48 protein-coding genes (1 of these 48 only partly in view) are annotated in these 49556 nt (G+C 71.7%); 12 read left to right on the top strand and 36 right to left on the bottom strand.

Translation table 11 applies throughout. The annotated features are described in order from the left end of the window. Positions 1-112 precede the first annotated feature (112 nt). The 4 genes from BM236_RS07980 to BM236_RS07965 all read right to left on the bottom strand — a co-directional run bounded on the left by BM236_RS07980 (position 113) and on the right by BM236_RS07965 (position 3812). On the bottom strand, positions 113-1069 hold the full coding sequence (locus tag BM236_RS07980) for a sulfate/molybdate ABC transporter ATP-binding protein (RefSeq protein WP_091122225.1): 957 nt from the start codon (positions 1067-1069) through the stop codon (positions 113-115). A gap of 4 nt (positions 1070-1073) precedes the next feature. Next, a complete protein-coding gene (locus BM236_RS07975; RefSeq protein ID WP_091122223.1) occupies positions 1074-1883 on the bottom strand; it encodes a sulfate ABC transporter permease in 810 nt (269 codons plus the stop codon). Next, entirely contained in the window at positions 1876-2673 is a 798-nt protein-coding gene (gene cysT, locus BM236_RS07970) for a sulfate ABC transporter permease subunit CysT (RefSeq protein WP_245750201.1), read from the bottom strand. The genes BM236_RS07975 and cysT overlap by 8 nt, the downstream gene beginning before the upstream one ends. Before the next feature lie 92 nt (positions 2674-2765). Then, on the bottom strand, positions 2766-3812 hold the full coding sequence (locus BM236_RS07965) for a sulfate ABC transporter substrate-binding protein (protein WP_091122280.1): 1047 nt from the start codon (positions 3810-3812) through the stop codon (positions 2766-2768). A gap of 202 nt (positions 3813-4014) precedes the next feature. Here BM236_RS07965 and BM236_RS07960 point away from each other — a divergent pair, with 202 nt between their 5' ends. From BM236_RS07960 to BM236_RS07950, 3 genes are read left to right on the top strand one after another with little or no spacing between them, the layout of a single operon-like run. Continuing rightward, on the top strand, positions 4015-5892 hold the full coding sequence (locus tag BM236_RS07960) for a 2-oxoacid:acceptor oxidoreductase subunit alpha (protein ID WP_245750200.1): 1878 nt from the start codon (positions 4015-4017) through the stop codon (positions 5890-5892). Beyond that, positions 5889-6875 carry a 2-oxoacid:ferredoxin oxidoreductase subunit beta gene (locus BM236_RS07955; protein WP_091122218.1) on the top strand — a complete coding sequence of 329 codons (987 nt, stop codon included), beginning with the start codon at positions 5889-5891 and terminating at the stop codon, positions 6873-6875. The genes BM236_RS07960 and BM236_RS07955 overlap by 4 nt, the downstream gene beginning before the upstream one ends. Then, positions 6872-7885, top strand: a complete 1014-nt coding sequence (locus BM236_RS07950; RefSeq protein ID WP_091122215.1) for a hypothetical protein — start codon at positions 6872-6874, stop codon at positions 7883-7885. Before BM236_RS07955 ends, BM236_RS07950 begins: the two co-directional genes overlap by 4 nt. A gap of 16 nt (positions 7886-7901) precedes the next feature. Here the strand turns inward: BM236_RS07950 and rarD are convergent, their stop codons facing one another. From rarD to hutH, 6 genes are all read right to left on the bottom strand, one after another. Then, a complete protein-coding gene (gene rarD / locus BM236_RS07945; RefSeq protein WP_091122212.1) occupies positions 7902-8816 on the bottom strand; it encodes an EamA family transporter RarD in 915 nt (304 codons plus the stop codon). 58 nt (positions 8817-8874) lie between these two features. Beyond that, positions 8875-10026 carry an imidazolonepropionase gene (gene hutI / locus BM236_RS07940; protein ID WP_091122210.1) on the bottom strand — a complete coding sequence of 384 codons (1152 nt, stop codon included), beginning with the start codon at positions 10024-10026 and terminating at the stop codon, positions 8875-8877. 8 nt (positions 10027-10034) lie between these two features. Beyond that, positions 10035-11372, bottom strand: a complete 1338-nt coding sequence (locus tag BM236_RS07935) for a formimidoylglutamate deiminase (RefSeq protein WP_217645255.1) — start codon at positions 11370-11372, stop codon at positions 10035-10037. Beyond that, positions 11369-12523, bottom strand: coding sequence for an allantoate amidohydrolase (locus BM236_RS07930; protein WP_091122207.1), 1155 nt, complete (start codon positions 12521-12523; stop codon positions 11369-11371). The genes BM236_RS07935 and BM236_RS07930 overlap by 4 nt, the downstream gene beginning before the upstream one ends. A gap of 25 nt (positions 12524-12548) precedes the next feature. After that, positions 12549-14207, bottom strand: a complete 1659-nt coding sequence (hutU, locus tag BM236_RS07925; protein WP_091122206.1) for a urocanate hydratase — start codon at positions 14205-14207, stop codon at positions 12549-12551. A gap of 62 nt (positions 14208-14269) precedes the next feature. Beyond that, positions 14270-15811 carry a histidine ammonia-lyase gene (gene hutH, locus BM236_RS07920; RefSeq protein WP_091122204.1) on the bottom strand — a complete coding sequence of 514 codons (1542 nt, stop codon included), beginning with the start codon at positions 15809-15811 and terminating at the stop codon, positions 14270-14272. A gap of 84 nt (positions 15812-15895) precedes the next feature. Here hutH and BM236_RS07915 point away from each other — a divergent pair, with 84 nt between their 5' ends. Beyond that, positions 15896-16642, top strand: coding sequence for an IclR family transcriptional regulator (locus BM236_RS07915; protein WP_091122201.1), 747 nt, complete (start codon positions 15896-15898; stop codon positions 16640-16642). A 227-nt stretch (positions 16643-16869) separates the two neighbouring features. Here the strand turns inward: BM236_RS07915 and BM236_RS07910 are convergent, their stop codons facing one another. The 17 genes from BM236_RS07910 to BM236_RS07830 form a co-directional block, all read right to left on the bottom strand. Beyond that, positions 16870-17883 (bottom strand): polyprenyl synthetase family protein, encoded by a 1014-nt coding sequence (locus BM236_RS07910; RefSeq protein ID WP_217645254.1) that lies wholly within the window; start codon positions 17881-17883, stop codon positions 16870-16872. Beyond that, positions 17880-19466 carry an NADH-quinone oxidoreductase subunit NuoN gene (gene nuoN / locus BM236_RS07905; protein WP_091122199.1) on the bottom strand — a complete coding sequence of 529 codons (1587 nt, stop codon included), beginning with the start codon at positions 19464-19466 and terminating at the stop codon, positions 17880-17882. Before nuoN ends, BM236_RS07910 begins: the two co-directional genes overlap by 4 nt. Beyond that, positions 19466-21082, bottom strand: a complete 1617-nt coding sequence (locus tag BM236_RS07900) for an NADH-quinone oxidoreductase subunit M (protein ID WP_091122197.1) — start codon at positions 21080-21082, stop codon at positions 19466-19468. The genes nuoN and BM236_RS07900 overlap by 1 nt, the downstream gene beginning before the upstream one ends. Before the next feature lie 67 nt (positions 21083-21149). After that, positions 21150-23066, bottom strand: coding sequence for an NADH-quinone oxidoreductase subunit L (gene nuoL / locus BM236_RS07895; RefSeq protein ID WP_091122194.1), 1917 nt, complete (start codon positions 23064-23066; stop codon positions 21150-21152). Positions 23067-23073: 7 nt separating this feature from the next. Further along, a complete protein-coding gene (gene nuoK, locus BM236_RS07890; RefSeq protein ID WP_091122193.1) occupies positions 23074-23376 on the bottom strand; it encodes an NADH-quinone oxidoreductase subunit NuoK in 303 nt (100 codons plus the stop codon). Beyond that, positions 23373-24209 carry an NADH-quinone oxidoreductase subunit J gene (locus BM236_RS07885; protein WP_091122190.1) on the bottom strand — a complete coding sequence of 279 codons (837 nt, stop codon included), beginning with the start codon at positions 24207-24209 and terminating at the stop codon, positions 23373-23375. Before BM236_RS07885 ends, nuoK begins: the two co-directional genes overlap by 4 nt. A gap of 49 nt (positions 24210-24258) precedes the next feature. Further along, positions 24259-24831, bottom strand: a complete 573-nt coding sequence (gene nuoI, locus BM236_RS07880; protein WP_091122187.1) for an NADH-quinone oxidoreductase subunit NuoI — start codon at positions 24829-24831, stop codon at positions 24259-24261. Further along, positions 24831-26147, bottom strand: a complete 1317-nt coding sequence (gene nuoH / locus BM236_RS07875) for an NADH-quinone oxidoreductase subunit NuoH (RefSeq protein ID WP_091122184.1) — start codon at positions 26145-26147, stop codon at positions 24831-24833. Before nuoH ends, nuoI begins: the two co-directional genes overlap by 1 nt. After that, complete coding sequence (locus BM236_RS07870; protein WP_091122182.1) at positions 26140-28572, bottom strand: NADH-quinone oxidoreductase subunit G; 2433 nt, start codon at positions 28570-28572, stop codon at positions 26140-26142. The genes nuoH and BM236_RS07870 overlap by 8 nt, the downstream gene beginning before the upstream one ends. After that, positions 28569-29888: an NADH-quinone oxidoreductase subunit NuoF gene (nuoF, locus tag BM236_RS07865; RefSeq protein ID WP_091122180.1), complete on the bottom strand. Its 1320-nt coding sequence runs from the start codon at positions 29886-29888 to the stop codon at positions 28569-28571. Before nuoF ends, BM236_RS07870 begins: the two co-directional genes overlap by 4 nt. Then, positions 29881-30525: an NADH-quinone oxidoreductase subunit NuoE gene (gene nuoE / locus BM236_RS07860; RefSeq protein WP_091122177.1), complete on the bottom strand. Its 645-nt coding sequence runs from the start codon at positions 30523-30525 to the stop codon at positions 29881-29883. The genes nuoF and nuoE overlap by 8 nt, the downstream gene beginning before the upstream one ends. After that, positions 30522-31853: an NADH-quinone oxidoreductase subunit D gene (locus BM236_RS07855; protein WP_091122175.1), complete on the bottom strand. Its 1332-nt coding sequence runs from the start codon at positions 31851-31853 to the stop codon at positions 30522-30524. The genes nuoE and BM236_RS07855 overlap by 4 nt, the downstream gene beginning before the upstream one ends. Continuing rightward, positions 31850-32545, bottom strand: a complete 696-nt coding sequence (locus BM236_RS07850) for an NADH-quinone oxidoreductase subunit C (RefSeq protein WP_091122173.1) — start codon at positions 32543-32545, stop codon at positions 31850-31852. Before BM236_RS07850 ends, BM236_RS07855 begins: the two co-directional genes overlap by 4 nt. Then, positions 32542-33096 carry a NuoB/complex I 20 kDa subunit family protein gene (locus BM236_RS07845; protein ID WP_091122171.1) on the bottom strand — a complete coding sequence of 185 codons (555 nt, stop codon included), beginning with the start codon at positions 33094-33096 and terminating at the stop codon, positions 32542-32544. The genes BM236_RS07850 and BM236_RS07845 overlap by 4 nt, the downstream gene beginning before the upstream one ends. A 10-nt stretch (positions 33097-33106) precedes the next feature. Next, positions 33107-33466, bottom strand: coding sequence for an NADH-quinone oxidoreductase subunit A (locus BM236_RS07840; RefSeq protein ID WP_091122274.1), 360 nt, complete (start codon positions 33464-33466; stop codon positions 33107-33109). A gap of 218 nt (positions 33467-33684) precedes the next feature. Beyond that, the gene (locus BM236_RS07835) at positions 33685-34374 is read right to left on the bottom strand and encodes a demethylmenaquinone methyltransferase (RefSeq protein WP_091122168.1); all 690 of its coding nucleotides are present in this window, start codon (positions 34372-34374) and stop codon (positions 33685-33687) included. Between the two features lie 4 nt (positions 34375-34378). After that, complete coding sequence (locus BM236_RS07830) at positions 34379-34972, bottom strand: hypothetical protein (RefSeq protein WP_091122167.1); 594 nt, start codon at positions 34970-34972, stop codon at positions 34379-34381. Between the two features lie 63 nt (positions 34973-35035). Here BM236_RS07830 and BM236_RS07825 point away from each other — a divergent pair, with 63 nt between their 5' ends. Continuing rightward, entirely contained in the window at positions 35036-36271 is a 1236-nt protein-coding gene (locus BM236_RS07825) for an isochorismate synthase (protein ID WP_091122164.1), read from the top strand. A 34-nt stretch (positions 36272-36305) separates the two neighbouring features. On the opposite strand, the gene BM236_RS07820 is transcribed toward BM236_RS07825, so the two are convergent. Continuing rightward, on the bottom strand, positions 36306-36587 hold the full coding sequence (locus tag BM236_RS07820) for a YciI family protein (RefSeq protein WP_091122163.1): 282 nt from the start codon (positions 36585-36587) through the stop codon (positions 36306-36308). 2 nt (positions 36588-36589) lie between these two features. Continuing rightward, on the bottom strand, positions 36590-37228 hold the full coding sequence (locus BM236_RS07815) for an MBL fold metallo-hydrolase (protein ID WP_091122160.1): 639 nt from the start codon (positions 37226-37228) through the stop codon (positions 36590-36592). A 99-nt stretch (positions 37229-37327) separates the two neighbouring features. Here BM236_RS07815 and BM236_RS07810 point away from each other — a divergent pair, with 99 nt between their 5' ends. From BM236_RS07810 to BM236_RS07800, 3 genes are read left to right on the top strand one after another with little or no spacing between them, the layout of a single operon-like run. Next, entirely contained in the window at positions 37328-37684 is a 357-nt protein-coding gene (locus tag BM236_RS07810) for an ArsR/SmtB family transcription factor (RefSeq protein ID WP_091122159.1), read from the top strand. Next, on the top strand, positions 37681-38184 hold the full coding sequence (locus BM236_RS07805; protein WP_091122156.1) for an SRPBCC family protein: 504 nt from the start codon (positions 37681-37683) through the stop codon (positions 38182-38184). Before BM236_RS07810 ends, BM236_RS07805 begins: the two co-directional genes overlap by 4 nt. A 19-nt stretch (positions 38185-38203) precedes the next feature. Further along, positions 38204-38761: a TIGR03086 family metal-binding protein gene (locus BM236_RS07800; RefSeq protein WP_091122154.1), complete on the top strand. Its 558-nt coding sequence runs from the start codon at positions 38204-38206 to the stop codon at positions 38759-38761. A 32-nt stretch (positions 38762-38793) separates the two neighbouring features. Here the strand turns inward: BM236_RS07800 and menD are convergent, their stop codons facing one another. From menD to BM236_RS07785, 3 genes are read right to left on the bottom strand one after another with little or no spacing between them, the layout of a single operon-like run. Beyond that, positions 38794-40398, bottom strand: coding sequence for a 2-succinyl-5-enolpyruvyl-6-hydroxy-3-cyclohexene-1-carboxylic-acid synthase (menD, locus tag BM236_RS07795; RefSeq protein WP_091122151.1), 1605 nt, complete (start codon positions 40396-40398; stop codon positions 38794-38796). Beyond that, complete coding sequence (locus BM236_RS07790) at positions 40395-41342, bottom strand: o-succinylbenzoate synthase (protein ID WP_091122148.1); 948 nt, start codon at positions 41340-41342, stop codon at positions 40395-40397. Before BM236_RS07790 ends, menD begins: the two co-directional genes overlap by 4 nt. Next, positions 41342-42364, bottom strand: coding sequence for an AMP-binding protein (locus tag BM236_RS07785; RefSeq protein ID WP_091122147.1), 1023 nt, complete (start codon positions 42362-42364; stop codon positions 41342-41344). The genes BM236_RS07790 and BM236_RS07785 overlap by 1 nt, the downstream gene beginning before the upstream one ends. A 37-nt stretch (positions 42365-42401) precedes the next feature. On the opposite strand from BM236_RS07785, the gene BM236_RS07780 reads away from it, so the two are divergent. From BM236_RS07780 to BM236_RS07770, 3 genes are all read left to right on the top strand, one after another. Continuing rightward, a complete protein-coding gene (locus BM236_RS07780) occupies positions 42402-43757 on the top strand; it encodes an MFS transporter (protein ID WP_091122144.1) in 1356 nt (451 codons plus the stop codon). Positions 43758-43783: 26 nt separating this feature from the next. Next, positions 43784-45076, top strand: coding sequence for an MFS transporter (locus BM236_RS07775; protein WP_091122143.1), 1293 nt, complete (start codon positions 43784-43786; stop codon positions 45074-45076). A gap of 126 nt (positions 45077-45202) precedes the next feature. Beyond that, a complete protein-coding gene (locus BM236_RS07770; protein WP_091122140.1) occupies positions 45203-46075 on the top strand; it encodes a 1,4-dihydroxy-2-naphthoate polyprenyltransferase in 873 nt (290 codons plus the stop codon). A gap of 58 nt (positions 46076-46133) precedes the next feature. Here BM236_RS07770 and BM236_RS07765 read toward each other — a convergent pair whose 3' ends face one another. Together BM236_RS07765 and BM236_RS07760 are read right to left on the bottom strand one after the other, a co-directional pair. Beyond that, positions 46134-46745 carry a CG0192-related protein gene (locus BM236_RS07765; protein WP_091122138.1) on the bottom strand — a complete coding sequence of 204 codons (612 nt, stop codon included), beginning with the start codon at positions 46743-46745 and terminating at the stop codon, positions 46134-46136. Between the two features lie 66 nt (positions 46746-46811). Then, positions 46812-47063 carry a DUF4229 domain-containing protein gene (locus BM236_RS07760; protein ID WP_175507596.1) on the bottom strand — a complete coding sequence of 84 codons (252 nt, stop codon included), beginning with the start codon at positions 47061-47063 and terminating at the stop codon, positions 46812-46814. 106 nt (positions 47064-47169) lie between these two features. On the opposite strand from BM236_RS07760, the gene BM236_RS07755 reads away from it, so the two are divergent. Beyond that, positions 47170-47370: a hypothetical protein gene (locus tag BM236_RS07755; RefSeq protein WP_091122134.1), complete on the top strand. Its 201-nt coding sequence runs from the start codon at positions 47170-47172 to the stop codon at positions 47368-47370. Here the strand turns inward: BM236_RS07755 and ccsB are convergent. Both ccsB and resB read right to left on the bottom strand, forming a co-directional pair. Beyond that, complete coding sequence (ccsB, locus tag BM236_RS07750; RefSeq protein ID WP_091122132.1) at positions 47367-48410, bottom strand: c-type cytochrome biogenesis protein CcsB; 1044 nt, start codon at positions 48408-48410, stop codon at positions 47367-47369. The two genes, BM236_RS07755 and ccsB, sit on opposite strands and share 4 nt — an antisense overlap. Continuing rightward, positions 48407-49556, bottom strand: partial view of a cytochrome c biogenesis protein ResB gene (gene resB, locus BM236_RS07745; protein ID WP_245750199.1) — the 3' portion only. Its footprint extends 494 nt past the window's final position; only the last 1150 of its 1644 coding nucleotides appear in the window; the start codon falls outside the window, past its right edge; the stop codon is at positions 48407-48409. Before resB ends, ccsB begins: the two co-directional genes overlap by 4 nt.

Here is a 49556-nt window from a genome sequence, read left to right as displayed (position 1 = left end):
TGGTCTCGATACGCTCGCTGGCGCTCGCTACTCGACCAGCGAGACCGGCTGGCGCTCGCTACTCGACCAGCGAATTCGGCGAGAGCAGCGGAGACCAGCGAACCCGGCCGCCTCAGACGGTGGTCGCACCGGGAGCGATCGAGAGCCAGACCGTCTGACCGACCTCGAGACCGAGCGAGCGCGCAGACGTCCGGGTCATCTCGACCGACACCTCCTCGCCGGCGTCGGTGAGCACCGTGAGCCGCACCTCGAAGCCGACCCGCAGCGTCCGCGAGATCGTCCCCTCGACATCGGTCGCCGACACCGGTGACAGGCTGACCGCGACGTCGTGCGGCCGCACCAGGACGCCGCCGAGCCGAGTCACCGCGCCGAGGAACGACATGACGAAGTCATTGGCGGGAGCGTCGTAGAGCGCGTCAGGGGAGCCGATCTGCTCGACCCGCCCGGAGTTGATGACGACGATCTCGTCGGCGACCTCGAGGGCCTCCTCCTGGTCGTGAGTCACGAACACCGTCGTCACGTGCACCTCGTCGTGCAGCCGGCGTAGCCAGTCGCGCAGCTCCTTGCGGACCTTCGCGTCCAGCGCGCCGAACGGCTCGTCGAGCAGCAGCACGGTCGGCTCGACCGCCAGCGCACGCGCCAGCGCCATCCGCTGCCGCTGACCGCCCGAGAGCTGCGACGGCAGCCGGTCGGCGAACTGGGAGAGGTGCACCAGCTCGAGCAGCTCGCCCACCCGCTGCTTCACCTCGGCGCGGGGCCGGTGCCGGATCTCGAGACCGAAGGCGACGTTGCGGGCGACCGTCATGTGCTTGAAGACGGCGTAGTGCTGGAAGACGAAGCCGACGTTGCGCTTCTGCGGAGGGAGCTTGGTCGCGTCGACGCCCTCGATCGACACCGAGCCGGTGTCGGCCGAGTCGAGGCCGGCGATCACCCGCAGCAGGGTCGACTTGCCCCCGCCGGACGGTCCGAGGAGGGCGGTCAGCTGACCGGTCGGGATGGTGACGGAGACGTCGTCGAGGGCGACGAAGTCGCCGTACGACTTGGTGAGGTTGGAGACGGTGATGCTCATGGGATCACTTCCGGGTGGAGGGTCGGAGGAAGGCCACGACGATCAGGCAGGCGATGGACACCAGCACCAGCAGGAACGAGATGGCGTAGGCCGACGGCTGGTCGAAGCCCTGGTACTTCGCCTCGACGGCGAGGGTGGCGGTCTGGGTCTTGCCGGTCAGGTTGCCGGAGACGACCTTGACGGCGCCGAACTCGCCGACCGAGCGGGCCAGGGAGAGGACGACGCCGTAGACGACGGCCCACTTGATGCTCGGCAGGGTGATCCGCCAGAAGGTCTGCGGCCCGGAGGCGCCCAGCGACCGGGCGGCCTGCTCCTGGTCGTCGCCGACCTCGTGGAGCACGGGCACGACCTCGCGGATGACCAGCGGCAGCGCCACGAAGCAGGTCGCCATGACCAGCGCCGGCGTCGCGAACATCACCGTGAAGCCGGAGGACTCCAGCGAGGGCCCGAACCAGCCGTCGCGGCCGTTGTAGACCAGCAGCAGGGCCAGACCCACGACGACCGGTGAGACAGACAGCGGCAGGTCGATCAGCGCCGAGAGCACCCGTTTGCCGGGGAATTCGTAGCGCACCAGCAGCAGCGAGATCGTCACCCCGAAGACGAGGTTGATGACGACCGCCACCAGCGCGACCCTGCCGGTCAGCTCCAGCGCGCCGACGACCTGGTCGTCGGAGAGGGCGTCGCGGAGGGTGGTGAAGCCGTCCTCGAAGGTACGCCGGGCGAGCATCGCGACCGGCCAGGCGATGAGGAAGAAGACGTAGCCGACGGCGATGACCCGCAGCAGCCACTTGACGGGGGTGGAGGTCCTAACCACGACGCGCCACCCGCCTCTGCCCTCGGCCGGCGAACACGTCGAGCAGCACGATCACGACCAGGGCGACCAGCAGCATCAGCGAGGCGACCGTCGCGGCCGAGGCCGTGGAGCCGTTCTCGATGAAGGTCAGCATGCGCACCGAGGCGACCTCGGTCTGGTAGGGCTTGTTGCCCGAGAGCAGCACCAGCGAGCCGTACTCCGAGATCGCCCGGGCGAAGGAGAGCGCCGCGCCGGCCGCGATGGCGGGCACGAGTGACGGCAGCACGATGCGACGCAGGATGGTGGTCCGCGACGCGCCGAGTGACGCGGCGGCCTCCTCGGCGTCGACGTCGAGCTCCTCGAGCACGGGCTGCACGGTCCGCACGATGAAGGGCAGCGTCACGAAAGCGAAGGCGAGGAAGACCGCCTTCTCCGTGAACGCCCAGTGCACCCCGAGCGGGCTCTTCGGCCCGTAGAGGGAGAGCAGCACCAGGCCGGCAACGATCGTCGGCAGCGCGAACGGCACGTCGATGACGAGGTCGAGCAGCGACCTGCCCCAGAACCGGTCGCGGACGAGCACCCACGCGATGATCGTGCCGACCACGATGTTGAGCGCGGTGACGATCGCCGCCTGCGTCACGGTGAGCGAGACGGCCGCCCAGGTCTGCCCGTCGCGGACGACGGACCAGTAGTTCGACCAGCCGCCCTCGGCCGCGCGGGCCACGATCGCAGCAAGCGGGAGCAGGACGAGCAGGCTGAACCAGAGCACGGCGACCCCGAGGCTGAGACCGGCCCCGCGGGTCAGGGTCACGAGCGGCTGCCGGACGCGTCGAGGCCGGTGCCCCGCAGGGGGCACCGGCTCGGTCGTCAGGTCATCGGCCGCTGCGAGAGCGGACGCGGGCATTACTGGTCGACGCCCTTGCCCGTGGCCTGCTGGATGGCGGTGATCAGGCCGAGCGGCTTGCCCTCGGTGCCGTCGCCGAAGTACTTGTCGACCGCGACGCCCCAGCCACCGAAGTCCTGGTCGATGGTGAAGAGCTTGCTCGGGGTCGGGAACGGGTCGGACGGGTCGTTGGCGCCCTCGACCTCGCCGACGTCGACACCGTCGACGACCGGGCGGAAGCCGGCCTTGGCGTAGGCCGCCTGGCCCTCCTTGCTGGTCTGGAACGCGAGGAAGTCCTTGGCCGCCTTCGAAGCGGACGTGGTGACGGCGCCCGGGTTCTCGATCTTCAGCGTGTCGTCGGGGACGACGTAGTCGACGTCGGCGCCGCTCTGCTTGGCGAGGATCGCCTCGTTCTCGTAGGAGAGCAGCACGTCGCCCGAGCCGTCGGTGAACGCGGTGGTCGCCTCACGGCCGGAGCCGGGCAGCGCGATGGTGTTGCCGAGGAGCTTGGTCAGGAACGCCTTGGCCTGCTCCTCGGAGCCGCCGTTGCCGGTGATGTGGGCCCACGCGGCAAGGATGTTCCAGCGCGCGGAGCCGGAGGAGCCCGGGTTCGGGGTGATGATCTGGACGCCCGGCTTGACGAGGTCGTCCCAGGTCTTGATGCCCTGGGGGTTGCCCTTGCGGACGACGAAGACGACGACGCTCGAGGTGAGCACGCCGTTGGTCGGTGTCGCGGACTTCCAGCCCTCGTCGACGAGGCCGGCCTTGACCAGGCGGGTCACGTCGGTCTCGAGCGAGTAGTGGACCACGTCGGCCTGATTGCCGGACTCGACGCCGCGGGACTGGTCACCGGAGGCGCCGTACGACGTCTGGAACTCCACCCCCTTGCCGGCGTCGGTCTTCCCGAAGTCGTCGAAGACCGCCTTGTTGGCCTGCTCGAGGATCGAGAAGCCGTTGACGCGGACCGTGGAACCGGCGGCTGCGGCGGAGTCGCCGTCGCTGGAGCCGCAGGCCGTCAGCGCGAGGAGTCCCGCGGCGACGACCGAGCCGAGCTTGATGATCTTCATGTTGTGCACCCTTTGCGTTGCCTCGGCGCCACCGTTCGGAGCCAATATGTCGAGCAGATTACTGCAATTACGCAACTGGGTCGAAATGGTCCACATGGTGGGCGAGTCGGCGATCCCGCCATGTGGTGTCGTCCGGGCGTGCAGCCATGGGGCGGGTCTAGGCTGGCGAGACCAGGACCACACGTCCCCGAGGAGTGTGAGGGTGCCCCGACAGGTCACGCGGCTCGATCGCGTCGTCATCCGATTCGCCGGTGACTCCGGCGACGGCATGCAGCTCACCGGAACCCGCTTCACCCAGGAGTCGGCGATCTTCGGCAACGACCTGATGACGCTGCCCAACTTCCCCGCCGAGATCCGCGCCCCGCAGGGCACCATCCCGGGGGTGTCGTCGTTCCAGATCCACTTCGCCGACCACGACATCCTCACCGCGGGCGATGCGCCCGACGTCCTGGTCGCGATGAACCCGGCCGCGCTGCGGGCCAACCTGGCCGACCTGCCGAAGGGCGCGACGATCATCGTCGACACCCACGACTTCACCGGGCGCAACCTCGCGAAGGCCGGCTATGACGCCGACCCGCTCGAGTCGGGCGAGCTCGACGCCTACCAGCTGCACCGGGTGGACCTGACCGGCATGACGGTCGAGGCGGTCAAGGAGTTCGGGCTCTCGCGCAAGGACGCCGCCCGCGCCAAGAACATGTTCGCCCTCGGCCTGCTCTGCTGGCTCTACGGCCGGCCGACGGAGTCGACGATCGGCTTCCTCGAGCGCCAGTTCGCACGCGCGCCGGAGATCCGCGACGCCAATATCTTGGCGTTCACGACCGGCTGGAACTTCGGCGAGACGACCGAGACGTTCGCCGTGCGCTACGAGATCGCCCCCGCCGCGCAGGCGCCGGGCACCTATCGCAACATCACCGGCAACCTCGCCCTCGCGCACGGCCTGGTCGCCGCCGCGGTGCGCTCAGGGCTGCCGCTCTTCCTCGGCTCCTACCCGATCACGCCGGCCTCCGACATCCTCCACGAGCTGTCCCGGCAGAAGGTCTTCGGCGTCACCACCTTCCAGGCCGAGGACGAGATCGCGGGCATCGGCGCAGCACTCGGGGCCGCGTACGCCGGCTCGCTCGGCGTGACCACGACCTCGGGCCCGGGCGTCTCGCTGAAGTCGGAGGCGATCGGGCTCGCCGTCGCGCTCGAGCTGCCGCTGCTCGTGGTCAACGTGCAGCGCGGCGGCCCGTCCACCGGCCTGCCGACCAAGACCGAGCAGGCCGACCTGCTGCAGGCGATGTACGGCCGCAACGGGGAGGCACCGATCCCGATCGTGGCTCCGTCGACGCCGTCGGACTGCTTCGCCGCGGCGCTCGAGGCGGCGCGGATCGCGATCACCTGGCGCACCCCGGTCATGCTGCTCTCCGACGGCTACCTGGCCAACGGGTCCGAGCCGTGGCGGATCCCCGACCTCGACGACCTGCCGGCGATCGACCCCGGCTTCGCGACGACCCCCAACCACACCTCGAAGGCGTCGAGCAACGGAGCCGACGAGTTCTGGCCCTACCAGCGCGACCCGGAGACGCTCGCCCGACCGTGGGCGGTGCCCGGCACGGCCGGCCTCGAGCACCGCATCGGCGGGCTGGAGAAGGGTGACGGGCACGGCAACATCTCCTACGACCCGGCCAACCACGACCTGATGGTCCACACCCGCGCGGCGAAGGTCGCCCGGATCGCGGACACGCTGCCGCCGCTGACCGTCGACGACCCGTCCGCGGCCCGAGGAGATGGCGGAGCCCGGGTCCTGGTGGTGGGCTGGGGGTCGACGTACGGCCCCATCGCCGCCGGCGTGCGGCTGGTCCGCGGCGCCGGCCACGACGTCGCGCAGGTCCACCTGCGCCACCTCAACCCGCTCCCCCGCGACCTGGGCGAGATCCTGAAGCGCTACGACCGGGTGCTCGTCCCGGAGATGAACCTCGGCCAGCTCTCGCTGCTGCTGAGAGCGCGCTACCTGGTCGACGCCGTGGGGCTGAACGTCGTCCGCGGCCTGCCGCTGACATCCGGCGAGATCGCCGACGCCATCGAGGAGCTGCTATGACTGCTGAGCCGTCGCTGCACCCGCTCGGGTCGGGCCTGGAGCTGGTCCCGACCTCGCACGAGCCGCAGAGCGGGAAGGACTACACCAGCGACCAGGAGGTGCGCTGGTGCCCGGGCTGCGGCGACTACGCCGTGCTCAAGGCGGTCCAGTCCTTCCTGCCCGACCTCGGCCTGCGCCGGGAGAACATCGTCTTCGTGTCGGGCATCGGCTGCTCGTCGCGGTTCCCCTACTATCTCGACACCTTCGGCATGCACTCGATCCACGGCCGCGCACCGGCGATCGCGACGGGGATCGCCGTCTCCCGCCCGGACCTTTCGGTCTGGGTGGTGACCGGCGACGGCGACGCGCTGTCGATCGGCGGCAACCACCTGATCCACGCGCTGCGCCGCAACGTGAACCTCACGATCCTGCTCTTCAACAACCGGATCTACGGGCTCACCAAGGGCCAGTACTCGCCCACCTCCGAGGCCGGCAAGGTCACCAAGTCGACCCCGGTCGGCTCCATCGACCACCCGTTCAACCCGGTCTCGCTGGCGCTCGGCGCCGAGGCCACCTTCGTCGCGCGCACGATCGACTCCGACCGGCGCCACCTCACCAGCGTGCTGGCCGCGGCCGCCGCCCACCGCGGCGCCGCGCTGGTCGAGATCTACCAGAACTGCCCGATCTTCAACGACGGCGCCTTCGACGACCTGCGCGGCCCCGCCTCCGACGACCGCATCCTCCGGCTCGAGCCCGGGCTCGACGTTACGGTCGGCGACCGGACCTGGCGGCACGACCCGACGGCGGTCGACCCGTCCGACCAGTTCGCGCTGTCGCGCCTGGAGGACCCCGTGCCGGTCGGCATCTTCCGCCAGGTCGAGCGGGCGACGTACGACGACGAGGCGCGCGAGCAGGTCGCCAGCGCCGTGGCGGCCTCGACCGCGACACGCGAGGAGCGGCTGGCCGGTCTGCTCAACGCCGGTGACACCTGGACGGTCGTGTGACCGCCCGGCGTACCCCTCGGCTCGCAGCCCTCGTCGCGGTCCTCCTCGCCCTCCCGCTCCTGGCGCTCGCCCCGGCGGCGCCGGCGGGTGCCTCCGCCTCCGCGGCACGCGGGACCGTGCGCTACGTCGGCCACGGCACCGCCCGCAGCTGCACCTCCCGCGCGGTCGTGCGAGCGGTGGCGAAGGGCGGCGTGATCAGGTTCCGGTGCGGCCCCCGGCCGGTCACGATCGAGATGAGCGCGACCGCGAAGGTGGTGAACACCAGCCGCCGCGTGGTCATCGACGGCGGCGGCAAGGTCACCCTCGACGGACTCGGCAAGCACCGGATCCTCTACCTCAACACCTGCGACCCCCGACAGCGGTGGACGACCACGCACTGCGACGACCAGCAGTACCCGCAGCTCGTGGTCCGCGACATCACGCTCAAGCGCGGGTACGACGGCGGCGACAGGTACGACGGCGGTGGTGGCGGCGCGATCTTCGACCGCGGCGGCCGGCTGCGCATCGTGAACACCAGGTTCGTGCGCAACCGATGCCGGGCGAGCGGCCCGGACGTCGGCGGGGCCGCGGTGCGCGCGCTCGAGCAGTGGCACGACCGGCCCGTCCACGTCACCGGCAGCGTCTTCCGGGGCGGGCGGTGCAGCAACGGCGCGGGGATCAGCAGCATCGGCGTCTCGTGGCAGGTGCGCGACAGCGTCTTCCGCAACAACGCCGCCATCGGGCACGGCGCGAACCCGACCCGTCCGGGCACCGCCGGCGGCGGCAGCGGCGGGGCGATCTACCTGGACGGCAACCGGTTCAGCCTCGACCTGACCGGCACGACCATCTCCCACAACGTCGCCAACGAGGGCGGTGGCGCGGTCTTCTTCGTCAGCAACGACCGCACCGGGACGATGACCGTCCGGTCCTCGGTGCTGACCGCCAACCCGAGCCGCGGCTTCGAGAACTACCCGGGCATCTTCTTCCTCGGGCACGGCCGGCCGACGTTCATCGACTCGACCGTCCGCTGACGGGTCCGCCTGCGGGTCAGACCGCGGTCCGGACCGTGGCCCGCAGCTGACTGCGCCGGAACCGCAGCGCCTCCCACGTGAAGACGACGAGCGCCACCCAGACCAGCCCGAAGCCGACCCACCGGCCGACCGGCATGTCCTCGTGGAAGTGCAGGACGCCCAGCGCGAACTGCAGGACCGGGGCGAGGTACTGCAGCAGCCCCAGCACCACGAGCGGCACCCGGACTGCCGCGGCGCCGAAGCAGATCAGCGGGACGGCCGTGACTACGCCGGCCGACAGGAAGAGCAGCGTGTGGCCGGCCCCCTCGGACGTGAAGTGACCCTCCCCGGTCGCGCCGAGCACGAGCAGGTAGACGAGCGCGAACGGCGCGACGACGGCGGTCTCGACGGCGAGGCTCTCGAAAGCCCCGGCGTTGGCCTGCTTCTTCAGCAGGCCGTAGCTGCCGAACGAGAAGGCGAGCAGGAGCGCGATCCACGGCGGCCGGCCGTAGTCGACGGCGAGCACCAGCACGGCCAGCAGGCCCACGCCCATCGCCACCCACTGCAGCGGTCGCATCCGCTCGCGCAGGACGAGCACGCCCATGAGCACGGTGACGAGCGGGTTGATGAAGTAGCCGAGGCTCGTCTCGACGACGTACCCGTGGTTGACGCCCCAGATGTAGCCGGCCCAGTTGATGCTCACGGTCACGCCGGCCGCGGCCAGGAGCGCGAGCGACCGGGGGGTCGTCACGAGCCGGTGGAACTGGCGGGTGCGCCGCAGGACGACCACCAGGACGGTCATCACGACCAGCGACCAGACGAGCCGGTGGGCCAGGATCTCGAAGGCGCCGGCCGGCTCGAGCAGCGGCCAGTAGAGCGGGAACGCACCCCACATGACGTACGCCGCCACGCCCAGCCCGACGCCCTTGCGATGCTCGGCCCGGTCAATCACTGCTGATCACCGGCCGAGGCTATCGGCTCGCTCGCTTCCGACTCGGGTCGGCCTTTGCTCACGAGACGTCGAGTGCCCGGGCGATCGGCACGCCGGGCCGGTAGGCCAGGTGCACGTGGCTGGGGGCGTCCAGGACCGCCAGGTCCGCGCGGGCGCCGACGCGGACGACGCCGACGTCGTCGCGGCGCAGCGCCCGGGCGCCTCCGGCGGTCGCCGCGCGGACCGCCTCGGTGGGGGTGAGGCCCATCTCGCGCACGGCGAGGGCGATGACGAACGGCATCGAGGAGGAGTACGACGACCCGGGGTTGCAGTCCGTCGCGAGTGCGATGTCGACGCCGGCGTCGAGGAGGCGGCGGGCGTCCGGGTAGGGCGAGCGGGTCGAGAACTCGACGGCCGGAAGGAGCGTCGCGATGGTCTCACCGTCGGCGAGGGCGGTGACGTCGGCGTCGGCCAGGTGGGTGCAGTGGTCGACGCTGGCCGCGCCGAGCTCGACCGCGAGCCGGACCCCGGGGCCCTGGCCGAGCTGGTTGCCGTGCACCCGCGCCATCAGACCTTTCCCGATCCCGGCGGTGAGCACCTCGCGGGACTCCTCGCCGTCGAACGCGTGTGCGCTACCCGGCTCGCAGAAGACGTCCACCCACCGCGCCAGCGGGGCACAGGCGTCGAGCATCGGCCCGGTGACGAGGTCGACGTAGGCGCGGCGGTCGACGCCCGGCGGCACGACGTGCGCCCCGAGGAACGTGGTCTCCTCGGTCACCTCACCGGCCAGCCGGAGCGCCCGCGCCTCGTCGGCCACGGTCAGCCCGTAGCCGGACTTGATCTCGACGGTGGTCGTCCCCTGGCTGCGGAGCTCGGCGATCCGGCCCGCGAGCAGGCCGCGGAGCTCGTCGTCGGAGGCGGCCCGGGTCGCGGTCACCGTCGAGGCGATCCCGCCGCCGTCGTACGGCTGTCCGGCCATGCGGGCGGAGAACTCCGCCGCCCGGTCGCCGGCGAAGACGAGGTGCGCATGCGAGTCGACGAAGCCGGGGATCACCGCGCGGCCGGCGGCGTCGATGCGGCGGTCGGCGGCCGGCGCGCTCGCCGACGGGCCGACCCAGACGATCCGGCCGGCGTCGGCGACGACCGCCGCGTCGCGGAGGATCCCGACGTCCGGGTCGTTGGTCAGCAGCTCGCCGATGTCGTGCACGACCACGCTCACAGCGCCGCTCATGGCCCCGCTCATGGCCACAATCTCCCGACCGCGTCGGCGAGCTCGCGCCCGACCTGCTCCTCGCCCTGCTCCTCGTCGCCGCGGCGGAAGGTGACCCGGCCGTCGACGAGGACCTGGGTCACGTCGGCGGCGCCGGCCGCGAAGACCGCCGTCTCGGCGCCGGCGCCGGTGCCCGCGGTCCGGGTCGAGGCGGTGTCGAGGGTGACGAGGTCGGCACGGCGGCCGACCTCGATGGCGCCGGCGTCGCCGAAGCCCAGCGCGCGGTGGTCGGTGCCCGCGGCGAGCAACTCGGCCGCCGTCCAGTGGCCGCGGGTCTCGGCGGCGAGCCGCTCGTCCATCTCGACCGCCCGGAGCTCCTCGAACGGGTCGACCACCGCCTGGCTGTCGCTGCCGACCGTCACCGGGCAGCCCGCCGCGTGCAGGCGTCGGGCGGGCCCGATCCCGTCGCCGAGGTCGCGCTCGGTGGTCGCGCAGATGCTGACGTTGGTGCCGCTCGCGCCCAGCAGCGCGACGTCCTCGTCGGTCAGGTGGGTCGCATGCACGACGGTCGTCCTCGGGCCGAGCGCGCCGGCGTCGGCGAGCAGGCGGGTCGGAGTGACGCCGTACGCCGCGAGGCAGCCGTCGTTCTCCGCGCGCTGCTCGGAGAGGTGGACGTGCAGGAGCCGGCCGGCCTCGGCGAGGACGGCGAGCTGGTCGGGGGCGACGGCGCGGACGGAGTGGGCCGCGACGCCGATGCGGGTGGTGTCGTCGTCCTTCAGCTGCTCGACGAGTTCCAGCAGGGCCGCGGCGGTCGCATGTCCGAAGCGGCGCTGCCCGGGCTCGAGCGGGGCGCCGAAGCCGCTGGAGGAGTAGAGCGTCGGCAGCAGCGTCAGCCGGATCCCGGCATCGGCGGCCGCCGCGATCAGCGCGCGCGACATGGCCGCCGGGTCGGCGTACGGCCGTCCGTCGGGCTGGTGGTGCAGGTAGTGGAACTCGGCGACGCCGGTGTAGCCCGCCGCGAGCATCTCCCGGTAGGTGGCGCGGGCCAGCGTGAAGAGGGTGTCGGGATCGAGCCGGGCGGCGAGGTCGTACATCTGCTCGCGCCACGTCCAGAAGCTCCCGCCCCCGACCTGGGTCCGCCCGCGCAGGGCGCGGTGGAAGGCGTGGCTGTGGGTGTTGGCCAGCCCGGGGAGGGTGAGCCCGGGGACGCGGACCTCCGCCGCGGTGGTCTCGAGACGGGCCTGGCGGCCCTCCTCGACCAGCGGGCCGAGCGGGGTGACCGCGGTGAACCGACCGTCCTCGATCTCGACGACCACGTCGTCGGCGACGCCGGTCGGCAGCAGCGCGCGCTCGAGCCGGAGCCTCACGCGAGCTCCTGGAGCGCGTCGGCGAGAGCCTCGACGCCGGCCAGGCAGTCGGCGGTCTCGGCGTGCTCGGCGGGCGAGTGGGAGACCCCGGTCGGGTTGCGGACGAAGAGCATCGCGGTCGGGATGCCGGCCGCCTGGAGGACGCCGGCATCGTGGCCGGCCTGCGTCGGCAGGACGGGCCGTCCGCGACCGATCCGGGCGGCGAGCGGCGCGTCGAAGGACACCGAGCCGCTGACCGACTCGGCGGTGACCGTGAGGGACGTGCCGTCGAGCCGAGCCCGCTCGCGCGCCTGCGCCGAGACCAGGCCGACGAGGTGCTCCAACGCCGGCTCCGTCTCGGCCCGGGCGTCGAGCCAGCCGGTGACGTGCGACGGGATCGCGTTGGTGCCGTTGGGCACCGCCTCGACCCGGCCGAAGGTCGCCCGCTGGCCGGCCAGCCGCGCCTGCTTGTTGGCGGCGAGCGCGGTGACGGCGTAGGTGAGCATCGGGTCGTGCCGATCCTCCATGCGGGTCGCGCCCGCGTGGTCGGCGACGCCGGCGAAGTCGAACCGCCAGCGTCCGTGCGGCCAGATCCCGCTCGCCACCCCGACCGGCGCGTCGAGGTCGACGAGACCGCGGCCCTGCTCGACATGGAGCTCGACGAAGCAGGAGACGCCGTGCAGCAGGTCGGAGTCGCCGCCCTCCACCACGTCGCCGAGCCGTACGCCGTCCCGGCCGGTCAGCTCCCGGGCCGACTCCCAGGGCATCGACCCGGTGGCGAGCCGCGAGCCGAGGCAGGCGACGCCGAAGCGGGACCCCTCCTCGGCCTGGAACGCCGCGATGCCGATCGGCCGCGTCGGCTCGAAGCCGCGATCCTCGAGGACGTCGAGGGCGGCGAAGGCGCTGACGACGCCGAGCGGGCCGTCGTACGCCCCACCGTCGGGCACGGAGTCGAAGTGCGACCCGACCAGCACCCGATCCGGGCCTGGCGCGGTCGTGGCGAGCAGGTTGCCGAAGGCGTCGCGCTCGACCGCCAGCCCGCGGGCCGTCGCCGCCTCCTCGAACCACGCCTCGAGCTCGGCCGTCGGCGAGGTCCACGGGTGCCGGAGGTAGCCGCCCGAGGCAGCCCGACCGACCGGTGCCAGGTCGGCCCACATCCGCTCGAAGGTCATCGCGGCCCCCGCTCGACCCGGGTGCTCACGGGACGCGGACCCCGTCGCGCCGGGTCAGCGGCCCGGCCTCGTTGGAGAAGCCCGTCGCGTCGCCGGAGTCGATGTGCCGGATCACGCCCATACCGGGGTCGTTGGTCAGCACCCGCTCGAGCTTCTGCGCGGCGAGCTCGGTGCCGTCGGCGACGGTGACCTGGCCGGCGTGGATCGACCGGCCGATGCCGACGCCGCCGCCGTGGTGGATCGACACCCAGCTCGCGCCGGAGGCGGTGTTGACCATCGCGTTGAGCAGCGGCCAGTCGGCGATCGCGTCGGAGCCGTCGGCCATCGCCTCGGTCTCGCGGTAGGGCGAGGCCACAGAACCGCAGTCGAGGTGGTCGCGGCCGATCACGATCGGCGCACTGACCTCGCCGGAGGCCACGAGGTCGTTGAAGGCGGCACCGGCCTTGTCGCGCTCGCCGTACCCCAGCCAGCAGATCCGGGCGGGCAGGCCCTGGAACGCGACGCGGTCCTGGGCGGCGCGGATCCAGCGGTGCAGGTGGTCGTTGTCGGGGAAGAGGTCGAGCACGGCCTCGTCGGTGCGGCGGATGTCGGCCGGGTCGCCGGACAGGGCGGCCCAGCGGAACGGGCCCTTGCCTTCGGTGAACAGCGGCCGGATGTACGCCGGCACGAAGCCGGGGAAGTCGAAGGCGCGGGTGAAGCCGCCCTGCCGGGCCTCGTCCCGGATGGAGTTGCCGTAGTCGAAGACCTCGGCGCCGGCGTCGAGGAAGCCGACCATCGCCTCGACGTGCTTGGCCATCGACGTGCGGGCACGGTCGGTGAACTCCTCGGGCTTGGTCCGGGCGAGCTCGGCCCAGTCCTCGAGCGCGACGTCCTCGGGGAGGTAGGAGAGCGGGTCGTGGGCGGAGGTCTGGTCGGTGACGACGTCGACGTCGACGGACCGGCGCAGCAGCTCGGGCAAGACGGTGGCGCAGTTGCCGACCAGGCCGACCGAGAGCGCGCGCCGCTGCTGCTTCGCCGCAGTCACCCGGGCGATCGCGTCGTCGAGGTCGTCGGCGACCTCGTCGAGGTAGCGGGTCTCGACCCGTCGCTGGAGGCGGGCGCCGTCCACGTCGACGACCAGGCAGACGCCGCCGTTGAGGGTCACCGCGAGGGGCTGGGCGCCACCCATCCCGCCGCAGCCGCCGGTGACGGTGAGGGTGCCGGCCAGTGTGCCGCCGAAGCGCTTGGCCGCCACGGCGGCGAACGTCTCGTAGGTGCCCTGCAGGATCCCCTGCGTCCCGATGTAGATCCAGGAGCCGGCGGTCATCTGGCCGTACATCGTCAGGCCGGCCTGCTCGAGCCGCCGGAACTCCGGCCAGTTGGCCCAGTCGCCGACCAGGTTGGAGTTGGCGATCAGCACCCGAGGCGCCCACTCGTGGGTGCGCATCACGCCGACGGGCTTGCCGGACTGGACCAGCATGGTCTCGTCCTCGCGCAGGTCGGTGAGGGTCCTCACCATCGCGTCGAAGGCCGGCCAGCTGCGGGCGGCACGGCCGGTGCCGCCGTACACGACCAGGTCGTCCGGCCGCTCGGCGACCTCGGGGTCGAGGTTGTTCATCAGCATCCGCATCGGGGCTTCGGTCTGCCACGAGCGGGCGGTCAGGGTGGTGCCGCGCGGGGCGCGGACGGGGCGGGCGCCTTCCATGTCTTCTCTCCTCGACTCTCGGGTGCTCAGCTGGGTGCTCAGCTGGTTGCTCAGCTGGTTGCTCAGCTGAGCGGGCCGGTGACGGACTCGGCGGCCCGGACGACGGTGCCGTCGGCGACGAGCCGGACCGCCGTCTCGATCTCGGGGGCCAGGTAGCGGTCGGTGCCGGGGCCGGCGACGCCCGCGTCCCGGAGCGCGTGTACGACGGCTCCGGTGGCCGCGGCCGGCTGGAGTGGACCTCGGAGGTCGATCGCGCGGGCGGCGGTCAGGATCTCGACGGCGACCACCCGGGTCAGCCCGTCGATCGCGCGGCGGAGCTTGCGAGCGGCCGACCAGCCCATCGAGACGTGGTCCTCCTGCATCGCGCTGCTCGGGATCGAGTCGACGCTGGCGGGCGCGGCGAGCCGCTTGAGCTCGGAGACGATGGCGGCCTGGGTGTACTGCGCGATCATGTGGCCGCTGTCCACGCCCGGGTCGTCGGCCAGGAACGGCGGCAGGCCGTTGCTGCGCGAGACGTCGAGGAAGCGGTCGGTGCGCCGCTCGCTGATGCTGGCCAGGTCGGCGACGGCGATGGCGAGGAAGTCGAGCACGTAGCCGACCGGGGCGCCGTGGAAGTTGCCGTTGGACTCGACCCGTCCGTCGAGGGTGATGACGGGGTTGTCGACCGCCGCCGCGAGCTCGCGCCCGGCGACCGACTCGGCATGGGCGAGGGTGTCGCGGACGGCGCCGTGGACCTGCGGCGCGCAGCGCAGGGAGTAGGCGTCCTGGACGCGGGTGCAGGAGCCGTCGCGATGGCTGGCCATGATGCCGGAGCCGTCGAGAACGGCCTTGAGGTTGGCGGCGCTGGCCGCCTGGCCGGGGTGGGGCCGCAAGGCCTGGAGGTCGGCGGCGAAGACCGCGTCGGTGCCGAGCAGCGCCTCGACGCTCATCGCGGCGGCGACGTCGGCGGTGGTGAGCAGCCGATGCAGGTCGGCCGCGGCGATGACGAGCATGCCGAGCATCCCGTCGGTGCCGTTGATGAGGGCCAGGCCCTCCTTCTCGGCGAGCGCGACCTTCTGCAGTCCCGCGGCATCGAGCGCGTCCGCGGCGGGCATCGGCGTGCCTGCTGCGTCGCGAACCTCGCCCTCCCCCATCAGCGCCAGGGCGCAGTGGGCGAGCGGGGCGAGGTCGCCGGAGCAGCCCAGCGAGCCGTACTCGCGGACCACCGGTGTGATGCCGGCGGAGATCAGCGCGGCGTAGGCGCGCGCGGTGTCGAGGCGGACCCCGGTGCGGCCGGTGGCCAGCGTGGAGAGCCGCAGCAGCATGAGCGCGCGGACGACCTCGCGCTCGACCTCGGCGCCGCTGCCGGCGGCGTGGGAGCGGACGAGGCTGCTCTGCAGCTGCGCGCGCAGCTCCGGCGCGATGTGGCGGGTCGCCAGGGCGCCGAAGCCGGTGGAGACGCCGTAGTGCGGCTCGACGTCGTCGGCCAGCGCCTCGACCAGCTTGCGGCTCTCCTCGATGGCCGCTTCGGACTCCGGCGAGAGCACGACGGCGGCGCCGTCCCGCGCAACGGCCAGGACGTCCTCGGGCGTGACGGGGCCGACCCCGACGGTGATCACCTGCATGGTCCTATTCGACTCCGCGCCATCGCTCCTCCGACAGAGGCTTCCGGAGTCTCCTGTCTCGGATCTGAGACTTATCCTGGGCGCATGCCCCAGGTCCCTGCCGCCACCCGAGCCCTCCGGGTGCTGCGGTTCCTCGCGGCCCAGCCGGCGCCGGTGCCGCTCGACCGGATCGCGCGGGCGCTCGACCTGCCCCGCAGCTCGGCCTACCACCTGATCACGGCGATGGTCGAGGAGGGCTTCGTCGTCCACGTCGCCGACGAGCGCACCTACGGCCTCGGCGTCGCGGCCCACGAGATCGGCAGCGGCTACGCCCGCCAGGAGCCGCTCCAGCGCATCGCGCGGCGTCCGCTCGCCGAGCTCGTGGACCGGACCGGGCAGACCGCCCACCTCGCCGTGATCCACGGGCGGGACGTGCTCTACGTCGTCGAGGAGCGCGCCCCCGGCCGGCCGCCGCTCGTCACCGACGTCGGCGTACGCCTGCCCGCGCACCTGACCGCCAGCGGCCGGGCCATCCTCGCCGCGCTCCCTGCCAGCCAGGTCCGCGCGCTCTACCCTGACCGGTCGGCCTTCGTCGATCGCACCGGCGTCGGACCGACCTCGCTCAGCGCCCTGCGCGCCGTCCTGACCGAGACCCGCCGACACGGCCACGCCGTCGAGGACGGCGAGGTCACGCCGGGCTTCGCCTCCGTCGCCGCCGCGGTCCTCGACCACACCGGCCTCCCCGCCGCCGGCCTCGCCGTCACCTACACCGGCCCGGTCGACCTCCCCCACCTCGTCACCGAGGTACGCCGCACCGCCACCCTGGTCTCGAACCGCCTCCGCGGCCGCTGACCCTCCCCACCCGCCGAGGGGTCAATCCCTCAGCACCGAGGAGTCACTCCCCCAGGCGCGAGGGGTCAATCCCTTAGGTGCCAGGGCCAATCGCTCGCAAGCAATCCGCCGGAATCGACCTCTCGATAGTGAGGGATTGACTCCTCGCGCTGTCAGGATCGACCCCTCGGGCGTGAAGGAATGACCCCTCGGACCTGAGGGAGTGACCCCTCGGCGGTGGTGGGGGGTCAGGCGGTGCGGGAGGCCATGATGTCGGCGAAGGCCTCGAAGGCGTCACGGACCGGGCCGGCGGGGAGAGGCGCGAGACACTCCTTGGCGCGGCGGGCCTCGCCACGGACGTAGGCGCGGGCCTCCTCCATCGCCGGATGGGCGCGAAGCAGGGTGAGCGCCTCGGCGAGGTCGTCGTCGGACGCGCTCAGGTCCGAGTCGAGCAGCTCGAGCAGCCGGGCGTCAGCGTCCGTGGCCGAGCGACGGGCCATGAGGACGGGCAGCGTCGGGACGCCCTCGCGCAGGTCGGTGCCGGGCGTCTTGCCGGACACGTCGGCGTCGGAGGCGATGTCGAGGATGTCGTCGGAGATCTGGAAGGCCGCACCGACGATGTCGCCGTACGCCGTCAGCGCCTCCTCGACCTCCTTGGACGCACCGCCGAACATGGCGCCGTAGCGCGCCGAGGTGGCGATCAGGATGCCGGTCTTGCCGGCGATGACGTCGAGGTGGTGCGCGACCGGGTCGTCGCCGGCGAGCGGCGCCTGGGTCTCCATGATCTGGCCCTCGACGAGCCGCGCGAACGCCTTGGCCTGGATGTGGACGGCGTCGGGGCCGAGCTCGGCGGTCAGCTCCGAGGAGCGGGCGAAGAGGAAGTCGCCGGTCAGGATCGCGATGTGGTTGTCCCAGCGGGCGTTGGCCGAGTCGGCACCTCGGCGTACGACCGCCTCGTCCATCACGTCGTCGTGGTAGAGCGACGCCAGGTGGGTCAGCTCGACGACGCAGGCGGCCGTCAGTACGTCGTCGGAGTCGGCCCGGTCACCGCACTCCGCGGCGAGTAGCACGAGCAGTGGCCGGAACCGCTTGCCGCCCGCCTCGAGCAGGTGCGCCGCCGCAGCCGTGACGAAGGGCGCGCGCGAGCGCACGTGGCCGGCCAGCGCCTTCTCGACCAGCGCGAGACGGCTCTTCAGCCGCTGCTCGAGCTCGGGGTCGGAGACCGGGAGGGCGAGGCCGACAGCCGGTTCTGGGGTGCTCACCTGATGAATGATCCCGCATCCTGCACGAGATCGAGAACGGGGCCTGGTACGACGCCCAGCACGAGCGTCGCGAGAGCGGTCACCGCGATGACCGACGACGTGAGCGGCGACGGGACGGTCACGGCGGCCGCACCCTCGCTCGCGCGGTCGGTGAAGAACATCAGCAGGATGAACCTGACGTAGAAGAACACCGCCACGATGCTCGCCGCGACCGCCACGATGACGACCGGCCAGGCGCCGGCCGAGAGGGCCACCGAGAAGACCGCCCACTTGCCGATGAAGCCCGACGTCAGCGGGATGCCGGCCATCGACAGCAGGAAGAAGGCGAACACGCCGGCGGTCAGCGGCGCCCGCCGGCCCAGGCCGGTCCACGCGTCGAACCGCGCGGTCTCGCCACCGGCGTCGCGCACCACGCTGACGACAGCGAAGGAGCCGACGATGGCGAGCCCGTAGGAGGTGAGGTAGAAGAGCACGGCGGTCAGGCTGGTGATCTCGCCCTTGCCCAGGTCCCCGGCCGCCTGTACGCCGAGCAGGCCGGTGAGGATGAAGCCGGAGTGCGACACCGACGAGTAGGCGAGCATCCGCTTGACGTCGGTCTGCACGACCGCCAGCACCGCGCCGACGACCATGGTGAGGATCGCGACGATCCACATCATCGGCTGCCAGCTCCACCGGTCGGCGCCGAACGCGACGTAGAAGAGCCGCAGGAAGGCGCCGAAGGCGGCGATCTTGGTGGCGGCCGACATGAACGCCGTGACGGCCGTGGGTGCGCCCTGGTAGACGTCGGGCGTCCAGGCGTGGAACGGCACCGCGCCGACCTTGAACAGCAGGCCGACGCTCATCATGCCGACGCCGATGAGGAGCAGCGAGTGGTTCGCCGTCCCGCCCTGGACGGCGGCGGCGATGCCGGCGAACTGCATGGAGCCGGCGTAGCCGTAGACGAGCGCGAGCCCGTAGAGGAAGAAGCCGGAGGAGAACGCGCCCAGCAGGAAGTACTTCATCGCCGCCTCCTGGGAGAGCAGCCGGCGGCGGCGCGCGAGCCCGGAGAGCAGGTAGAGCGGCAGCGAGAGGACCTCGAGGGCGACGAAGAGCATGATCAGGTCGTTCGCGGCCGGGAAGAGCATCATCCCGAACACCGCGAAGAGCAGCAGCGGGTAGACCTCGGTGTGCTCCAGGCCGCGCGAGGACGCCTCGCGCTCGGCCGTGGTGCCCGGGAGCGCGGCGGCCTGACCGGCGAACACGGTGACGCCGCTCTCGAGCCGGCGCTCGGCGAAGAGCAGGACACCGGCGATCGCGCAGACCAGGACCAGGCCCCACAGGTACACCGCGGGGCCGTCGATGGCCAGCGCGCCCTCGCCCGCGACCAGACCGCGGGCACCCTTGAGGTCCTTCAGGCCGACCCCGACCCCGATCGTGCCGCCGAGCGCGACGAGGAGGCCGACGACGGTGAGCCCGACCTGGGTGAGGTAGCGGAGACGACGCGGGACGAACGCCTCGACGAGCACGCCGACGCACCCGACGCCGAAGACGACGAAGAGCGGCCAGAGCTGGGCGTACTCGATGTGCGGGCTGGTGAACTCCATCAGTGCGCACTCCCTTCGGCGACGACGGGTGCGTCGTCGGTGACGCCGGCATGCTCCATCAGCGCGGACACGGTCGGATTGGCGAGGTCGAGCAGCGGCCCGGGCACGAACCCGAAGAAGACCAGGGCGAGCACGAGCGGCGCGAGCACGCCGACCTCACGTCGGTCGAGGTCGGTGGTCGGGCCGTCGCGACGGGTCAGGCGGCGCTCCGGGTCCGGCGACGTGGTGCCGTCCTCGGCCACGTCGCGGCGCACCCGGCCGGGCCGCGGCACGGTCCGCTCCTCGACGGGCGCGTGCTCGGCACCCGTGGCCAGCACGCCCGCACCGGTGAAGACGCGCTGGTAGGCCCAGAGGACGTAGACCGCGGCGAGCACGATGCCGGTGACCGCGATGGCGCCGACCCACCAGTGGTAGTCGAACGCGCTGATCAGCACGAGGATCTCGGAGACGAACTGCGACAGGCCCGGCAGGCCGAGCGTTGCGAGGCCGGCGACGAGGAAGAGGCCGGCCAGGACCGGCGTCACGCTCTCCAGGCCGCGCAGCTCGCTGATCCGGACCGTCCCGTGCCGGCGGAGCAGGAAGCCGACGGTCAGGAACAAGCCGGCGGTCGCGACGCCGTGGTTGACCATGTAGAGGATCGCGCCGGAGCCGCCCTGCGAGGTGAAGGCGAAGATCCCGAGGGTGATGAACCCGAAGTGGGACAGCGACGTCAGGCCGACCAGGCGGAGCAGGTCGTCCTGGCCGATGGCCAGGAAGGCGCCGTACACGATCGAGATCAGCGCGAGCGTCACCACGACCGGAGTGGCCCACTGCGAGGCGTCGGGGAAGAGGCCCAGGCAGAAGCGCAGCATCCCGAAGGTGCCGATCTTGTCGAGGATGCAGACGAGCAGCACGCTGGTCGCGGGCGTCGCCTTCTCGGTGGTGTCGGCCAGCCAGGTGTGCAGCGGGAAGAGCGGCGCCTTCACCGCGAACGCGATGAAGAACGCCACGAAGATCCAGCGCTCGGCGTTCGTGGACAGGTCCAGCTGGGCCAGGTCCGAGATGAGGTACGACGGCCCGTTGGCGCTGCCCGCCGACTCGACGTAGAGCCCGATGACGCCGGCGAGCAGCACCAGGCCGCCGCCGAGCTGGTACATCAGGAACTTCAGCGCCGCCCAGGAGCGGCCCTCGCGGCCGAAGCCGCCGATGAGGAAGTAGGCCGGGATCAGCGTGGCCTCGAAGACGACGTAGAACAGCAGCACGTCGGTGGACGTGAACACGACCAGCGAGAACCCCTCGAGCGCGAGCGCCCAGGCGAAGAACGACGGCCGCGCGGTGTCCCGCCAGGCCGCCACCAGGACGATCGGCACCAGCACCACGGTGAGCAGCACCATGAGCAGGCCGAGGCCGTCGACGCCGAGCGCGTAGTGGGCGCCGAACGCCTTGATCCAGGTCACCTTCTCGGTGGACTGGGAGCCGCCGTCCTTGTCGAAGCGGGCCGCCACGATGATGCCCTGGACCAGCGCGAGCAGCGAGAACGCCAGCGCGATCTGCTTGGGCCGGCCACCGCCCGCCGGTGTCAGCGCCGTGACGAGCGCGCCGACGAGCGGCAGGGCGCAGAGGATGGTCAAGGTCATGCGGGGTCCTCGCAAAGGTGTGTGCGCAGTGAGCGCAGCGAGCGGAGCGCAGAACTTGGTGGGGTGCTCATGTGAGGTTCACCGCCAGCAGGGCCAGGACGACGACGAGGGCGCCGCCGAGGACGGAGAGTGCGTAGGACCGGACGTAGCCGTTCTGGACCCGCCGGAGCAGGCCCGCGACCGCGCCGACCGCGACCGGCCCGCCGGTGAGCAGCCCGTCGACGACGTACGTGTCGGCGGCCACCAGGCCACGCGTGAGGTGGCCGGAGGGCTGGACGACGAGACCGTCGTTGATGGCGTCGCCGTAGAGGTCGTTGCGCGCGACCGTGACCGGCCAGGCGACCTTCTCCGGCGCCGTGGCCGGCACCGGCTTCCGGCCGACGGTGAGCCACGCGATCCCGACGCCGATGGCGACCACCGCGACGGTGATGACCGAGACCAGCCAGCCGGGGATCCCGCCGGACTCCTCCTCGGACTGGCCGACGACCGGGTCGAGGTAGTCGGTGATCCAGCCGCCGATCAGCAGCACGCCACCGAGGACGGACAGCGCCGCGAGCGCGATGAGCGGGAACGTCATCACCCGGGGCGACTCGTGCGGGTGGACGCCGGGCACCCAGCGCTTGTCGGTGAAGTAGGTCATCAGCATCAGCCGGGTCATGTAGAAGCCGGTGATGCCGGCGCCGAGCAGCGCGCAGGCGCCGACCACCCAGTTCTCGTGGAGCGCGGACTCGATGATCTTGTCCTTGCTCCAGAAGCCGGAGAACCCGGGGAACCCGATGATCGCGAGGTAGCCCATGGCGAAGGTCAGGAAGGTCACCGGCATCGCGCGGGACAGCGCGCCGTAGTGGCGCATGTCGACGTCGTCGTCCATGCCGTGCATGACCGAGCCGGCGCCGAGGAACATGTTGGCCTTGAAGAAGCCGTGCGTGAGCAGGTGGAAGATCGCGAAGGCGTAGCCGGCGACGCCGAGGCCGGCGCCGAGCATCATGTAGCCGATCTGGCTCATCGTGGAGCCGGCCAGCACCTTCTTGATGTCGTCCTTGGCCGTTCCGATGATCGCTCCCCACAGCAGCGTCACGACCGCGACGATGACCACGACGGTCTGCGCGGCGGGCGCGTGCTCGAAGACGAAGTTGGAGCGCACGACGAGGTAGACGCCCGCGGTGACCATGGTGGCCGCGTGGATGAGCGCGGAGACCGGCGTCGGGCCCTCCATCGCGTCGAGCAGCCAGGCCTGCAGCGGCACCTGGGCCGACTTGCCGCAGGCGCCGAGCAGGAGCAGCAGGCCGAGGATGTTCATGCGGGTCTCGCTCCCGCCGGCCGCGCCCTCGCTGATGACCGAGAAGCTGGTCGAGCCCCACGTCACGAAGGCGAGCATGATCGCGGCGCTCATGCCCATGTCACCGACGCGGTTCATCACGAAGGCCTTCTTCGCGGCGGCGGCCGCAGAGGGCTTGTGCTGCCAGAAGCCGATCAGCAGGTACGACGCCAGGCCGACGCCCTCCCAACCGAGGAAGAGCCCGATGTAGTTCTCGGCGAGCACCAGCGTGAGCATCGCCGCGACGAAGAGGTTGAGGTAGGCGAAGAACCGTCGCCGGCGCACGTCGTGGGCCATGTAGCCCAGCGAGTAGACGTGGATCAGGCTGCCGACGCCGGTGATGAGCAGCAGGAAGAGGCTGCTCAGCGGGTCGTAGAGCAGGTCCATCCCGACGTTCAGGTGGCCGCTGTGGATCCACGTGTAGAGATGCTGCTTGACCTGCCGGTCGCCCTCGTCGCGGCCCAGCGCGGTGAGGAACATGACCAGGCTCAGCACGAAGCTGAGGCTCGGCAGGACCGTGGCGACCAGCGGTCCCCACTTGTCGGTGTAGCGCCCGCCGATCAGCAGGACCGCTGCGCCCAGCGCCGGCAGCGCGATGACCAGCCAGAGCAGGGAGAAGACGCCGTCCGCGGAGCCCGGGTCGACGATCGGGATCGTGTGTTCCATGGGCCCCTCAGAACTTCAGCAGGCTGGCGTCGTCGACCGAGGCCGAGCGACGGGTCCGGAAGATGGTCATGATGATGGCGAGCCCGACCACGACCTCGGCAGCGGCGACGACCATGACGAAGAACGCCGCGATCTGGCCGTCGAGGTTGCCGTGCTGGCGCGAGAAGGCGACCAGCGCGAGGTTGGCGGCGTTGAGCATCAGCTCGACGCACATGAACACCACGATCGCGTTGCGCCGGGTGAGGACGCCGACCGAACCGATGGTGAACAGGATCGCGCTGAGCACGATGTAGGGCGTCACGTCGGTCATTCCTGGCCCTCCTGGGTCTCGGACGGACCGGTGGAGCTCGTCCCGCGGCCGGTGAGGTCGTTCTCGGCCCGGATCTCCGGCTCGACCCACTCACCGACCGGCGAGGGTGTCTCGAGACCCGGCTCGTGCGGCACGGACCGGACCGCGCCCCGGGCGGTGAACACCCGGTTGACCGAGGCCTCGGACGTCGTCCCGTCGGGCAGCAGGGCCGGGGTGTCCACCGAGTTGTTGCGGGCGTAGGTCCCCGGCGGGGGGAGCTGGCCGAGGTGGAGGCCGTTCTCGGTGAAGTCCCGCACCCGCCGCGCGGCCAGGTCGGCCTGGGTGGCCTTCGGCTCGACCCGCTCACGGTGGGCGAGCACCATCGCGCCGATCGCGGCGGTGATCAGCAACGCGCTGGTGACCTCGAAGCCGAGGACGTAGCGGGAGAAGATCAGGTTGGCGAGGGCCTGGATGTTGCCGTCCTCGTTGGCGGCGTCGAGCCCGGTCATCGTGCCGAGACCGAGCTGGGCCAGGCCGAGGACGAGCGTGAGCCCGAGGATGAGGCCACCGACGATGGCCAGCAGCCGCTGCCCCCGGATGGTCTCGACGGCGGAGTCCGAGGCGTCCACGCCGACGAGCATGACGACGAAGAGGAACAGCATCAGGATCGCGCCGGTGTAGACGATGATCTGCACGGCGAAGAGGAACGTGGCGTCCAGCGAGAGGTACTGGATCGACAGCCCGATCATCACGACCGCCAGCAGCAGCGCCGCGTGCACGGCCTTGCGCACGAAGAGGATCCCGAGCGCCGCGAGCACCATCACCGGCGCGAGGGTCCAGAACGCGGCACTCATTCGGGGCCCCCGTTCGAAGCGGAGCGAAGCGAGCATTCGAATGGGGTGATCACTCCGAAGCCCCCGCGCCCTCGGCCCGACGGGCGGCGAAGTCGGCCGCGAACTGCGGGTTGGCGTAGGTGCCGCGGTAGTAGTCGCCCTCGTCGTCGGAGAGCCGCATGGCGTGCGGCGGCTGCTCCATGCCGGGCAGCAGCGGCGCCAGCAGGTCGGACTTCTCGTAGATGAGGTCGGCCCGGTTGTCGTCGGCCAGCTCGTACTCGTTGGTCATCGTCAGCGCACGGGTCGGGCACGCCTCGATGCACAGCCCGCACAGGATGCAGCGCAGGTAGTTGATCTGGTAGACGCGGCCGTAGCGCTCACCCGGGCTGAACCGCTCGTCCGGCGAGTTGGAGGCGCCCTCGACGTAGATCGCGTCGGCGGGGCAGGCCCAGGCGCAGAGCTCGCACCCGATGCACTTCTCCAGGCCGTCCGGCCAGCGGTTGAGCTGGTGCCGTCCGTGGAAGCGCGGCGCGGTCGGCTGCTTCTCGAAGGGGTACTGCTCGGTCACCACCTTGCGGAACATCGTCCGGAAGGTCACCCCGAACCCGGCGACCGGGTCCCACAGGCTCTCCTTGAGCGTCATCAGGCCTCCTCGTGAACGACTGAGCCGGTCATCTCGCTGGTCGAGCCCGCCGTCTCGATGGTCGGGCCCGTCCGGAACACCAGCGGCTGGGCGGCGCCGCGGACGGCGCCACCGGCGGGCAGGGACGGGGTCGGGAAGGCGCCGGGTCGCGGCCTGGGCGACGCGGGTACGTCGGCCTCGTCGGTCGCCTTCTGCCCGGTCGTGGGCCAGAACGTGACGACCAGCAGCGCCGCGACGAGGACGCCGAGCACGATCAGCAGCGTCGGCCGGTCCAGGCCGCCGTCGAGCTGGATCGCCTTGACGGTGGCGACCGCGAGCAGCCAGACCAGGCTGACCGGGATGAGCACCTTCCACCCGAGCGCCATGAACTGGTCGTAGCGCAGCCGCGGCAGCGAGCCGCGCAGCCAGATGAAGATGAAGATGAAGAAGAACATCTTCCCGAAGAACCACAGCAGCGGCCAGTAGTCCTGGTTCGCACCCGCCCAGACGTGGTCGATCCAGAACGGCACGTGCCAGCCGCCGAGGAAGAGCGTGGTCGCGAGCGCGGAGACCGTGGCCATGTTGATGTACTCGGCCAGGAAGAAGAGCGCGAACTTGAGGCTGGAGTACTCGGTGTGGAAGCCGCCGACCAGCTCGCCCTCGGCCTCGGGGAGGTCGAACGGCGCCCGGTTGGTCTCACCGACCATCGCGATGCAGTAGATGACGAAGCTCGGCGCCAGCGTCAGTCCGAACCACCAGTCGTCCTGCGCGGCGACGATCTCGCTGGTCGACAGGCTGCCGGCGTACAGGAACACCGCGACGAGGCTCAGGCCCATGGCGACCTCGTAGGAGATCATCTGGGCGCTGGAGCGCAGACCGCCGAGCAGGGAGTACGTCGACCCGGAGGCCCAGCCGCCGAGGACGATGCCGTAGATGCCGATGCTCGCGATCGCCATCACGAAGAGGACGGCCACGGGCATGTCGGTGAGCTGCAGCGGCGTCCGGTGGCCGAAGAAGTTGACGACGGGCCCGAACGGGATGACCGAGAACGTCACGAAGGCCGGGACGACCACGATGACCGGCGCGATCAGGTAGACGACCTTGTCGGCCGCCTTGGGGATGATGTCCTCCTTCAGCGCCAGCTTCACGCCGTCGGCGAGGGATTGGAGCAGGCCGAAGGGGCCGTGCACGTTGGGGCCGATGCGGTGCTGCATCCGGGCCACCACCCGGCGCTCCCACCAGATGTTGAAGAGGGTCAGCAGCACCAGGACCGCGAAGACCAGGATGACCTTCAAGCCGATGACCCACCACGGGTCGTGGCCGAACTCGTCAAGCATTCGTGACCTCCACACGGGAGCCGGGGCTGGCGACGTCGGCGAGCAGACCGCGGCCGGTCGAGTTGGCCGGCAGCCAGACCACGTCGTCGGGCAGGTCGACGGCGGAGCCGGCGGGCACGGTCACCGAGCCGCGGTCTCCGGTGACGGTGACCATCGCCCCGAGCCGGGCGAAGCTCGCGGGGCTCAGGATCGCGACCGGCGGGCGGGCCGTCGCGGCGAGCGCCTTGTCGCCCTGCTGCATCACGCCGTTGTCGAGCAGGAGCTTCCAGGTGGCCAGCTTGAAGGTGGCCGTGGTCTCGATACGCTCGCTGGTGCTCGCTCCTCGACCATCGGAATCGGTGTCAGTGGTGGCCGCATGGACTCCGCCGGCCACGTGGGCCCCTTCGCTGGTCGAGGAAGGGGCACCGGCGCCTGTCACGAAACCAGCGGCCGTGCCGTGCCGCTGCGCGGCGAGCACCATCCGGCGCAGCCGCGCCGCCGCGACGTCCTCCTCGTGCGCCGCCGAGGCCGGCTCGGCGACGATCCGCTCGAGCTCCTCGCCGATCCCCGCGAGGATCCGGGCGTCGGTGAAGCTGGCGGGGTTCCGGAAGGTCTGCGGGAACGGCCGCTCCCGGCCCTCCCAGTTGACGAAGGTGCCGGCCCGGTCGGTGATCGGCGCGACGGGGAGGACCACGTCGGCCACCCGGGTCACGTCGGTCTCGCGCAGCTCGAGGCTGACGACGAACTCCGCGGCCTCCAGCGCGGCGTGGAAGGCGGCCGGGTCGCTGGTGTCGTCGGGGTCGACGCCGCCGACGACGAGCCCGGCGAGCTCACCGGAGAGCACCGCGCCCACGATCGCGTCGGCGTCACGACCGCCCGCGGCCGGCAGCAGGCCGGCCTCGACGGCGCCGCGGTCGCCGGCGCGGCGCGGGACCCAGGCCAGCCGGGCGCCGGACTTCGCGGCCAGGTCGGCCGCGGCGGCGTACGCGCCGGGCGCTGTCGCCAGGCGCTCGCCGACGAGGATCACCGCGCGGTGGTCGATGCCGTGGTCGGCGTGGCCCAGCAGCGAGGAGAGGGCGTCGGCCTCGTCACCCGGCGCGGTCGGCACGACGGTGGCCGACAGCTTGGCCAGGCCGCGGGTGGTGAACGGTGAGAGCGCGATGACGCGGGTGCCGCCGGCGCGGACCGACTTGCGCAGCCGCAGGAAGACCGTACCGGCCTCGTCCTCGGGCTCCAGGCCGGCGAGCACCACCACCGGGGCGGTCTCGAGGTCGGCGTACGTGACCGCCCCCTGATCACCGGGCCCGGTGCCCTTGACGTGCCGCTCGAGGAAGGCGGCCTCCTCGGCCGAGAGCGGGCGCGAGCGGAAGTCGACATCCTCGGTGCCGAGGCTCTCGCGGGCGAACGCCGCGTAGGCACGGGCGTCCTCGAGCGTCAGCCGTCCACCGGGCAGTACGCCGACGCCGCCGGCCCCGCCGGAGCAGCGAGCGAGGCCGCGCGCGGCCACCTCGAACGCCTCCAGCCAGGACGCCGGCCGCAGCTCGCCGTCCTCACGGATGCGGGGGTAGGTGATCCGGTCGTCGGCGTAGAGGTAGGCGAAGCCGAAGCGGTCCTTGTCGGTGATCCACTCCTCGTTGACCTCCGGGTCGTCGCCCGCGAGCCGCCGCACGACCTTGCCGCGCCGGTGGTCGACGCGGATGGCGGCGCCGCTGGCGTCGTGCTCGGTGACGCCCGGCGTGGAGACGAGGTCGAAGGGGCGGGCGCGGAAGCGGTACTCCTCGCTGGTCAGCGCCCCGACCGGGCAGATCTGGATCGTGTTGCCGGAGAAGTAGGAGAGGAACGGCGCGTTCTCGGCGATGCCGATCTGCTGCTGCGCGCCGCGCTCGACCAGCGCGATGAACGGGTCCCCGGCGATCTCGTCGGAGAACCGCGTGCAGCGCTGGCACACGATGCACCGCTCACGGTCGAGCAGCACGTTGGGCGAGAGGTGGATCGGCTTGGGGAAGGTCCGCTTGACGCCGCCGGTCGCGGCGAAGCGCGACTCGCCGCGGCCGTTGGACATCGCCTGGTTCTGCAGCGGGCACTCGCCGCCCTTGTCGCAGACCGGGCAGTCCAGCGGGTGGTTGATCAGGAGGAACTCCATGATCCCGGTCTGCGCCTTGGCCGCGGTCTCGTTGACGGTCGAGACGACCATCCCCTCGGCGACCGGGATGGTGCAGGAGGCCTGCGGCTTGGGGAAGCCACGGCCGTTGCCCGCGTCGGGGACGTCGACCAGGCACTGGCGGCAGGCGCCGACGGGCGCGAGCAGCGGGTGGTCGCAGAACCGCGGGATCTGGATGCCCGCCTGCTCGGCGGCGCGGATGACCAGCGTGCCCGCAGGGACGCTGACCTCGACGCCGTCGATGGTCAGCGAGACGAGATCGGACTTCTCCATCTCCGCGGTCATGCGGGCACCTCCTCGAAGAGCGTCGACTTCGCGGGGTCGAACGGGCAGCCGCCCTGCTCGAGGTGGGCGAGGTACTCGTCCCGGAAGTACTTGATGGAGCTGGTGATCGGGCTGGTGGCACCGTCACCGAGGGCGCAGAACGAGCGGCCCAGGATGTTGTCGCACTGGTCGAGCAGCAGGTCGAGGTCCTCGGCGCTGCCCTGCCCGGCCTCCAGCCGGGCGAGGACCTGGACCAGCCACCACGTGCCCTCGCGGCACGGCGTGCACTTGCCGCACGACTCGTGCTTGTAGAACTCCGTCCAGCGCAGCACGGCCCGGACGACGCAGACGGTCTCGTCGAAGATCTGCAGCGCGCGGGTGCCGAGCATGGAGCCGGCCGCGCCGACGGACTCGAAGTCGAGGGGTACGTCGAGGTGCTCGGCCGTGAACAGCGGCGTCGACGACCCGCCGGGGGTCCAGAACTTCAGCTCCCGTGCCTGCCCATTGGGCGCCTCGCGGACGCCGCCGGCGAGGTCGAGCAGCTGGCGCAGGGTGATCCCGAGCGGCGCTTCGTACTGGCCCGGCCGGGTGACGTGGCCGGAGAGCGAGAAGATCCCGAAGCCGTTGGACTTCTCCGTGCCCATGCCGGCGAACCAGCCGGGGCCGTTGGCGATGATCGACGGCACCGAGGCGATCGACTCGGCGTTGTTGATCACCGTCGGGCTCGCGTAGAGACCCTCGACCGCCGGGAACGGCGGGCGCAGCCGCGGCTGGCCGCGACGGCCCTCGAGGGAGTCGAGCAGCGCCGTCTCCTCACCACAGATGTAGGCGCCCGCGCCCGCGTGCACCACGAGGTCGAGGTCGTAGCCCGACCCGTGGATGTTCTGGCCGAGGTGGCCGGCCGCGTAGGCCTCCGCGACGGCCGCCTGCAGGCGGCGGATCACGTGGAGCACCTCGCCGCGGACGTAGATGAAGGCGACCTTGGCGCGGATCGCGTAGGAGCTGATGATCACGCCCTCGACGAGCGTGTGCGGCGAGGCCATCATCAGCGGGATGTCCTTGCACGTCCCGGGCTCGGACTCGTCGGCGTTGACGACGAGGTACTTCGGGTTCGGGTTGTCCTGCGGGATGAACGACCACTTCATGCCGGTCGGGAAGCCGGCGCCGCCGCGGCCCCGCAGGCCGGCGTCCTTGACGGCGGTGATCACCTCGTCCGGGGCCATGCCCAGCGCCTTGTCAAGCGCGGCGTAGCCGCCCCGGGCGGCGTACGACGGCAGGGTCCAGGAACGGTCGTCGGCCCAGTTGGCGGTGAGGACGGGGGTCAAGGTGTCAGTCACCGGACGGCGCCTTCCAGTCGTTCTCGTTGGCGATCGTCAGGCCGGCGAGCGACGGCGCCCCGGCCGAGGGGCCCTCGTCGGCGAGGCCGTCGTTGAAGCCGGCCAGGACCCGCTCCGCCTGGCGCCAGGTGCACAGCCGCGGGCCGCGGGTGGAGTGTCGCTCGACGCCGTTGCGCAGGTCGTCGACGAGCTCCACGGCCGAGGACGGGGTCTGGTTGTCGACGAACTCCCAGTTGACCATCACGACCGGCGCGTAGTCGCAGGCCGCGTTGCACTCGACGTGCTCCAGGGTGATCTTCCCGTCGGCCGTCGTCTCGTCGTTGCCGACGTCGAGGTGGTCCTTGAGCCGCTCGAAGATCGCGTCGCCGCCCATCACCGCACACAGCGTGTTGGTGCAGACGCCGACGAGGTAGTCGCCGACCGGGCGCCGCTTGTACATCGTGTAGAACGTCGCGACGCCGCTGACCTCGGCCTCGGTGAGGCCGAGCACGTCCGCGCACGCCTGGATGCCCTCGGGCGTCACCCGACCCTCGACGCTCTGCACCAGGTGGAGCATCGGCAGCAGGCCGCTGCGCGCCTGCGGGTAGCGGGCGGCGATCTCCCTCAGCTCGTCGTACGTCGACTGGTCGATGCTCATCTGTCGACTCCTCCCATCACGGGGTCGATGGAGGCGATCGCGACGATGACGTCGGCGACCATGCCGCCCTCGCTCATCACGCTGGTCGCCTGCAGGTTCGTGAAGGACGGGTCGCGGAAGTGGACCCGGTAGGGGCGGGTGCCGCCGTCGGAGACGATGTGGGCGCCGAGCTCGCCGCGCGGCCCCTCGATCGGCACGTAGGCCTGGCCGGCCGGGACGCGGAAGCCCTCGGTCACCAGCTTGAAGTGGTGGATCAGCGCCTCCATCGACTCCCCCATGATGTGGCGGATGTGGTCGAGGCTGTTGCCCATGCCGTCGGACCCGATCGCCAGCTGCGAGGGCCAGGCGATCTTCTTGTCGGCGACCATGATGGGCGCGCCCTCGAGCTTGGCCAGCCGGTCGGCGGCCTGCTCCACGATGCGCAGCGACTCCCACATCTCGCCCAGCCTGATCCGGAAGCGGCCGTAGGCGTCGGCGGTGTCCCAGGTCTGGACGTCGAACTCGTAGTCCTCGTAGCCGCAGTAGGGCTGCGTCTTGCGCAGGTCCCACGGATAGCCGGTCGAGCGGAGGACGGGGCCGGTGAGGCCGAGGGCGACACAGCCCTCGAGGTCGAGCACGCCGACGTTCTCCAGGCGGGCGCGGAAGATCGGGTTGGCGTTGCAGAGGTCGGCGTACTCCGGCAGGCGCTTCTTCATCAGCTCGACGAAGCCGCGGATCTCCTCCAGCGCACCGGGCGGGAGGTCCTGCGCGACGCCGCCGGGGCGGATGAACGCGTGGTTCATGCGCAGCCCGGTGATCAGCTCGAAGAGGTCCAGCACCAGCTCGCGCTCGCGGAAGCCGATCGTCATCACGGTCAGCGCACCGATCTCCATGCCGCCGGTCGCGATGGCGACCAGGTGCGAGGAGATCCGGTTGAGCTCCATGAGGAGGACGCGCATGACCTGCGCCTTCTCCGGCACGTCGTCCTCGATGCCGAGGAGCCGCTCGACGCCGAGGGAGTACGTCGCCTCGTTGTGCAGCGGCGCGAGGTAGTCCATCCGGGTGCAGAACGTGACGCCCTGCACCCAGGAGCGGTACTCCATGTTCTTCTCGATGCCGGTGTGCAGGTAGCCGATGCCCGCGCGGGCCTCGGTGACCGTCTCGCCCTCGAGCTCGAGGATGAGCCGCAGCACGCCGTGGGTCGACGGGTGCTGCGGACCCATGTTGACGACGATGCGCTCGTCGGCGGCCTCACCGAGCTGGTCGGTGAGCTGGTCCCAGTCCTGCCCGGAGACCGTGAAGACGCGGCCCTCGGAGGTGTCGAAGCCGTAGTCGTTCGTGGTGGTCATGAGTAGCTCCTCCGCGTGTCCGGCGGCGGGATGGACGCGCCCTTGTACTCCACCGGGATGCCGCCGAGCGGGTAGTCCTTGCGCTGCGGGTGGCCCGGCCAGTCGTCGGGCATGAGGATGCGGGTGAGGGCCGGGTGGCCGTCGAAGACCAGCCCGAACATGTCGTAGGTCTCCCGCTCGTGCCAGTCGAGCGTCGGGTAGACCGACACCAGGCTCGGCAGGTGCGGGTCGGCGTCGGGGGCGCTCGTCTCCAGCCGGATCCGGCGGTTGTGGGTCATCGAGAGCAGGTGGTAGACCGCGTGCAGCTCCTTGCCGGCGTCCTCGGGGTAGTGCACCCCGTTGACACCGGAGCAGAACTCGAAGCTCAGCTTGTCGCGCAGGATCCGCGCCACGGTCACCAGGTCCTCGCGGCGCACGTGGAAGGTGATCTCGCCGCGGTCGATGACCACGCTCGGCTCGGCCGCCTCCAACGCGCCGGCGACCTCGTCGTACCAGCCGCCGTACGGCGCCTTGGCCGGCGCCGGGAAGAGGACCGGCCGGACCAGGCCGCCGAAGCCGGACGTGTCGCCGGTGCCCCGGACGCCGAACATCCCCTCGCGGGTGCCGATCTGCTCCTGGCCCTCGGCGACCAGCTCCGGCGTCTCGTCCGGGACGTTGTCGGGCCGGTTGTCGGGGACGTTGCTCTCCGTCATCGCAGCAGCCCCTTCATGTTGGAGGTCGGGAGCGCCGCAAGGGCGTCGTTCTCCTGCTGCTCGATCTCCTTGACGCGGTTGACGCCGAGCTTGCTGTGCTGGACCTGGTCGTGCAGCTTGAGGATCGCGTCGATGAGCATCTCCGGGCGGGGCGGACAGCCGGGGAGGTACATGTCGACGGGGACGACGTGGTCGACGCCCTGGACGATCGCGTAGTTGTTGAACATGCCGCCGGAGGACGCGCACACGCCCATCGCCAGCACCCACTTGGGCTCGGGCATCTGGTCGTAGATCTGGCGCAGGACCGGCGCCATCTTCTGGCTGACCCGGCCGGCGACGATCATCAGGTCGGCCTGGCGCGGGCTGGCCCGGAAGACCTCCATGCCGAACCGCGCGAGGTCGTACTTCGGCCCGCCGGACGTCATCATCTCGATGGCGCAGCAGGCCAGGCCGAAGGTGGCCGGCCAGAAGCTGGCCTTGCGCATGTAGCCGGCGACGCCCTCGACGGTCGTGAGGAGGACCCCCGACGGCAGCTTCTCTTCGATGCCCATGTGGTTGCTCTCAGTCCCAGTCGAGCCCGCCGCGCTTCCACACGTAGGCGAACGCGAGGAAGACGGTGGCGATGAAGATGGCCATCTCGACCAGCCCGAAGAAGCGGAGCGAGTCGAAGTAGACCGCGAACGGGTAGAGGAAGATGATCTCGATGTCGAAGACGATGAAGAGCATCGCGGTGATGTAGTACTTCACCGGGAAGCGGCCGCCTCCGATGGGGTGCGGCGTCGGCTCGATGCCGCACTCGTAGGAGTCCAGCTTGGCTCGGTTGTAGCGCTTCGGGCCGACTTGGCTCGACATCACCACCGAGCCCACCGCGAACAGCGTCGCGAGTGCCATCAGCACCAGCACCGGTGTGTAGAGGTGCACCAGGACGTCCTTCCAGCCCTCGAGGTTCACTTGCCCGCGTTTGTGATCTTGTGAACTGGATCACAAAGGCCCTTCGGGTATTCCTACCACTCTGCGGGCACGGCGTCACGCGCGGGTCCCCCCTTGCCTGCAGGGCTCTCCGCGAGGTCGCTACGAGCACGGTGGAAATGCGCACCCGGTGCGCCTTTCCACCGCGTCGTCAGCGTCGGCGACGTGCCTCAGGCGGTGGCGCGGTGCAGCGCGACGACGCCGCTGGAGAGGTTGCGCCACTGCGGGTGGATCCAGCCGGCCTCTCGGATCATCCGGGCCAGGCCCTCCTGGTCGGGCCAGGCGCGGATCGACTCGGCCAGGTAGACGTAGGCGTCGGGCGCGGACGAGACGGCGCGGGCGACCCGGGGCAGCGTCTTCATGAGGTACTCCATGTAGACGGTGCGGAAGGCGCGGTTGGTCGGGTGGCTGAACTCGCAGACCACCAGCCGGCCGCCGGGCTTGGTGACGCGGCGCAGCTCGGTGAGGCCCGCGAGGGGGTCGACGATGTTGCGCAGCCCGAAGGAGATCGTGACGGCGTCGAAGGTCGCGTCGGCGAAGGGCAGCCGCGTCCCGTCACCGGCCGTGAACGGCAGGGCCGGCTTCGCCTTCTTGCCCACCGTCAGCATGCCGAGGGAGAAGTCGCAGGGCACCACCATGGCGCCCGCGTCGGCGAAGGGCTGCGAGGAGGTGCCGGTCCCGGCCGCCAGGTCGAGCACCATCTCGCCCGGCTGCGGTGCGACGGCGTCGTACACCTCACGGCGCCAGCGGCGGTCCTGCCCGAGCGAGAGGACGTCGTTGGTGAGGTCGTAGCGGCGGGCGACCGCGTCGAACATGCGACGGACGTCGCCCGGCTGCTTGTCGAGCTCGGCCCTGGTCATGGCGTCAGGCGACTTCGTCGAAGACATCGTTGACGACGGCGACGGCCTTCTCCAGCGCGAGCGGGCTGGTGACCTGGACGGTCAGGCCGTGCTCGGACTTCTGGCACTCGACGTAGGCGTTCTGGACGGTGCCCTGGGCGTCGGCCGAGCCGTTCTGGATGCAGAGCACGTCGCCCTTGCGGACGAGCGTCTGCACGTTGCCGCCCTGGGCGGTCTTCGGGTCGGAGAACTGGAAGGGCGCGAACGCGCCGCCCTCGGCCCGGAAGGCCTGGACGACCAGCGGCGAGGAGAGGTCCTTGTTGACGTAGTTGCGGGTCACCCCGACCACGCCGGCCTTCTTCAGCATCTTGTCGCCGTAGGAGCGGGTCGAGCGTTCGCTGGCCGACGCCTGCTGGACCTTGTCGTCGGTCGCGCCGGGCGCGTCCTTGTAGGCCGAGGCCAGGTCGGTCGCGGTGTAGCCACCCGGCAGCCGGTCCGGCAGCGAGATGTCGTCCGACTCGCCGCTGATCTTCGGCAGCACGATGGCGAAGACGGCGGCCAGCGCCAGCACGAAGACGCCGAGGATGACCCCGGGCAGGACGACACGTCGGTTGCTCACGGGCGGCCACGCTACCGGCTCCCCCAAGCACGATCCTCATCGGCGTACGGCTAATGTGAGGCGGTGCAGTCCGCTCTCGTCGCCCGCACCGTGGCCGTGCCGGCAGAGGCCGCGGCCGACCTGATCTCGCTCCTCCCCACCGACGCCCCGCTGTCCTGGGTCCGGCGCGGCGAGGGCCTGGTGGGCTGGGGTTCGGCGGCCTCCATCCGTACGACGGGGCCGACCCGCTTCGCCGACGGCGTCAAGTGGTGGACCGAGCTCGTCGGTCACGCCGACGTCACCGACGAGGTCGGCGAGCCGGGCGCCGGGCTGATCGCGTTCGGCTCCTTCGCCTTCGCCGACGACGCCGCCGTCTCCTCGGTGCTGACCGTCCCGTCGGTGGTGGTCGGGCGGCGCGGCGACATCGCCTGGGTGACCACCGTCGGCCGCGGGTCGAGCCTCGACGCACCGCCCCTGACGCGCGCGGAGCCCCCCGCCCGCCCGATGGGGGTGACCTACGCCGACGGCGCGCTCGACGGCGAGCAGTGGATGAGCGCCGTGGCCGAGGCCGTCGCCCGGATCGAGGACGGCCGGCTCGAGAAGGTCGTGCTCGCCCGCGACCTGCTGGCCACCGCCAGCGAGACCGTCGACGTCCGCTGGCCGCTCGCGCAGCTCGCGTCGTCGTACCCGATGTGCTGGACGTTCCACGTCGACGGCCTCTTCGGTGCCACCCCCGAGCTCCTCGTGCGCCGCGAGCGCGGCCTGGTCACCTCGCGCGTGCTGGCCGGCACCATCCGCCGCACCGGCGACGAGACCCGCGACGCCGAGCTGGCGGGCGCACTCTCGCGGTCGTCGAAGGACCTCGAGGAGCACGAGTACGCCGTCCGGTCGGTCGCCGACGCGCTCGAGCCGCACTGCTCGTCGATGAACGTCCCCGAGGCGCCGTTCGTCCTGCACCTGCCCAACGTGATGCACCTGGCCACCGACGTCACCGGCGTCGTGCACGACGGCATCACCTCGCTCGAGCTCGCCGCCGCGCTGCACCCCTCGGCGGCCGTCGGCGGGACCCCGCGCGACCGGGCCGTGACGCTGATCGCCGAGCTGGAGCAGATGTCGCGCGACCGCTACGCCGCGCCGGTCGGCTGGATGGACGCGTCCGGCGACGGCGAGTGGGGCATCGCGCTGCGCTCCGCCCTGGTCTCCGGTCCGACCGTGCGACTCTTCGCCGGCTGCGGCGTGGTCGGCTCGTCCGACCCCGCGTCGGAGCTCGCCGAGTCGCAGGCCAAGCTCGTCCCGGTCAGGGACGCGCTCGGCGGCTGAGCCGGCTCAGCTGAACCGGCTCAGCCGACCCCACTCAGAGGTCGAGGGTCTCGCGCCACGGGCCGAGGATCGGGTTCCACCCGACCACCACCCGCTCGGTGATGAGGCCGGCGGTCCAGAACGGGTCCTCGTCGAGGGTCTCCTCGATCTCGGCGACCGACTTGCCCTCCCAGACGATGAGGGCGCCGTTGTCGTCGGTCGGGCCGGAGAGCAGCAGGCCGTCCTGGTCGGCGAGGAACGCGCGGTGCTCCGGCCGGAGCCGGTCGAGCGCCTCGGTGTCGGGCGAGTAGACGTAGGTGACGGCGTAGAGCGACATGGTCAGAGGTCCTGCCCGTCCGCGAGTCGGAAGTACTCCTGGCCGGCCTGCGACAGGAACCGGTTGATCTGCGAGTCGAAGATGCCCGAGCCGACCTCGGAGTAGATGCGGTCGTGGATCGCGACGTTGCGCGGCGCCTTCACCGCGCGGGCATAGTCGATCAGCTCGCGGGCCGCCGCCCAGGGCGCGGAGACCGGCACGAAGAGGACGTCGACGTCCACGTCGGTCTCGGTGATCGCGTCGCCGGGGTGGAAGAGCCGCTGACCGCCCATCTCGATGCGGTAGCCGCTGTTGTGGAAGCGGGGCAGCTCCTCGTGGATGACCGCGTGCAGCTCACCGGTCGCGGTGACCGGGACGCCGGCCACTTCGAAGGACTGCCCCGGCGTGACCACCGTGGTGCGCTCGGCGACGTCGGGCGCCTCGTCCCGGATCTTCGCGGCGACCGCGTCGATCGTGAAGACCGGCGCGTCGGAGCGGGCGAGCAGCTCGGGCTGGTAGTGGTCGGCGTGCTCGTGGGTGATGAGCACCCCGTCGGCGCCGTCGAGCGCCTCGGGCTCGGTGAACATCCCGGGGTCGATGACCAGCGTGGTCCCGTCGTGCTCGAGCCGGACGCAGGCGTGTCCGAACTTGGTGATTCGCATGCTCGTCAGCCTAGTGCCTGCACCTTTCTCAACTGATCGGTTGACTGGAGTCCTCATCGAGATCTACGGTCGTACTCAACCGATGAGTTGAGGACGGACATGGACGACGACAGGCTCTCCCAGGTGTTCGCGGCGCTGGCCGACCCCATCCGGCGCGACATGGTGGCCCGCCTCACCGACGGGGACGCCGGGGTCGGCGAGCTGGCCGAGCCCTACGCCGTGAGCCTGCAGGCGGTCTCCAAGCACCTGAAGGTGCTCGAGGAGGCCGGCCTGGTGTCGCGCCGGCGGGAGGCCCAGCGCCGCCCGGTCCACCTCGAGGCGGAGGTGTTCGACCTGATGACGAAGTGGCTCGAGCGCTACCGCCGACGTGCCGAGGAGCGGTTCCAGCGCCTGGACGCCGTCCTCGACGAACTGCAGCAGGACCAGCACCCGACAAGGGAAGAGGACGCATCATGACCACGACCACCCAGCAGGAGACGAAGATCGGCGCGTCGAAGGACGTCCCGACGATCACCATCACCCGCGAGTTCGACGCACCGCGCGAGCTCGTCTGGCGGGCGATGACCGAGCCCGACCTCGTGGCCCGGTGGATGGGCCCACGCGACGTCAAGATGGAGATCACCCAGTGGGACCTCCGCCGCGGCGGCTCCTGGGCCTACACCGCGAGGCGGGCCGACGGGTCCGAGGACGACTTCGCGACCGGGTTCTTCGGGAGCTTCCACGACCTGCGCGCGCCGGAGCGGGCGGTGCAGACGTTCACCTGGGAGGGTGAGCCGGACGGCGTCGCGCTCGAGACGCTCACGCTCGAGGAGCTGCCCGACGGCCGGACCCGCATGGTGACGACGAGCGTCGTGGACTCCTTCGAGACCCGGGACATGATCCTGGCCAGCGGCATGGAGTCGGGCGTCGTCCAGGGCTACGAGAAGCTCGACGCCCTGCTGGCGACCGGGCTCTGAGACGACGTACGGTCCCGACATGAGCCCTGCCGAGCAGCACGCGCACGACGCCCAGCGCTTCGCCGCGCTGACCGAGACCGCCTCCGCCGACGACTGGTCGCGCCCCGCCCCCGTCGAGGGCTGGACGGCGCGCGACGTCGTCCGGCACCTCGTCGAGTGGCTGCCGGGCTTCGTGTCCCGTGCCGGCGTCGAGCTGACGCCCGTCCCCGTGTCCGAGGACCCGGTGGCCGCCTGGCGCGCCCGCGCCGACGAGGTCCAGCGGGTGCTGGAGGAGCAGGGCGACGTCGTCTACGCCAGCCCGATGCTGGGCGAGATGCCGCTGGCCGTCGCGATCAACCAGTTCTACACGACCGACATCTGGATGCACTCGTGGGACCTCGCCCGCGCGCTGGGCGCCGACTTCGACCTCGGCGAGGAGCGCAGCGCCCAGACGCTGGCCGGGATGCAGCCGATGGACGCGGTGCTGCGCAGCAGCGGCCAGTTCGGCCCGGCTGTACCCGTTCCCGACGACGCCTCCGCGCAGGAGCGGTTCGTCGGCTTCATCGGACGCGACCCGGCCTGGCACGCCGCCTCGTGAGCGTCAGAGTGACCCAGGGGTCACTCTGACACTCACCAGGCGGCCAGGGCCCGGATCCGCTCGTCAAGCGCCCGGCGGTCCGTGCGTCCGACCACGGCCTCGACCACCTCGATGCCGCCGTTGGGCATCGCCAGCGCCTGCTCGAGGGCGGGCAGGCTCGTCGCCTGGGTGTACGCCGTCCGGGTGGCCGCGCAGAGCGCCTCGATCGAGACGCCGTGCGGTGTGCCGAAGAGTCGCTCGAACCGGTCCGCGTGGACCGCGGCGCCCTGCTCGAGGGTCGCGAAGATCGAGCCGCCGTCGTCGTTGACCACGACGATGGTCAGGTCCGGCCGCGGCTCGTCCGGCCCGAGCACCAGCCCGTTGGAGTCGTGCAGGAAGGTCACGTCGCCCATCAGCGCCAGGTCGCGGGTCGAGTCCCGGCCGAGGGCGGCGCCGATCGCGGTGGACACCACCCCGTCGATGCCGGCCAGCCCGCGGTTGGAGAGCACCTTGCGGCGGGCGCCCACGGCGTAGCGCGGCACCATCAGGTCGAGGTCGCGGATGGGGTTCGAGGCACCGACGACGAGCTGTCCGCCGGGCGGCAGCGCGCGGGCGACGGCACCGGCGACGGCGTACGGCGTGAGCGCGGTCTGCTCGGCCAGAAAGCCGTCGAGCCGGCGGCCGACCTCGGTGTCGGCCTCGCGCCACGCGGCGAGCCACTCCGGATCGGAGGCGGCGCCGGAGCCGTCGAGGCCGCCGACGTGGAGCCGGGTGATGAAGCGCCGGTCGACCGGGAACGGGCGCTCGGCCCAGGCGCCGCGGACCGGCCCGGCGACGACCTCGACGTCGTCGCGCGCGAGGAGGCGGCTCACCGGCCGGGACAGCGTCGGGTGGCCGCAGACGACGACCCGCTCGATCCGCTCGGCGAGCGGGGAGCCGAGGAGAAGCCGGTAGGTCCGGATCGCGTTCTCGCCGGTGCGCGACCCGCTGGACGGCTCGGCGAGCAGCGGCCAGCCGGCGGCCTCGGCCAGGACCCGGGCGGGCGGACCGGCGTCGTCGCCGGCCACCACGACCGTGCGAGGACCCAGGTCGATCGACTCGAAGATGCGCGGCTCCGGGCGCTGCACCTCGGCCCGGACCTCGATCGCGGGCACCTCCCACGGGGCGGACGGGAGCAGCGGCTCGTCGAGGTGGACGTTCCAGTGCAGCGGCCCGGGCGCGGACCACAGTCCGTCGACGTCGACGTCACCGACGCCGGACAGCGCGCGCCCGGGTACCAGCGGACCGAGGATCCCGTGCTGGTCGGTGGTCTGGTTGGCGCCGGTGCCGTAGAGCCGCTCGGGCCGGTCGGCGGTGACCACGACCAGCCGGACTCCCGAGTGCGCGGCCTCGAGGGCCGCCGGGTGCAGGTTGGCGACGGCGGTCCCACTGGTGCACATGACCGCCGCCCGTGACCCGGTCTTCGTCAGCCCCAGGGCCAGGAACCCGGCGCTGCGCTCGTCGACCCGGCTGTGCAGCCGGAGCAGGCCGGCGGCCGCGGCGTCGTAGGCGGCGAACGAGAGCGGCGCGTTGCGGCTCCCGGGCGCGAGGACGACCTCGCGCACACCCGCCTCGACCAGCGCGGTGATGACGCCGCGGGCGAGGTCGGTGCTGCTCATGAGCGGAACTCTCTCACCGCTGCGAGCCGCTCGGCCCAGGAGGAGCGCCTGGCGTCCCCTGCGGCGAGCGCGGCCAGCTTCGCGGTGTCGATCGTGGGCGTCACGACGGGCAGCTGCCCGTCGACCGGCAGCAGCGGCTCGGCGACGACGTCGTCGGTGAGCAGCTGCACCGTCGCGAGCCCGCACGCGTAGGGCAGGTCGGGCAGCGCAGCGGCCAGCGCGACGCCGGCCGCGATCCCGACGCTGGTCTCCAGCGCGCTCGACACCACCACGGGCAGGCCGATCTCCTCGGCGATCCGCAGGCACGCGCGTACGCCGCCCAGCGGCTGCACCTTCAGCACGGCGATGTCGGCGGCCTCGAGATCGCGGACGCGATAGGGATCGGCGGCCCGCCGGATCGACTCGTCCGCGGCGATCGGGACGTCCACGCGACGGCGGACCAGGGCGAGGTCCTCGACGCTGGCGACCGGCTGCTCGACGTACTCCAGGCCGCCGGAGGCGCGGTCGAGCGCCGGGATGCTCGCCACGGCGGTGTCGATGTCCCACAGCCCGTTGACGTCGACCCGCACCCGGCCGGACGGGCCGAGCGCGTCACGGACCGCCTCGACCCGGGCCAGGTCGTCGGCGAGCGTCTGGCCGGGCTCGCCGACCTTCACCTTGGCGGTCCGGCAGCCGCCGCGGGTCACGATCGTGTGGGCCTGCTCCGGCCCGACCGCGGGGACGGTGACGTTGACCGGGACCGTGGTCCGCACGGGCGTCGGCCAGTCCCCCGCGGCCGCCTCCTCGGCGGCGCGCAGCCACGGCTCGACGACGGCCGGCTCGGTGTAGTCGAGGAACGGGCTCCACTCGCCCCAGCCGCTGTCGGTCCGGATCAGCATCCCCTCGCGGACGGTGATGCCGCGGAAGCGCGTGCCCATCGGGATGGACCAGACGTGGGTCTCCATCAGCCCGCGAGCTCCCTCAGCCGGAGCCGGTCGGCCTTGCCGTTGGGCAGCATCGGGATCTCGTCGAGCGTGACCAGCTGACGCGGCGCCCAGGACCGCGGCCGCTCGGCGGCGACCCACTCCCGGAGCTCGTCGAGGTTCGGTGGGGCGGACGCGGGGACCACGAAGGCGACGAGCCGGTTGCCCCACTCCTCGTCGGGTACGCCGAGCACCTCCGCGGCCGCCACGGCAGGATGCGCCCGGAGCCGAGCGGCGACGGCGGGAGCGGGCACGTTGATGCCGCCGGTGACGACCATGTCGTCGAGCCGGCCGAGCAGCTGCAGCCGGCCGTCCTCGTCCAGACGCCCGGCGTCGGAGGTCAGGAACCAGCCGTCGACCAGCACGTCCCGCGTGAGGGACGGGTCGCCGTCGTACCCGTCGAAGAGCACCGGCCCGGAGAGCCGCACCCGGCCGTCGGTGCCGAGCGCCAGCCCGACGCCGTCGAGCGGCAGGCCGTCGTACACGCAACCCCCGCAGGTCTCCGCCGAGCCGTAGGTGGCGACCACCCGCACCCCGGCCGCGGCGGCCCGCGCGCGGAGTGCCGGGTCGATCGGCCCGCCGCCGAGCAGCACCGTGTGGAAGGAGGCGAGCGCGGCCGCGGACGTCTCCAGCAGCCGGTGCAGCTGCGTCGGCACGAGCGAGACGAACCCGCCCGCCCCGACCGCCGCAGCGGCGGCCTCGAAGGAGTCGACCGAGCCGCCGAGCACCACCGGCGCACGGCCGGCGACCAGTGCGCGGACGATGACGTTGAGCCCGGCGACGTAGGAGGCCGGGAGCGCGAGCAGCCATGGTCCGGACCCGCCCACGCGCGCGGCCGAGGCCTCCGCCGAGGCGAGCATCGCGCCCCGCGACAGCACCACCCGCTTGGGCCGGCCGGTCGACCCCGAGGTCTCCACCACCCACGGCTCCGGCTCACCCGGAGCGGCCAGCCACCGGTCGACGGCGGCGATGACGTCAGCCGCCGCGGGGCCGGGGTTATTCACATGACGAACGCTAGTCGGCCATGGTGGGATTTACCTTATGCCCTCCCCTCTCCCGGTTCCGGGCTTCTTGGCGCGCCTGGTCCCGCCGACACCGCTCTCGCGGCAGCTCGCGCTCCAGTCGATGCTGTTCTCGACCGGCGAGGGGACGTTCAACACGGGCAGCGCGGTCTTCCTCACCCAGGTCGTCGGCATGTCGGCCCCGAAGGCCGGCCTGGCCCTGACCATCGCGGGCCTCGCGCAGTTCGTCTTCGCCTACCCGGCCGGCAGGGTCGTCGACCGGTTCGGCCCCAAGCGCATGTGGGCGACCGCTGCGGTCGGCCAGGCCGCCGGCTTCCTCGCCCTGCCGTTCGTCCACGGCTTCGGGCAGTACGTCGTCGTGGCGCTGTTCGTCGGGCTCTTCGACTGCCTCGGGGAGAACGCCCGGCACGCCTACACACTGGATGTCTTCGAGCCGAAGGAGCGGGTCGAGACGCAGGCCTACATGTACTCCTCGCTCAACGTCGGCTTCACCCTGGGCGCGCTGCTCGGCGGCGCGGCGCTCGCCTTCGACTCGACCGAGGTCATCCGGTGGACCCCGCTGGTCGCCGTCGCGATGATGCTGCTCAACTCGACCTTCATCAGCCGCCTGCCCGCCGCTCCTCACGACCTGAGGGTCGCCTCGGGCGAGGCGCGCGTGGCGCCCACGACGCCGTCGGGCTGGCGCAACCCCGGCTGGATCGCGACCACCTTCTTCACCGGCACGATGTGGACCAACCAGGCCCTGCTCAACGTGGTCATCCCGCTCTGGCTGGTGGAAGCCACCGACGCCCCGCGGGTGCTGCTGGCGTGGCTGTTCGGCACCAACACGGTGCTGTGCATCTTCCTGCCGGCGTACACATCGCGCGGCGTGAAGGACCTGCGTGGCGCGATGCGCTTCGTCTGGATCTCGACCGGCTTCTTCGTCGGCTCCTGCCTGATCACGATGCTCACCCACGAGACCGTGGGCTGGCTGACCATCTTCTTGGTGTGGCTGGGTCACGTGACCGTCACCGGTGCCGAGCTGGCGATCTCGGGGGCGTCGTGGATGTTCCAGTCCGACCTGATGGACCCGCAGCGCCGGGGCGAGTACCAAGGCGTCAGCTCGGTCTTCCAGGCGCTCGGCGGCCGGTGGGCGCCCGCGCTCTACACCTGGCTGGCGATCTCCGTCGGCGACATCGGCTGGCTGGTCATCGGCGCGATCGCGGTCGTCGCCGCACTGGGACTGAGCCGGTCGACGGTGGTGGCGGAGCGCTTCGCTCGTCAGCACTTCCCCGCCGACCCTGCCGTCCCGGCGGACCCGGCGGACCCGGCGCCGCCCGTGGCGAACGTCGAGGCGCCTCCGGTTGCGGGCACCCAGCCGACGGCACTATCTTGACATCAAGATAAATCGAGAGGAACCGAGTGATCCGACTGCTTCGTGGTCTCGTGCCCCGGGACTCGCTGACCCGGCGACTGGCCCTGCAGTCGGTCATCTCCGCCTTCGGTGACGGGGCGTTCCTCACCGGGTCGGCGTTCTACTTCACCCAGCTCGTCGGCCTCTCCGCCCAGCACGTCGGGTTGGGGCTGTCCATCGGCGCAGGTGTGCAGTTCCTGGCGTCGGTGCCGACCGGCCGCTGGGTCGATCGGTTCGGCGCGAAGCAGGCCTGGGTGTCGATGGCGGCGGCCCAGGCGGCGCTCTACTTCCTCTGGCCCGCGGTCGACGGCTTCGTCGCGTTCCTGCTGATGATGGCCGCGATGAGCGTCGTCGAGCAGACCATGCGCTCGGGCCGCGGCGCCTACCAGATCGCGATCTTCCCGCGCGACAAGCGGGTCGCCTCCCAGGCGTTCATGCGGGCCGCGCGCAACGTCGGCTACACGCTGGGTGCGCTGCTCGCCGGCCTGGCGCTGGCCTTCGAGTCCGACACCGCGATGGAGCTCGTGCCGATCCTGACCGGAGTGCTGCTGGTCGCCAACACGGTCTGGGTGTGGCGCCTGCCGCGGCTCACGGTCGAGCCCGCGGCGCCGGAGCCGGTCCTCGAGCAGGCCCTGGAGCACTCCGCCGAGAAGGGCAGCGCGCTGCGCAACCGCGGCTTCCTGCTGATGTCGATCTTCAACGGCATCCTCGGCACCCACCAGGTCCTGCTCAACGTCGTCATCCCGCTCTGGCTGGTCGAGGAGACCGACGCTCCGCGGGTCCTGCTCGCGTGGCTGTTCGGCACCAACACCCTGCTGGCGGTGCTGCTGCAGGTGGCTGCCGCCCGCGGCGTGACGACGGTGCAGGAGTCCCTGCGGGCGCAGTACCGCGGCACCGCCTGCTTCGTGCTCTCCTGCGGCATCGTCCTCGTCACCCATGACACGACCGGCTGGGTCACCATCGTGCTGGTATGGGTCGGCCACGTGACCGTGACCGGCGCGGAGCTCTTCCAGTCCGCGGGCATGTGGGGGCTGGTCGCCGAGCTCTCCGACCCCGACCGGCTCGGCGACTACCAGGGCGTCTCGTCGCTGGGCTACACCCTCGGCGACGTCTGGGCGCCGGCCGTCTACACCTACCTCGCCATGACGCTCGGTGCGCCCGGCTGGATCATCATCGCCCTCATCGTGGTCGCCTCGGCCGTCGCCATCGGCCCCGCCGCCCGTGCCGCGGAGCGGTATCTGGCGGGCGGCGTACCGATCGGGGCTGACGGGGCCACAGACGCCGATCTGGCGCCCCACTGACCACACGTGTCCCGATCGGTGTCGGGCGGCGTACCGATCGGGGAGCACGTGCCGCGTGAGGCGTCCGGCCGCCACCACGGCCCCACTGGCCCCGATCGGTACGCGACCGGTGTTGAATGACCCCTCGTGGCGACAGCAGCGCAGTGGTTCGAGGGGGCGCGCCCGAAGACGCTCCCGGCGGCGATCTCGCCGGTCCTGGCGGGCACCGGCGTGGCGGCGTACGACGACCAGCTGGTGTGGTGGAAGGCGCTGCTCGCCCTGGTGGTCGCGCTGGCGCTGCAGGTGGCGGTCAACTACGCCAACGACTACTCCGACGGGATCCGTGGGACCGATGACGAGCGGGTCGGCCCGCTGCGGCTGACCGGCTCCCGGCTGGCCACGCCGTCGGCAGTGAAACGGGCGGCGTTCGCGGCGTTCGGCGTCGCCGCCCTCGCCGGCCTCGCGCTGGCCGCCAGCACCACCTGGTGGCTGGTCGCGGTCGGGGTGCTCTGCATCCTGGCCGCCTGGTACTACACCGGCGGCAAGCGCCCCTACGGGTACGCCGGCCTCGGCGAGGTGATGGTGTTCGTCTTCTTCGGCCTGGTCGCCGTCGTCGGCACCTACTACGTGCAGGCCGAGCAGTGGTCGTGGCCCGCCCTCTACGCCGCGGTCGGGATCGGCGCGCTCGCCTGCGGGATCCTCGTGGCCAACAACCTGCGCGACATCCCGACCGACGCCGTCACCGGGAAGCGCACGCTCGCGGTCAGGCTCGGCGACGGACGCACCCGTGCGCTCTACGCGCTGCTGGTCGCGGCCGCCGCTGCGGCGGTGGTCGCGGTCGCGGTCGCGACGACCTGGTGGGCCCTGCTCGGCCTCGGCTTCCTCGTCATCGCCGGCCGGGCGGCACGCGCGGTCGCCGCAGGCGCCGCCGGTCGCGCGCTGATCCCCGTGCTCCAGGCCAGCGGCAAGGCCGAGCTGGCGTGGGCGGTTCTCGTCGCCGTACCGCTGGCGCTGGCCTGACGGTCGGCAGGCCCGGCAGGCCCGCAGCGCACGCAGCGCACGCAGCGCACGCTCGGCCTCAGCCTGCCGACGCGGCGACGGCCCGCCCGCCGTCCCAGACGACCGTGAGCGTCTCCGGCCCGTCGACGTCGGCGGGCAGCAGCCGGGCGATGTTGAGGGTGAGGTCGGCGGACTCGACGATCGCGAGAGCGCCCCGGGACGTCACCGCCAGCGCAGCGTGGTCCGGCACGGCGGAGGCACGTCCGCTGCCGGATGCCTGCACGGCCGCCTCGCGCACCCCCACGATCCGCCCGTCCCGTTCGACCTCCAGGTCGGCCTGCCGGCCACCGGTCAAGATGGCGGTGACGTAGGCGTCGACGGCGACGCGATCGCCGATGCCGTCGTAGATCCAGCGGTCGCCGAGGGCGGTGTGCGACATCGTGCAGATGAGGAACTCGTCGGCTCCCTCGAGCGGTGCCCCTCGGTAGGTCAGCGGCAGGTGCAGGACCTGCTCGCCGGCGCGGAACAGGAGCGCCTCGATGCCGACCTCGCCGTCGGGGTCGTCGAAGCGGTAGCCACCGATCTGCTCGAGCTCACCGAGCCCGGCCGCCCACGGCTGCGTCGGCAGCCAGGCGGCGACGAGCTCCGGCTTGGTCGGCGAGATGTCCGAGTCGACGTGGATGACGGCCATGGGCGTTTGCTCCTCACTCCCGCCGCGGCGAGCGACGTCCCAGCGGATCCGCTGGCACGGCGGACGCTAGTCGACGTCCTCCCTCGACCGCGACCTCTCGACCGCGGCCGAGGCGCGCCGCTCGACCTTGGAGGCGAACGCGACGCGCTGGCCGTTGAGGAGGAAGTAGGACACGATCCCGCTGATCACGAAGGCGACGACCAGAACGGGGAACCACGGGAAGCCGCCGTCGACGAGCGCCCAGATCCCGGCCACGACGGCGAACGTGGCGGCGAACAGCGCCACCCTCAGCAGCGTGTAGACGACGAACTCTCTCACGCCCGCAAGCCTAGGCGTCCGGGCCCGGGATCCCCGAATGCCTGACGCGCTCCCGGGATGCCGGGAAGCCCCACCCGGTCCTGGAAAGCCGAACTATCGTGGACGTGTGCTGAAGGTCCTGTTCGTGCTCATCATCGTCGCGCTCGCGACCTATGCGCTCACCAGGGTGATCCAGCGTCGCGGCGTCCAACCGCCGCTGGTCACCACCCGCCGGTCCGCCAAGCCGTCAGGCCCGATCGGCCCCGATGACGACGACGAGTTCCTCCGCGAGCTCGACCGCAGACGGCGGGACGACGACGGCCCCTAGCGGGTGACCGACTGCGAGCCCATCGGCGCCGGCGCCGCGTAGGAGTGCTGCGACGTCGACGAGAAGTAGTTGATCCCGATGAAGTTGAACCACAGCGTCGCCATCCCGACGAGGGCGAGGATCGCGGCGTTGCGGCCGCGCCAGCCGGCGGTCGCCCGGGCGTGCAGGTAGCCCGCGTAGACGACCCAGGTGATGAAGGCCCAGACCTCCTTGGGGTCCCAGTTCCAGTACGACGACCAGGCCTGGTGTGCCCAGATGGGGCCGGTGATGAGGACCGCGAAGGTCCACACCGGGAAGCCGAAGGAGTGGATGCGGTAGGCGACCTGGTCGAGCACGTCCAGCGACGGCACCCGCGAGAGCCAGCCGGACTCCCGCTCGCCGGTCCGGGCCTTGATGAGGTAGACCGCCGACGTCATGCCGCCGAGCGTGAACGCGCCGGTCGCGAGGATCGCCGAGACGACGTGGATGACGAGCCAGTAGGAGTTGAGCGCCTCGGTCAGCTGCGCGACGGGCTCGTAGAGCCACAGCACCGCGATCATCAGGCAGACCAGCACGAAGGTCAGGACCAGCGGAGCCATCCAGGCGAGCGCCAGACGGCGGTGCAGGACGACGTACGCCGCGGCGACGACGAAGGTGCCGCTGAGCGTGAACTCGTACATGTTGCCCCACGGCACCCGGTGCGGGTCCGCGGCCATGCCGCGCCCGACCAGCGCCGCGAGGTGGGCGGCGACGGCGATGACGGTCAGCAGGTAGCCGAGCCGGCCGAAGAGCTCCCCACGCTCCTCGTTCGCCGCGGAGCTGCCCGAGGTCTCGAGACGGGCCTGGCGGCCCTCCTCGACCAGCGGGTCGCCGGTCGGGCCCGGTGGTGCAGCGGCCGGTGTCGAGACCATCGCATCCGCTCTGGTCCCGATCCGACCAGCGGGCACGACGGAGCGGAGCGCCGACCACTCCACCAGGTGGGCGATCAGCGCGAGGAAGTAGACGACGCCGGCGGCGCCGACGGCCTGGTTCGAGAGCAACGCCCAGCTGTGCTCGGTCACTTCTTCTCCTCCTGCAGCGCCTGCGTCAGCGCACGTACGACGGCGGCGGTGTCGCCTCCGCCGGAGCGGTCGAGCGTGGCGACCTCGACCAGTGTGCCGCCCTCACCACGCCGGGCACGAACCCAGACGCGTCGCGGGCGGATGAACAGCGACCCCAGCAGGCCGATCAGGCAGAGCACGACGCCGCCGAGGGCGATGAGCTTGCCGGGCGTCTGGCTGATCTGGACGCGGTTCCAGCGGACCACCTTGTCGAAGGTGACCGAGCCGAGGCCGTCGGGCAGCTGCACCGTCTGGCCGGGGGTCATGTCGAGGCGCAGCGCCTTCTTCGGGTCACCCGGCGTCATCACCTCCTTGGCCGCGGAGGTGTCGAGCGCGTAGACCGACTGCGGCCCACCGCCGGGATTGAGGTCGCCGGCGTAGACGTGCATCGAGATCAGCGGGTTGAGGTCGTTGCCCATGAGCGTCGTCGGGTTGCCCTTGTCGTCCATGATGAACGTCGGGTAGAAGACGCCCTGCAGCCCGATCTGCTCGGGCTTGGCGGCCTGGGCCTTGACCACGCCGAACGAGAAGAAGGTCGCGTCCTGCGGCAGGAAGACCGTCGGTCCCGAGTAGGCCACGTTGCCCTGGCCGTCGCGCACGGTGATGACCGGCGCGTAGCCGTGACCGATGAGGAAGACCTCGGTCGAGCCGATCTTCAGCGGGTGGTTGACCCGCAGGTCGTAGTTCTTCTCGTCGGAGCAGTCGGTCTTCTGGCAGTAGCTGATCTGCGAGCGGAAGCCCTTGGCCATGCCTGCCTTCGGCCCGGTGTTGAGCCAGTCGACGTGGAAGTCGTTGATGTGGAACGTGAAGGGGTCCATCCGGCTCTCCTTGAAGAGGGAGCCGGGGTCGAGGTCGTCGTACTGGCTGGGGGTGTTGGTGAAGCCCGCGTCGGGCCCGACGACCACGATGACGCCGCCCTTGTAGCCCAGCAGGCTGCCCATCGCGAAGCCCACCAGCACGAAGAGGATCGAGAGGTGGAAGACGAGGTTGCCGGCCTCGCGCAGGTAGCCGCGCTCGGCGCTGACCGCGTCGCCGTCGGCGCCCCTGCGGATCCGGTAGCGCTTGCCGCGCAGGATCGCCCGCGCCCGGGCCAGGACGGCCTCGGGC

It is taken from the genome of Nocardioides terrae, from assembly GCF_900112345.1.
Taxonomy (GTDB): Bacteria; Actinomycetota; Actinomycetes; order Propionibacteriales; family Nocardioidaceae; genus Nocardioides; species Nocardioides terrae.
The sequence above is the reverse complement of the archived record's forward strand: the minus strand, read 5'-3'. Positions and strand labels throughout refer to the sequence as shown.

Coding starts and splice junctions, on each gene's coding strand:
- BM236_RS07800 (WP_091122154.1), top strand. CDS start 38,204: ATGAGCCCTGCCGAGCAGCACGCGCACGACGCCCAGCGCTTCGCCGCG.
- BM236_RS07810 (WP_091122159.1), top strand. CDS start 37,328: ATGGACGACGACAGGCTCTCCCAGGTGTTCGCGGCGCTGGCCGACCCC.
- BM236_RS07790 (WP_091122148.1), bottom strand. CDS start 41,342: ATGGAGACCCACGTCTGGTCCATCCCGATGGGCACGCGCTTCCGCGGC.
- BM236_RS07765 (WP_091122138.1), bottom strand. CDS start 46,745: ATGGCCGTCATCCACGTCGACTCGGACATCTCGCCGACCAAGCCGGAG.
- BM236_RS07780 (WP_091122144.1), top strand. CDS start 42,402: ATGCCCTCCCCTCTCCCGGTTCCGGGCTTCTTGGCGCGCCTGGTCCCG.
- nuoN (WP_091122199.1), bottom strand. CDS start 19,466: ATGGAGTTCACCAGCCCGCACATCGAGTACGCCCAGCTCTGGCCGCTC.
- BM236_RS07955 (WP_091122218.1), top strand. CDS start 5,889: ATGACTGCTGAGCCGTCGCTGCACCCGCTCGGGTCGGGCCTGGAGCTG.
- BM236_RS07915 (WP_091122201.1), top strand. CDS start 15,896: ATGCCCCAGGTCCCTGCCGCCACCCGAGCCCTCCGGGTGCTGCGGTTC.
- hutU (WP_091122206.1), bottom strand. CDS start 14,207: ATGGAAGGCGCCCGCCCCGTCCGCGCCCCGCGCGGCACCACCCTGACC.
- nuoL (WP_091122194.1), bottom strand. CDS start 23,066: ATGGAACACACGATCCCGATCGTCGACCCGGGCTCCGCGGACGGCGTC.
- BM236_RS07885 (WP_091122190.1), bottom strand. CDS start 24,209: ATGAGTGCCGCGTTCTGGACCCTCGCGCCGGTGATGGTGCTCGCGGCG.
- menD (WP_091122151.1), bottom strand. CDS start 40,398: ATGAGCAGCACCGACCTCGCCCGCGGCGTCATCACCGCGCTGGTCGAG.
- nuoH (WP_091122184.1), bottom strand. CDS start 26,147: ATGCTTGACGAGTTCGGCCACGACCCGTGGTGGGTCATCGGCTTGAAG.
- BM236_RS07845 (WP_091122171.1), bottom strand. CDS start 33,096: ATGGGCATCGAAGAGAAGCTGCCGTCGGGGGTCCTCCTCACGACCGTC.
- BM236_RS07930 (WP_091122207.1), bottom strand. CDS start 12,523: ATGACCTTCGAGCGGATGTGGGCCGACCTGGCACCGGTCGGTCGGGCT.
- nuoK (WP_091122193.1), bottom strand. CDS start 23,376: ATGACCGACGTGACGCCCTACATCGTGCTCAGCGCGATCCTGTTCACC.
- BM236_RS07855 (WP_091122175.1), bottom strand. CDS start 31,853: ATGACCACCACGAACGACTACGGCTTCGACACCTCCGAGGGCCGCGTC.
- nuoE (WP_091122177.1), bottom strand. CDS start 30,525: ATGAGCATCGACCAGTCGACGTACGACGAGCTGAGGGAGATCGCCGCC.
- nuoI (WP_091122187.1), bottom strand. CDS start 24,831: ATGACGCTCAAGGAGAGCCTGTGGGACCCGGTCGCCGGGTTCGGGGTG.
- BM236_RS07980 (WP_091122225.1), bottom strand. CDS start 1,069: ATGAGCATCACCGTCTCCAACCTCACCAAGTCGTACGGCGACTTCGTC.
- BM236_RS07850 (WP_091122173.1), bottom strand. CDS start 32,545: ATGACGGAGAGCAACGTCCCCGACAACCGGCCCGACAACGTCCCGGAC.
- hutI (WP_091122210.1), bottom strand. CDS start 10,026: ATGAGCGGCGCTGTGAGCGTGGTCGTGCACGACATCGGCGAGCTGCTG.
- BM236_RS07835 (WP_091122168.1), bottom strand. CDS start 34,374: ATGACCAGGGCCGAGCTCGACAAGCAGCCGGGCGACGTCCGTCGCATG.
- BM236_RS07900 (WP_091122197.1), bottom strand. CDS start 21,082: ATGACCTTGACCATCCTCTGCGCCCTGCCGCTCGTCGGCGCGCTCGTC.
- BM236_RS07870 (WP_091122182.1), bottom strand. CDS start 28,572: ATGACCGCGGAGATGGAGAAGTCCGATCTCGTCTCGCTGACCATCGAC.
- BM236_RS07965 (WP_091122280.1), bottom strand. CDS start 3,812: ATGAAGATCATCAAGCTCGGCTCGGTCGTCGCCGCGGGACTCCTCGCG.
- hutH (WP_091122204.1), bottom strand. CDS start 15,811: ATGCAGGTGATCACCGTCGGGGTCGGCCCCGTCACGCCCGAGGACGTC.
- BM236_RS07805 (WP_091122156.1), top strand. CDS start 37,681: ATGACCACGACCACCCAGCAGGAGACGAAGATCGGCGCGTCGAAGGAC.
- BM236_RS07820 (WP_091122163.1), bottom strand. CDS start 36,587: ATGTCGCTCTACGCCGTCACCTACGTCTACTCGCCCGACACCGAGGCG.
- BM236_RS07815 (WP_091122160.1), bottom strand. CDS start 37,228: ATGCGAATCACCAAGTTCGGACACGCCTGCGTCCGGCTCGAGCACGAC.